47 protein-coding genes and 1 tRNA gene (1 of these 48 running past the window's edge) are annotated in these 57,671 nt (G+C 65.5%); 22 read left to right on the top strand and 26 right to left on the bottom strand.

The genetic code is table 11. From position 1 onward, the window contains the following. The 3 genes from urtC to urtA form a co-directional block, all read right to left on the bottom strand. Positions 1 to 365: the beginning of an urea ABC transporter permease subunit UrtC gene (gene urtC / locus QQL87_RS32150; protein WP_284423092.1), read on the bottom strand. It extends 775 nt beyond the left edge of the window; 365 of the gene's 1,140 nt are visible here — the first part of the coding sequence; the start codon lies at positions 363 to 365; its stop codon lies off the left edge, out of view. Positions 366 to 399: 34 nt separating this feature from the next. Beyond that, a complete protein-coding gene (urtB, locus tag QQL87_RS32145; protein ID WP_284423091.1) occupies positions 400 to 1,326 on the bottom strand; it encodes an urea ABC transporter permease subunit UrtB in 927 nt (308 codons plus the stop codon). Between the two features lie 218 nt (positions 1,327 to 1,544). Next, entirely contained in the window at positions 1,545 to 2,807 is a 1,263-nt protein-coding gene (gene urtA, locus QQL87_RS32140) for an urea ABC transporter substrate-binding protein (protein ID WP_284423090.1), read from the bottom strand. Positions 2,808 to 2,993: 186 nt separating this feature from the next. Here urtA and QQL87_RS32135 point away from each other — a divergent pair, with 186 nt between their 5' ends. After that, positions 2,994 to 6,368 carry a hybrid sensor histidine kinase/response regulator gene (locus tag QQL87_RS32135; RefSeq protein ID WP_284423089.1) on the top strand — a complete coding sequence of 1,125 codons (3,375 nt, stop codon included), beginning with the start codon at positions 2,994 to 2,996 and terminating at the stop codon, positions 6,366 to 6,368. Further along, positions 6,358 to 7,275, top strand: coding sequence for a response regulator (locus QQL87_RS32130; RefSeq protein ID WP_284423088.1), 918 nt, complete (start codon positions 6,358 to 6,360; stop codon positions 7,273 to 7,275). Before QQL87_RS32135 ends, QQL87_RS32130 begins: the two co-directional genes overlap by 11 nt. Positions 7,276 to 7,485: 210 nt before the next feature. Here the strand turns inward: QQL87_RS32130 and QQL87_RS32125 are convergent, their stop codons facing one another. Continuing rightward, a complete protein-coding gene (locus QQL87_RS32125) occupies positions 7,486 to 8,988 on the bottom strand; it encodes a flavin-containing monooxygenase (protein ID WP_284423087.1) in 1,503 nt (500 codons plus the stop codon). 110 nt (positions 8,989 to 9,098) lie between these two features. After that, the gene (locus QQL87_RS32120) at positions 9,099 to 9,866 is read right to left on the bottom strand and encodes a S1 family peptidase (protein ID WP_284423086.1); all 768 of its coding nucleotides are present in this window, start codon (positions 9,864 to 9,866) and stop codon (positions 9,099 to 9,101) included. 92 nt (positions 9,867 to 9,958) lie between these two features. Between QQL87_RS32120 and QQL87_RS32115 the strand changes: the two genes are divergently transcribed. Beyond that, positions 9,959 to 10,594, top strand: coding sequence for an HAD-IA family hydrolase (locus QQL87_RS32115; RefSeq protein WP_284423085.1), 636 nt, complete (start codon positions 9,959 to 9,961; stop codon positions 10,592 to 10,594). A 92-nt stretch (positions 10,595 to 10,686) separates the two neighbouring features. Here the strand turns inward: QQL87_RS32115 and mtnA are convergent, their stop codons facing one another. From mtnA to QQL87_RS32100, 3 genes are all read right to left on the bottom strand, one after another. Then, positions 10,687 to 11,793: an S-methyl-5-thioribose-1-phosphate isomerase gene (gene mtnA / locus QQL87_RS32110; protein ID WP_284423084.1), complete on the bottom strand. Its 1,107-nt coding sequence runs from the start codon at positions 11,791 to 11,793 to the stop codon at positions 10,687 to 10,689. A 15-nt stretch (positions 11,794 to 11,808) separates the two neighbouring features. Then, on the bottom strand, positions 11,809 to 12,684 hold the full coding sequence (locus QQL87_RS32105) for an S-methyl-5'-thioadenosine phosphorylase (RefSeq protein ID WP_284423083.1): 876 nt from the start codon (positions 12,682 to 12,684) through the stop codon (positions 11,809 to 11,811). A gap of 89 nt (positions 12,685 to 12,773) precedes the next feature. Further along, positions 12,774 to 13,046: a phosphopantetheine-binding protein gene (locus QQL87_RS32100; protein ID WP_284423082.1), complete on the bottom strand. Its 273-nt coding sequence runs from the start codon at positions 13,044 to 13,046 to the stop codon at positions 12,774 to 12,776. A 333-nt stretch (positions 13,047 to 13,379) separates the two neighbouring features. On the opposite strand from QQL87_RS32100, the gene QQL87_RS32095 reads away from it, so the two are divergent. Genes QQL87_RS32095 through QQL87_RS32085 form a run of 3 tightly spaced genes read left to right on the top strand, consistent with a single transcriptional unit; the run spans position 13,380 to position 16,528 of the window. Further along, entirely contained in the window at positions 13,380 to 14,606 is a 1,227-nt protein-coding gene (locus QQL87_RS32095; protein WP_284423081.1) for an acyl-CoA dehydrogenase family protein, read from the top strand. A 39-nt stretch (positions 14,607 to 14,645) separates the two neighbouring features. Then, positions 14,646 to 15,608, top strand: coding sequence for an amino acid--[acyl-carrier-protein] ligase (locus QQL87_RS32090; RefSeq protein WP_284423080.1), 963 nt, complete (start codon positions 14,646 to 14,648; stop codon positions 15,606 to 15,608). A 38-nt stretch (positions 15,609 to 15,646) separates the two neighbouring features. Next, positions 15,647 to 16,528, top strand: a complete 882-nt coding sequence (locus tag QQL87_RS32085; RefSeq protein ID WP_284423079.1) for an acyl-CoA acyltransferase — start codon at positions 15,647 to 15,649, stop codon at positions 16,526 to 16,528. Position 16,529: 1 nt separating this feature from the next. Here the strand turns inward: QQL87_RS32085 and QQL87_RS32080 are convergent, their stop codons facing one another. Next, positions 16,530 to 17,417 (bottom strand): branched-chain amino acid aminotransferase, encoded by an 888-nt coding sequence (locus tag QQL87_RS32080; protein ID WP_284423078.1) that lies wholly within the window; start codon positions 17,415 to 17,417, stop codon positions 16,530 to 16,532. Between the two features lie 140 nt (positions 17,418 to 17,557). Between QQL87_RS32080 and QQL87_RS32075 the strand changes: the two genes are divergently transcribed. From QQL87_RS32075 to QQL87_RS32055, 5 genes are all read left to right on the top strand, one after another. Then, positions 17,558 to 18,529, top strand: a complete 972-nt coding sequence (locus tag QQL87_RS32075; protein WP_284423077.1) for an alpha/beta hydrolase — start codon at positions 17,558 to 17,560, stop codon at positions 18,527 to 18,529. Positions 18,530 to 18,679: 150 nt separating this feature from the next. Next, a complete protein-coding gene (locus QQL87_RS32070; protein ID WP_284423076.1) occupies positions 18,680 to 19,984 on the top strand; it encodes an O-acetylhomoserine aminocarboxypropyltransferase/cysteine synthase family protein in 1,305 nt (434 codons plus the stop codon). A gap of 12 nt (positions 19,985 to 19,996) precedes the next feature. Further along, positions 19,997 to 20,977 (top strand): homoserine O-succinyltransferase MetA, encoded by a 981-nt coding sequence (gene metA, locus QQL87_RS32065; RefSeq protein ID WP_284423075.1) that lies wholly within the window; start codon positions 19,997 to 19,999, stop codon positions 20,975 to 20,977. Positions 20,978 to 21,067: 90 nt separating this feature from the next. After that, positions 21,068 to 22,309, top strand: coding sequence for a DUF763 domain-containing protein (locus QQL87_RS32060; protein WP_284423074.1), 1,242 nt, complete (start codon positions 21,068 to 21,070; stop codon positions 22,307 to 22,309). 4 nt (positions 22,310 to 22,313) lie between these two features. Next, positions 22,314 to 22,772, top strand: coding sequence for an NUDIX hydrolase (locus tag QQL87_RS32055; protein WP_284423073.1), 459 nt, complete (start codon positions 22,314 to 22,316; stop codon positions 22,770 to 22,772). Between the two features lie 23 nt (positions 22,773 to 22,795). Here QQL87_RS32055 and QQL87_RS32050 read toward each other — a convergent pair whose 3' ends face one another. Together QQL87_RS32050 and QQL87_RS32045 are read right to left on the bottom strand one after the other, a co-directional pair. Then, positions 22,796 to 24,493 (bottom strand): methyl-accepting chemotaxis protein, encoded by a 1,698-nt coding sequence (locus QQL87_RS32050; RefSeq protein ID WP_284423072.1) that lies wholly within the window; start codon positions 24,491 to 24,493, stop codon positions 22,796 to 22,798. Positions 24,494 to 25,366: 873 nt separating this feature from the next. Continuing rightward, on the bottom strand, positions 25,367 to 26,584 hold the full coding sequence (locus QQL87_RS32045) for an MFS transporter (RefSeq protein ID WP_284423071.1): 1,218 nt from the start codon (positions 26,582 to 26,584) through the stop codon (positions 25,367 to 25,369). Between the two features lie 501 nt (positions 26,585 to 27,085). On the opposite strand from QQL87_RS32045, the gene QQL87_RS32040 reads away from it, so the two are divergent. Next, positions 27,086 to 27,625 (top strand): leucine-rich repeat domain-containing protein, encoded by a 540-nt coding sequence (locus tag QQL87_RS32040; protein ID WP_284423070.1) that lies wholly within the window; start codon positions 27,086 to 27,088, stop codon positions 27,623 to 27,625. A gap of 300 nt (positions 27,626 to 27,925) precedes the next feature. Here the strand turns inward: QQL87_RS32040 and QQL87_RS32035 are convergent, their stop codons facing one another. Beyond that, the gene (locus QQL87_RS32035; protein WP_284423069.1) at positions 27,926 to 28,699 is read right to left on the bottom strand and encodes an EAL domain-containing protein; all 774 of its coding nucleotides are present in this window, start codon (positions 28,697 to 28,699) and stop codon (positions 27,926 to 27,928) included. A gap of 266 nt (positions 28,700 to 28,965) precedes the next feature. On the opposite strand from QQL87_RS32035, the gene QQL87_RS32030 reads away from it, so the two are divergent. Further along, entirely contained in the window at positions 28,966 to 29,904 is a 939-nt protein-coding gene (locus QQL87_RS32030; protein WP_284423068.1) for an isoaspartyl peptidase/L-asparaginase family protein, read from the top strand. A gap of 436 nt (positions 29,905 to 30,340) precedes the next feature. Then, on the top strand, positions 30,341 to 31,075 hold the full coding sequence (locus QQL87_RS32025; protein ID WP_284423067.1) for a Crp/Fnr family transcriptional regulator: 735 nt from the start codon (positions 30,341 to 30,343) through the stop codon (positions 31,073 to 31,075). Positions 31,076 to 31,108: 33 nt separating this feature from the next. On the opposite strand, the gene QQL87_RS32020 is transcribed toward QQL87_RS32025, so the two are convergent. From QQL87_RS32020 to QQL87_RS32010, 3 genes are all read right to left on the bottom strand, one after another. After that, positions 31,109 to 31,855: a Crp/Fnr family transcriptional regulator gene (locus QQL87_RS32020; RefSeq protein WP_284423066.1), complete on the bottom strand. Its 747-nt coding sequence runs from the start codon at positions 31,853 to 31,855 to the stop codon at positions 31,109 to 31,111. A gap of 210 nt (positions 31,856 to 32,065) precedes the next feature. Further along, on the bottom strand, positions 32,066 to 32,245 hold the full coding sequence (locus tag QQL87_RS32015; protein ID WP_284423065.1) for a response regulator: 180 nt from the start codon (positions 32,243 to 32,245) through the stop codon (positions 32,066 to 32,068). A 1-nt stretch (position 32,246) separates the two neighbouring features. After that, a complete protein-coding gene (locus QQL87_RS32010; RefSeq protein ID WP_284423064.1) occupies positions 32,247 to 32,441 on the bottom strand; it encodes a hypothetical protein in 195 nt (64 codons plus the stop codon). A gap of 215 nt (positions 32,442 to 32,656) precedes the next feature. Here QQL87_RS32010 and QQL87_RS32005 point away from each other — a divergent pair, with 215 nt between their 5' ends. Next, entirely contained in the window at positions 32,657 to 33,997 is a 1,341-nt protein-coding gene (locus QQL87_RS32005) for a sensor histidine kinase (protein ID WP_349817339.1), read from the top strand. A gap of 1,333 nt (positions 33,998 to 35,330) precedes the next feature. Here the strand turns inward: QQL87_RS32005 and QQL87_RS32000 are convergent. Genes QQL87_RS32000 through QQL87_RS31990 form a run of 3 tightly spaced genes read right to left on the bottom strand, consistent with a single transcriptional unit; the run spans position 35,331 to position 38,601 of the window. Next, positions 35,331 to 35,876, bottom strand: coding sequence for a hypothetical protein (locus tag QQL87_RS32000; RefSeq protein WP_284423062.1), 546 nt, complete (start codon positions 35,874 to 35,876; stop codon positions 35,331 to 35,333). Further along, positions 35,873 to 37,468 (bottom strand): DHA2 family efflux MFS transporter permease subunit, encoded by a 1,596-nt coding sequence (locus tag QQL87_RS31995; protein WP_284423061.1) that lies wholly within the window; start codon positions 37,466 to 37,468, stop codon positions 35,873 to 35,875. The genes QQL87_RS32000 and QQL87_RS31995 overlap by 4 nt, the downstream gene beginning before the upstream one ends. Next, a complete protein-coding gene (locus QQL87_RS31990) occupies positions 37,465 to 38,601 on the bottom strand; it encodes an HlyD family secretion protein (protein ID WP_284423060.1) in 1,137 nt (378 codons plus the stop codon). Before QQL87_RS31990 ends, QQL87_RS31995 begins: the two co-directional genes overlap by 4 nt. Before the next feature lie 112 nt (positions 38,602 to 38,713). On the opposite strand from QQL87_RS31990, the gene QQL87_RS31985 reads away from it, so the two are divergent. After that, positions 38,714 to 39,421, top strand: a complete 708-nt coding sequence (locus tag QQL87_RS31985; protein ID WP_284423059.1) for a CerR family C-terminal domain-containing protein — start codon at positions 38,714 to 38,716, stop codon at positions 39,419 to 39,421. A gap of 634 nt (positions 39,422 to 40,055) precedes the next feature. On the opposite strand, the gene QQL87_RS31980 is transcribed toward QQL87_RS31985, so the two are convergent. Together QQL87_RS31980 and QQL87_RS31975 are read right to left on the bottom strand one after the other, a co-directional pair. Continuing rightward, on the bottom strand, positions 40,056 to 42,296 hold the full coding sequence (locus QQL87_RS31980) for a xanthine dehydrogenase family protein molybdopterin-binding subunit (protein ID WP_284423058.1): 2,241 nt from the start codon (positions 42,294 to 42,296) through the stop codon (positions 40,056 to 40,058). A 2-nt stretch (positions 42,297 to 42,298) separates the two neighbouring features. Next, a complete protein-coding gene (locus tag QQL87_RS31975) occupies positions 42,299 to 42,757 on the bottom strand; it encodes a (2Fe-2S)-binding protein (protein WP_284423057.1) in 459 nt (152 codons plus the stop codon). 162 nt (positions 42,758 to 42,919) lie between these two features. Here QQL87_RS31975 and QQL87_RS31970 point away from each other — a divergent pair, with 162 nt between their 5' ends. After that, complete coding sequence (locus QQL87_RS31970; RefSeq protein ID WP_284423056.1) at positions 42,920 to 43,999, top strand: AraC family transcriptional regulator; 1,080 nt, start codon at positions 42,920 to 42,922, stop codon at positions 43,997 to 43,999. Between the two features lie 161 nt (positions 44,000 to 44,160). On the opposite strand, the gene QQL87_RS31965 is transcribed toward QQL87_RS31970, so the two are convergent. Both QQL87_RS31965 and QQL87_RS31960 read right to left on the bottom strand, forming a co-directional pair. Then, a complete protein-coding gene (locus QQL87_RS31965; RefSeq protein WP_284423055.1) occupies positions 44,161 to 44,484 on the bottom strand; it encodes an Arm DNA-binding domain-containing protein in 324 nt (107 codons plus the stop codon). A 164-nt stretch (positions 44,485 to 44,648) separates the two neighbouring features. Next, positions 44,649 to 44,738: transfer RNA gene (locus QQL87_RS31960), tRNA-Ser, on the bottom strand. Positions 44,739 to 44,996: 258 nt separating this feature from the next. On the opposite strand from QQL87_RS31960, the gene QQL87_RS31955 reads away from it, so the two are divergent. Next, positions 44,997 to 45,311: a hypothetical protein gene (locus QQL87_RS31955; protein ID WP_284423103.1), complete on the top strand. Its 315-nt coding sequence runs from the start codon at positions 44,997 to 44,999 to the stop codon at positions 45,309 to 45,311. A gap of 32 nt (positions 45,312 to 45,343) precedes the next feature. On the opposite strand, the gene QQL87_RS31950 is transcribed toward QQL87_RS31955, so the two are convergent. From QQL87_RS31950 to QQL87_RS31935, 4 genes are all read right to left on the bottom strand, one after another. Continuing rightward, the gene (locus tag QQL87_RS31950; RefSeq protein WP_284423054.1) at positions 45,344 to 46,807 is read right to left on the bottom strand and encodes a trehalose-6-phosphate synthase; all 1,464 of its coding nucleotides are present in this window, start codon (positions 46,805 to 46,807) and stop codon (positions 45,344 to 45,346) included. Positions 46,808 to 47,020: 213 nt separating this feature from the next. Continuing rightward, entirely contained in the window at positions 47,021 to 47,845 is an 825-nt protein-coding gene (gene otsB / locus QQL87_RS31945; RefSeq protein WP_284423053.1) for a trehalose-phosphatase, read from the bottom strand. A gap of 3 nt (positions 47,846 to 47,848) precedes the next feature. Then, positions 47,849 to 49,366 carry an MFS transporter gene (locus QQL87_RS31940; RefSeq protein WP_284423052.1) on the bottom strand — a complete coding sequence of 506 codons (1,518 nt, stop codon included), beginning with the start codon at positions 49,364 to 49,366 and terminating at the stop codon, positions 47,849 to 47,851. Positions 49,367 to 49,771: 405 nt separating this feature from the next. Continuing rightward, positions 49,772 to 51,811, bottom strand: a complete 2,040-nt coding sequence (locus QQL87_RS31935; protein WP_284423102.1) for a methyl-accepting chemotaxis protein — start codon at positions 51,809 to 51,811, stop codon at positions 49,772 to 49,774. Positions 51,812 to 52,129: 318 nt separating this feature from the next. Between QQL87_RS31935 and QQL87_RS31930 the strand changes: the two genes are divergently transcribed. The 4 genes from QQL87_RS31930 to QQL87_RS31915 all read left to right on the top strand — a co-directional run bounded on the left by QQL87_RS31930 (position 52,130) and on the right by QQL87_RS31915 (position 57,514). Beyond that, positions 52,130 to 52,615 (top strand): (2Fe-2S)-binding protein, encoded by a 486-nt coding sequence (locus QQL87_RS31930; protein ID WP_284423051.1) that lies wholly within the window; start codon positions 52,130 to 52,132, stop codon positions 52,613 to 52,615. Positions 52,616 to 52,735: 120 nt separating this feature from the next. After that, positions 52,736 to 55,075, top strand: coding sequence for a xanthine dehydrogenase family protein molybdopterin-binding subunit (locus QQL87_RS31925; RefSeq protein ID WP_284423050.1), 2,340 nt, complete (start codon positions 52,736 to 52,738; stop codon positions 55,073 to 55,075). Between the two features lie 128 nt (positions 55,076 to 55,203). Continuing rightward, on the top strand, positions 55,204 to 56,004 hold the full coding sequence (locus QQL87_RS31920; protein ID WP_284423049.1) for an FAD binding domain-containing protein: 801 nt from the start codon (positions 55,204 to 55,206) through the stop codon (positions 56,002 to 56,004). A gap of 397 nt (positions 56,005 to 56,401) precedes the next feature. Continuing rightward, the gene (locus QQL87_RS31915; protein WP_284423048.1) at positions 56,402 to 57,514 is read left to right on the top strand and encodes a CaiB/BaiF CoA transferase family protein; all 1,113 of its coding nucleotides are present in this window, start codon (positions 56,402 to 56,404) and stop codon (positions 57,512 to 57,514) included. Positions 57,515 to 57,671 lie beyond the last annotated feature (157 nt).

Below are 57,671 nucleotides of genomic sequence, written 5' to 3'. Positions count from 1 at the left end.
GGGAAGCTCTGGAACGGCTTCCAGAAGAACGGCAGCTGCGTCAGCTGATTCCAGTCCATGAAGTCGGGGATGCCCGGCGTCGACTGGATCTTGGTGTTCGCGACGCTGGAGGCCTCGAGCTTCAGGAACATCGCCATGCAATAGCCGCCGAGGCCGAAGAACACGCCCTGGCCCAGGCTGAGAATGCCGCCATAGCCCCAGCACAGCACGAGCCCGATCGCGACGAAGGCGTAGGTGAGATATTTCGCGACCAGGTTGAGGCGGAACACATCCAGCGCCAGCGGCAGGATGACGACGAGCAGCAGCAGCAGCGAGACGAAGCCGATGAGTTCTGATCGGTTGAAAAAGCGCGAGTTGATGATCATGACCGTGCCTTCTTGTTGGGCTGTCGGAGCTCAATCACTTGCGGACCTTGAGGGCGAACAGGCCCTGCGGGCGCATCATCAGGATGGCGACGATCGCAAGCAGCGTGAGCACCTTGGCCATCGAGCCGGACATGAAGAACTCCATGGTCGACTGCGCCTGGGAGATGGTGAATGCGGAGGCGATGGTGCCGACCAGGCTGGCGGCGCCGCCGAATACGACGACCAGAAAGGTGTCGACGATGTAGAGCTGACCGGCGGTCGGACCGGTCGAGCCGATCATGGTGAAGGCGGAGCCGGCAACGCCCGCAATGCCGCAGCCGAGGCCGAAGGTGTAGCGGTCGACCTTTTCGGTGTTGATGCCGACGGCACCGGCCATCACGCGGTTCTGCACCACGGCGCGGACCTGCTTGCCCCAGCGCGACAGGAACAGGACATAGGCGACCACCAGCGTGATCAGGATGGTCAGGCACATCACGAACATGCCGTTGATCGGGATCTGGATGGCGTCGGTCGCCTGCCAAGAGCCCATCATCCAGTCGGGCAGTTCGACGCCGACCTCGCGCGCGCCGAACACCGAGCGATAGGCCTGCTGCAGGATCAGGCTGAGGCCCCAGGTGGCGAGCAGCGTATCGAGCGGCCGCTTGTAGAGGCGGCGTATCATCGCCCATTCAACCAGCATGCCGAGGGACCCGGACGCGATGAACGCGAAGATCATCGCAACGAAGAAGTAGCCGGGAAACAGCGCGGGGAGGAAATGCTGGAAGGCGTTCGACGTCATCCAGGTGACGTAGGCGCCGAGGATCATGAACTCGCCATGCGCCATGTTGATGACGCCCATCTGGCCGAAGATGATGGCAAGGCCCAACGCCATCAGCACGTAGACCGAAAACAGGATGAGGCCCGCGAAGCCCTGCATCGCGAATATGGCCCCGAGGTCGCCGATGGAATAGTCACCGAACATGATCCGTCCTCTCGTGATGCCCTGCTGGCAATTGGATTGGCGCGCGGACAGGGTGTGTCCGCGGCCGAGGTCGTCCGCTCGGTCGAGCGGGAGAGAGCGCGAGAGACTCAACTCTTTCCGAGTATGCGGACCCCCACCCCCAACCCCTCCCCGCAAGGGGGAGGGGAGCAGCAACGCGACTGCAGCAGCAGCGTCCCCCAACGCTGCGAGCTGGCCGCTTACTGGTAGCCCTTCGGGAACGGATCGGGCTCGACGAGGTCCGCGGTCTCGTAGATCAGCTCATACTGACCGTCCGCCTTGGCGCGGCCGACGCGAGTCTTGGACCAGAGATGATGGTTCTCGTGGATCCGGACATAGCCTTCCGGCGCGCCCTTGAACTCGATGCCTGGTGAGGCGGCCGCGATCTTGTCGATGTCGAAGCTGCCGGCCTTCTCCACCGTCAACTTCCACAGCCATGGGCCGAGATAGGCCGCTTGCGTCACGTCGCCGATCACGGTCTTCTCGCCCCACATCTTCTTGAAGGCGGAGACGAAGGCCTTGTTGTTGGCGTTGTCGAGCGACTGGAAGTACTTCATGCAGGCATAGGCGCCCGCGATGTTCTCACCGCCGATGCCGTCGATCTCATCCTCGGTCACGGAGATGGTGAGCAAGGTCTGCTTCGACATGTCGATGCCGGCCGCCTTGAGCTGCTTGTAGAATGCGACGTTCGAGCCGCCGACGATGATCGCGTAGATCACGTCCGGCTTGGTCAGCTTGATCTTGTTGATGACCGAGTTGAACTGGGTGTGGCCGAGCGGGAAGTATTCCTCGCCGACGACCTTGGCGCCCTGTAGATGGCCCTCGATGTGCTTGCGGGCGATCTTGTTCGAGGTGCGCGGCCAGATGTAGTCGGAGCCGAGCAGATAGAAGGTCTTGGCGCCCTTGGTCTTGTTGACCCAGTCGAGGCCGGCGATGATCTGCTGGGTGGCTTCCTGGCCAGTGTAGATGACGTTCTTCGACTGCTCGAGGCCCTCGTAGAAGGTCGGATAATACAGCATGCCGTTGTACTGCTCGAACACCGGCAGCACCGCCTTGCGCGAGGCCGAGGTCCAGCAGCCCATCACGGCGGCGCACTTGTCGTTGACGAGGAGCTTCTTGGCCTTCTCGGCGAAGGTCGGCCAATCCGAGGCGCCGTCCTCCTGGATGAACTTGATCTTGCGGCCGAGCACGCCGCCGGAGGCATTGATCTGCTCGATCGCGAGCTTCTCGGCCTGCACCGAGCCGGTCTCGGAGATCGCCATCGTACCGGTCACCGAATGCAGAATGCCGACGGTCACTTCGCTATCAGTGACTGCAAGCCCGGTGGTGTTGACAGCAGAGGTTGCGGGACCAGCGCCGAAGGATGGCCGCGGCATCATCGCGAGTGCCGGAATTGCGGCCATTCCCATCAGCAATTGGCGCCGAAGTGGCGACTTCAGGCCTTTTTCAGTTTCGTCTGACATGAGCACCCCATTCATTGGTTCGAGGACACGCTTTGGGTCGGACGAAGGATGGCGCGCTTTGTGCACTGCACGGATACGCAAGATTGCGTATACTGCACCGCAAAAGCGCGACGTAGGCTCTACGCAGGTCTTACGAGGGGCAGGACGAGCAGGCGGGAGACCCGCTTCGCGGTCAGGAGTTCGAGAGTGGCAGGGCGGCAGCGGATCGACCGCGTCAGGCGCCAATATAATCAGTGGGTCGCCAACCAGACGTTGGAGGACTATGCGCTCCGCTTCACGGCCAAGAGTGCGCGGCGCTGGTCTGCCGCGCGCGTCGCCAATACGGCGCTGGGCGCGATCTCGTTCCTGGCGCTGGAGGCGATCGGCGGCACCATCACGCTCAACTACGGCGTCACCAACGCAACAGCCGCGATTCTGGTCGCCAGCGTCATCATCTTCTGCTGCGGCCTGCCGATCGCCTATCATGCGGCCAAATGCGGGATCGACATCGACCTGCTGACGCGCGGCGCGGGCTTCGGCTATATCGGCTCGACCGTCACCTCGCTGATCTATGCGTCGTTCACCTTCATCTTCTTCGCCATCGAAGCGGTCATCCTGGCCTCGGCGCTCGAGATGTGCTTCGGCATTCCGCGCCCGATCGGCTACCTCATCAGCGCCGTCGTCATCATCCCGCTCGTCACCTACGGCATCACGCTGATCAGCCGGTTTCAGCTCTGGACGCAGCCATTGTGGGTTGTGCTGCACATCCTGCCGTTTGCAGCGATTGCCTATGCGAGCCCGCACTCGTTCGCCGAATGGCAGCAGTTCCCAGGCGAGCATGGCGACCTCTCGGGCCATCTCGACCTGGCGCTGTTCGGCACCGCTGCGGCGGTAGTCTTCTCGCTGGTGGCCCAGATCGGCGAGCAGGTCGACTTCCTGCGCTTCCTGCCGCGCGACCGGCGGACGTCGAAGCGCTCGTGGTGGATCGCGCTGTTGTCGGCCGGCCCCGGCTGGATCGTGCTCGGTGCGCTCAAGCTGCTGGCGGGATCGTTCCTCGCCTTCTTCGCGCTGAGCCATGGCGTCTCCGCCGACCACGCCGCCGAGCCGGCGCACATGTATCTGGAGGCGTTCCGCTACGTGCTGGCCAGGCCGGACCTGGCGCTGGCCCTGACCGGCACCTTCGTGATCATCTCCCAGATCAAGATCAACGTCACCAATGCCTATGCCGGCTCGATCGCGTGGTCGAACTTCTTCTCGCGCCTGACGCATAGCCATCCCGGCCGCGTCGTGTGGCTGGTGTTCAACGTCGTCGTCGCGCTGCTGCTGATGGAAATCGGCGTCTACAAGGCGCTGGAGCAGACGCTGGCGCTCTATTCCAACATCGCGATCTCCTGGGTCGGCGCGCTGGTCGCCGATCTCGTGATCAACAAGCCGCTCGGCTTGCGGCCACAGCAGATGGAGTTCAAGCGCGCTCATCTCTACGACATCAACCCGGTCGGCGTCGGCGCCATGACGATCGCGACCATCGTGTCGATCAGCGCGTTCTATGGCCTGTTCGGACCCACCGGCAAGGCGCTGTCGACCTTCGTCGCGCTCGGGGTTGCGCTCGTCACCGCACCCGCGATCGCCTATCTCACCGACGGCAAATATTACCTGGCGCGCAAGCCGAAGCGCAGCTGGCAGAACATCGAGCAGATCCAGTGCTGCATCTGCGAGCATCATTTCGAGCCGGAGGACATGGCCTCCTGCCCCGCCTATGCCGGCCCGATCTGCTCGCTGTGCTGCTCGCTCGATGCGCGCTGCCACGATCTCTGCAAGCCCCATGCACGGGCGCAGGCCCAGGTCTCGGCGGCGCTGAGCGGCATGCTGCCGCAATCGGTGCTGGCGAAGATCAACTCGCAGCTCGGGCATTATGTCGGGGTGTTCCTGACATCCGCGGGGCTCGTCGCGCTGACGCTCGGCATGATCTATCTGGAGACATCGGCGGCGCTGCCCGGATACAGGGGCATCATCTCCGATGTGCTGTGGAAGGTGTTCTTCGCGCTCTCCATCATCATCGGCGTGGTGACCTGGCTGTTCGTGCTGGCGCAGCAGAGCCGCCGCGCCGCCGAGGCCGAGACGCGGCGTCAGACTCAGCTGCTGATCCAGGAGATTGAGGCGCACAAGCGCACCGATGCGGAGCTGCAGCGCGCCAAGGAAGTCGCGGAATCCGCCAATCTCGCCAAGAGCCGCTACGTCGTCGGTCTCAGTCACGAATTGCGCTCGCCGCTCAACGCGATCTCCGGCTATGCGCAGCTGCTCGAGCAGGATACCAGTCTCGCGCCGAAGCCGCGCGACCAAGTCCGCGTCGTCCGCCGCAGCGCCGACCACCTGTCGGGCCTGATCGACGGCATCCTCGACATCTCGAAGATCGAGGCCGGCCGGCTGTATCTGTCGCGCGACGAGGTGCGGCTCAGCGAATTCCTCGACCAGCTCGTCGGCATGTTCCGGCTTCAGGCCGCCGCCAAGGGCGTCGACTTCGTGTTCAAGCGGCCAGCCGTTCTGCCGCTGGTCGTCTATGCCGACGAGAAGCGGCTGCGCCAGATCCTGATCAACCTGCTGTCGAACGCGATCAAGTTCACCCAGGAAGGCAGCGTCCAGTTCGTCGTCCACTATCGTAGCCCGGTGGCCGAGTTCGAGGTGATCGACACCGGTCCGGGCATCCAGCCGGACGATCTCGAGCGCATCTTCGCGCCGTTCGAGCGCGGCGCGCTCGGGGTCGCGCAACCGCAGACCGGCACCGGGCTTGGCCTGACGATCAGCCGTCTGCTCGCCGGCGTGATGGGCGGCGACATCAAGGTCGAGAGCAAAGTCGGCGGGGGAAGCACCTTCAAGGTCAAGATCCTGCTGTCCGAGGTGACCAACCCGACGCGGCATCCGCCGGTGAAGGCGCCGGTCGCGGGCTACCTCGGTCCGCGCAAGACGATCCTGATCACCGACGACGATCCGGTGCATCGCGACCTGCTGCGCGAAGTGCTGACGCCGCTCGGCTTCATCCTCCTGAGCGCCCCCGATGGTCCGGCCTGCCTCGCGCTGGCGCAGCACTGCCAGCCGGACCTGTTCATCCTCGACATTTCGATGCCGGGCATGGATGGCTGGACGGTGGCCGAAACCCTGCGCAGCAGCGGCCATCATCACGCGCGCATCCTGATGACGTCGGCGAGCGCGCTCGAAGCCCATGGCCGGCCGCTGGCACAGCCGTTCCACGACAGCTATCTGATGAAGCCGATCGACATTCCCCGGCTGCTGGAGGCCATCCGCCAATTGCTGAAGCTTGAGTGGAGCTACCAGACCGACATTCCCGTGGCGCAGCCGCGATGGCGGCCGGAAACCGGATCACGGCCGCCGCTTAGATATGTCGAAGAGCTGATGGGCCTTGGCCAGATCGGATACATCAGGGCGATTCAGCTCAAGCTCGACGAGATCGGCAGCGCGCATCCCGAACATGCGGACTTTGTCGCCCAGATGCGCACGCTGATCGATCGTTTCGACCTCGATCAGTACATGGCCACCTTGAAGACCCTGCACGCCTATGAGCACTGAAAGCAAGAAGCGCGACGTCGCGCTGGTCGTCGACGACTCTCCGGAAACGCTTCGGCTGCTCACCGACGCGCTGGACGGCGCCGGCATGACCGTGATGGTCGCGCTCGACGGCGCGGCAGCGATGCGCATCGTCGACCAGATCACGCCGGACATCATCCTGCTCGATGCCGTGATGCCCGGCATTGACGGCTTCGAAACCTGCCGCAAGCTCAAGCGCGACGCCGGCCTCTCCAACGTGCCCGTCATCTTCATGACCGGACTGGCCGATACCGAGCATATCGTGCAAGGCCTCGAGGCCGGCGGTGTCGACTACGTGACCAAGCCGATTGCGGTCGAGGAGATGCTGGCGCGCATTCGGGTGCATCTCGCCAATGCCAGAATGACGCAGAGCGCGCGCGCCGCGCTCGACGTCTCCGGCCGCTTTCTGCTCGCGGTCAACCGCGAGGGACGACTGATGTGGGCGACGCCCCAGGCGCAGAAGCTGTTGTCGGACAGCTTCGGCGTCGCCGAGGAGCTCGTGCTGCCGGATGCGCTGCGGCAGTGGCTGGACCAGGCGCAGACTGGCAAGGGCGGCATCAAGGCCGCGGCTTCGATCCCCGATCATCCCGAGCTGCGCCTCTACTACATGGGCGGCGCGGGACCGAACGAATTTCTGCTGCGGCTCGCCAAGGAATCATCCGGCGAGCTGCCAAAGCAATTCTCCAGCGAGTTCGGGTTGACATCGCGCGAAGGCGAAGTGCTGTCCTGGCTCTCCAAGGGCAAGACCAATCGCGACATCGCCCAGATCCTGGGACTGAGCCCGCGCACCGTCGACAAGCATCTCGAGCAGATCTACGCCAAGCTCGGCGTCGAGAACCGCACCGCGGCCGCCGCGATAGCCACCGGCGTGACGCGGCGGGAGAGCTGATCCGAACTGCCAACTCGGAACAAGCTGTCGTCCCGGGCAAGCCCACTGACGCACGGCGTCAGTGGGCGCCGACCCGGGACCCATACCGCGTGATTTACCTCGAGGCTGGGTATCAGTTGCCTTCGTGCCCGACACACCCGCCTGTGGTTATGGATCCCCGCGTTCGCGGGATGACACCGTTGGTAGAGCGGCAGCGTTGTCTCTGCGCAATCACCCATACACGAACGCCGGATCATCCAGGTCAATCGCAGGGATCTGGTCCTTCTCGCTCCAGTAATCCTGGCTGTGCTGCCATTCCGGCTTGTCGCCGCGCTTGGGCAGCAGGTGCATGTTGCGCATCATGTAGCCCGGATTGAAGTTCTCCGGATCGATCCACGGCAGCAGCGGCATGTCGTGATCCTGCGGGCGCAGCGCCGGCGTGACCTTGTCGACCCCCTTCTGCTTCATGTGCGCAAGCAGCCGACAGACGAACTCCGCGACCAGATCCGTGCGCAAGGTCCAGCTGGCGCGGAAATAGCCGAACACCCAGGCGAGGTTCGGCACGCCCGTGAACATCATGCCACGGTAGGTCACGGTGTCGGCGAAATCGAGCGGCTTGCCATCGATCGAGAACGCGATGTCGCCGAGCACGCAGAGATCGAAGCCGGTGGCAGTGACGATGATGTCGGCCTTGAGCTCGGCGCCCGACTTCAGCCTGATGCCGCCTTCCGTGAAGCGCTCGATCTCGTCAGTGACCACCGAGGCCTTGCCGCTCTTGATGCCTTCGAACAGGTCGGCATCGGGCACGAACGCGATGCGCTGCTGCCACGGGCGGTAGCTCGGCGTGAAGTGCCTGGCCGTCTCTTCGGGGCCGATGATGGCGCTGATCTGCCCGATCAGCTCCGTCTTGACCTGGTCAGGCTCCGTCAGGCACCGTTTGGTGAACCAGTCCTGCTCGAACAGGATCTTGCGCCTGACGATCTCGTGGATCCACTCTTCCTTGACCTGCAGCCGGCGCAGCTCCTCGGCCAGTTCGATGGCGTTGCGACCGATGCGGAAGTAGGTCGGCGAGCGCTGCAACATCGTGACATGCGCGCACTTGCCGGCGATCGACGGCAGGATCGTTGCCGCGGTTGCACCGGAGCCAATGACGACGACCTGCTTGCCGGTGAGATCGAGATCCTCGGGCCAGACTTGCGGATGCACGATGCGGCCCTTGAACGTCGCCATGTCAGGCCACTCCGGCGTATAGCCCTTCGAATGGCGGTAGTAGCCCTGGCACATCCAGAGGAAGTTCGCCGTGATGGTGACGTGCTCTTGATGCTCGCCCTTCACGGCATGAATGGTCCAGAGACTGGTCGCGCTCGACCAGCTCGCAGAGAGAATGCGATGGCCGTAGCGGATGTGGCGGCCGAGATCATTCTCCTCGATCACGGCGCCCATGTAGTTGAGGATCTCCTCCGCGGTCGCGATCGGCGGCCCGACCCACGGCTTGAAGCTGTAGCCGAACGTATGAAGGTCGCTGTCGGAGCGGATGCCGGGATAGCGATGCGTGCGCCAGGTGCCGCCGAAGCTGTCCTGGCTCTCCAGGATCACGAAGCGCGTGTCGGGCATCTGCTTCGCCAGCTGATAGGCGCTGCCGATGCCGGAGATGCCGGCGCCGACGATCAGCACATCGAAATGTTCGGTCGCGTGCGAGGACGCGGCCTCCCGGATGGGCGCGATGACGTTCATGGGAGTCCTTGGGCTTTGATCTTGATGTTGTTTGCTCGCCGGACAGGCTGAACCTGATCCCGACGATGGTCAACCCGCGACGCGCGGCAGCCACCCTGCCTTGAACGATCTCAATTTCCGCCGAGCGGCATGCCCCATTGCCGCGCGGTCTGCACGATCCAGTCGCGATACAGCGTGAGCGGCGTGACGCCGGTCATGCCGCCGCAGCCATCCGCCAGATCAGGTCCGGTCGACCACGAGATGACGCCGATCAGCACCTGCGCTTGCGCCTGCGTCTCGAAGGCAGGCCCGCCGGAATCACCGGTGCAGCCGCCGAGCCCGGGCTTGGCGCCTTGCGTCGCCGGATCGACGAGGCGGATCTGCAGCGTGCCGGGCTTGCCGGTCGCGACCAGTGATGCGGCGCGCACCACGCCCCCGCTCTTGCCGTCGCCCGGCAGTGCGACGCCGATGCCTGCGACCGTGAACGCATTGCCCGCCGCCAATGGCGGCTGCGGCACGCCGAGCGCAGCCGGGACGCGCTCTTTCGGCGCCGCCTCCAGCTCCAGCAATGCGACATCGGCGGTGGCGCGGTGGGCCTGAATGGATTGCGCGCTGAAGCTCGGATGCACGGCCACGCGCCGGACCGTCTTGAGAACAGGCTTGCGATCGCGATCGTATTCCACGATGCGGTAATCGACACCCGGCTGCACGCAATGACCGGCGGTCAACACCAGTTTCGGGGCGATCAGCGCACCGCTGCAGAAATTGCCGCGCGAGCCGACGATGGTGACGACGGAGCGTCCGATACCGTCATTCAGCGCAGGCGCGTTGCCGACGATGGCAACGGCCGGCGACGAGAGCAGCAAGGCGGCAGTGATGGTCGCAGGAAGCAGCTTCATCGCGGCAGCAATAGCGGCTGCCGGCGATATCGCCAAGTGCGGCGTCTCGTGTTAGCGATCACTCAGGGGATCGAGCGAAGGATGAGACTGACATGGTCGAGGCGGTGATCTTTGATTTCGGTGGCGTGATGACGACATCGCCGTTCGAGGCCTTCGCGCGGTTCGAAAAAGAGCGCGGCCTTCCCGTCGACATCATCCGCAACACCAACGCCGCCAACCATCTCGAAAACGCCTGGGCGAAATTCGAGCGCGCCGAGATTGATCTCGACACGTTCGATCGCCTGTTCGCCGAGGAGTCGCTGGCGCTCGGTGGCGCCGCCGTCAACGGCCGCGAGGTGCTGCCACTGCTCGCGGGCGACCTCCGCCCCGACATGGTCGAGGCGCTGCGTCGTATCAAGTCGGAGTGCAAGACCGGCTGCATCACCAACAATCTGCCGGCCAACGCGATCGGCAGCCAGGGTGGACGCTCGTTCTACGTCGCGGAGGTAATGGCGCTGTTCGACCACGTCATCGAGTCCGCCAAGATCGGCCTACGCAAGCCCGATCCGCGGATCTATCAGATGATGACCGAGGCCCTCGGCGTCAGCCCAGCCGACTGCGTCTATCTCGACGATCTCGGCGTCAACCTGAAGCCGGCGCGCGAGATGGGCATGACCACGATCAAGGTGGTCAGCGCGCAGCAGGCGCTGACCGAGCTCGAAGCAGCGACAGGACTCACCCTGCGCTAATCGTCACTGCGCGGCGCTCCTGCGCCGAAGCAATCCAGGCTTGTTGCATGGCCCTGGATTGCCTCGCTTCGCTCGCAATGACAGAAACACTGCTAATCGGTGATTGGCTTCGTCCGCTCCGGAAACGCCGCCGCCAGCGCCGCGCCGTCAGCCTGCAGCACGCCACGCTCGGTGATCAGCCCCGTCACCAGCCGTGCCGGCGTCACGTCGAATCCGTAGTTCGCGACCGCTGACCCCGGCGGCACGATGCGCACGGTCTCGATGCGGCCATCAGCGGTGCGGCCGGTCATCTCCGTGACCTCCTGGGCGCTGCGCTGCTCGATCGGAATCTGCCGTCCTTCGGCAACGGCAAAATCGATCGTCGGCGACGGCAGCGCGACATAGAACGGCACGCCATTGTCGTGCGCCGCCAGCGCCTTCAGATAGGTGCCGATCTTGTTGCAGACGTCGCCATTGGCGGCGACGCGGTCGGTGCCGACGATGGCGAGATCGACCATGCCGTGCTGCATCAGGTGGCCACCGGTGTTGTCCGGGATCACCGTATGCGCGACGCCGTGGTGCCCGAGTTCCCAGGCGGTGAGCGAGGCGCCCTGGTTGCGCGGCCGCGTCTCGTCGACCCAGACATGGACCGGAATCCCGCTGTTGTGCGCGAGATAGATCGGCGCCGTCGCGGTGCCCCAGTCGACGGTGGCCAGCCAGCCGGCGTTGCAATGGGTCAGCACGTTCACCGTTTCGCCGGGCTTCTTGCGGGCCGCGGCGGCCTCGATCAACGCGAGCCCGTGCGCGGCGATGCCCTGGTTGATGGTGACGTCCTCGCCTGCGATGTCGACAGCGCGTGCATAGGCGGCATCCCGCCGCTCCGACGGCGCCAGCCGACGCAGCATCGTGCTCATCGTATCGAGCGCCCATTTCAGGTTGATCGCGGTCGGCCGCGTCGCGATCAGCATCTCGTAGGCGCGGTCGATGCCCGGATCGGAGCGGTCGTCGCGCATCGCCAGCGCCATGCCGAAGGCGGCGGTGGCGCCGATCAGGGGCGCGCCGCGGACCAGCATGCTGCGGATCGCATCCGCGGCCTCCTCGCAGGTGGTGATCTTTGCCACCACGAGCTCATGCGGCAGCCGCCGCTGGTCGATCGCCGCGACCGACCAGCCGTCGGCATCGAGCCAGATGCTGCGGTAATGCTTGCCGTCAACCTTCATCCTCCGCCTCCAGGCTCAATGACGCAGAATGCGGCTGGCAACCGCATCGAGCTTCTTCAGAAGCTCGGGATCGCGCGCCTCGGGCGCCGTGATCAAGGCGGTGTCGAGCGCGCGGTCGGAGCCGATCGGGCACGGCTCATGCTCCCGCGGAAATTCGCGGGCGAGCCGCGCCACCAGCGCCTTCGCCTTGTCGGCATTGGTGGTGAGCACCCGGATGATGTCCTGCACCGTCACGGCGTCATGATCCGGATGCCAGCAGTCGAAGTCGGTCACCATCGCGACCGTCGCGTAGCAGATCTCGGCTTCGCGGGCGAGCTTGGCCTCGGGCATGTTGGTCATGCCGATCACGGAATAGCCCGATGTCTTGTAGGTCATGCTCTCGGCATAGGTCGAGAACTGCGGCCCCTCCATGCAGAGATAGGTGCCGCCACGGGCGACTGCGATGCCCTCGGCCTCGGCCGCAGCAGCGAGATGAATGCGCAGCCGCGGCGACACCGGATGCGCCATCGAGACATGGGCAACGCAGCCCTTGCCGAAGAACGAGCTCTCGCGCCTGTAGGTGCGATCGACGAACTGATCGACCAGCACGAAGGTGCCGGGCGGCAGCTCTTCCTTGAACGAGCCACAGGCCGACAGCGACACCAGGTCGGTCACGCCCGCGCGCTTGAGGACGTCGATATTGGCGCGGTAGTTGATGTCCGACGGCGACAGCCGATGGCCCCTGTCATGGCGCGGCAGGAACACGATCGGCAGCCCGGCAATGGTTCCACGGCGCAACGGCGCCGACGGCTCGCCCCAGGGGCTCGCGATCACCTCTTCGCGGGCCTCTTCCAATCCCGGCAGGTCATAGATGCCCGAACCGCCGATAATGCCAAGCACAGCCTTCGTCATGACGTCCCCATCTCCAACGGGGACGAGAATGCCAGTTTTGCGGCGGATTGAAAACAGCGGTGCCTGGGCCCAACGAGGCCTGTGACGGCCTAAGCCGCCTTGGCCGCCGCCAACTGACCGCTCACGAGGCGCTCGAGCGTCGCGACGGACTGGAAGTTCTCCGGCGTGATCAGCTCCTGCGGAATGGTGAAGTCGAACTCCGCCTCGATCCCCAGCATCAGATTGACCATGTCCATCGACGTCAGGCCGATGTCGACGAGCTTCACGTCCGTCGTCACATCGGCGGAAATCGAATTCTGCGCGAGAATGTCACGCACCAGCGTGACGATCCGCTTGCTGATATCGGCTTCGAAACTCGACATGCCCACCTCTCTTCCTTGCGACGTCAGGATCATCCGCCGACGCATCGGCAGAACGCGCAAGGAGACCTAACGCACGCAGTTGCCGAAAGGGTTACGCGGCGCCTCCTTTCGATTGGTGAATTCACTTTAACGCTAACGCGGTGCAGAGAATCCTCCTGATCAGAACAACTCGGAATTAACCCCTGCCCCGGGATTCCACGGCGTTTACCCTGAATTTCGTCGACGCATTTGAATCAAATCCATACCCTGCGTTGTGGTGCAGGGCATCGATGCACGCGACGACGTTCACGTGCCGATCTCTCAACAAGGCAACATCCGGAGCACAGATCGGTCATGACGCTTCAGGGAACCGCGCTTCGCAACCTGACCTCCGACGACGGTGAGAACCTTTTGCTCGATCGCAGCTCCTTGTTTGTGAAGCGGAGCAACGCCGTTGCCGCCCAGGCCGCAGCCGAGGCCGACGAGGTCGACCGCGAAGGCCGCTTCCCCAAGGCTGCGATCGATGCGGCACGCGAGCACAAGCTGCTCGGCATGCAGATTCCGGTCGAGTTCGGCGGCTTCGGTGCCTCGGTCCACGACGTCGCCGACGTCTGCTACGCGCTCGGCCGCGCCTGTGCGTCCAGCGCCATGATCTTCGCCATGCACCAGACCAAGGTCGCCTGCCTGGTCCGTCATGGCCGCGGCAATCCCTACATGGAATCCCTGATGCGCCGGATCGCAGCCGAGCAGCTGCTGATGGCGTCCTCCACCACGGAGGGGCAGAATGGCGGCAATATCCGCGCCAGCGCGGCTGCGGTCGGCCATGACGGCGACCGCATCACGCTGCTTCGCGATGCCACCGTGATTTCCTACGGCGCCGAAGCCGACGGCCTCGTCACGATTGCGCGGCGCGCCGACGGCGCCGCCGCGTCCGACCAGGTTCTCCTGGCGCTGACCAGGGACGACTACACGATCTCGCGCACGCAGGGCTGGGAGACGCTGGGCATGCGCGGCACCTGTTCGACCGGCTTCGCGCTCGAGGTGAACTGTCCGTCCGACCGGATGTTCACCGAATCCTACGACCGCATCCACGGCCAGACGATGACGCCGTTCGCGCATCTCAGCTGGTCGTCGGCTTGGGCCGGCATCGCCGCCGCTGCCGTGCAGCGCGCGCAGCGCTTCCTGCGCAAGGCAGCACGCGGCGCTGGCGGACAGATGCCGCCGGCCGCGGCGCACTACACCGCGGCGAAGATGGCGCTGGCGCGGCTGCGCGCGATGATCGTCACCAACATGGATGCCTTCGTCGCGCACGAATATGACGAGCGGGCGCTCTCGTCGCTCGATTTCCAATCCTCGATCACGCTTCTCAAGGTGCAGGCCTCGGAGCTCGCGGTCGAGACCGTCATGCATGCGATGCGCGCCTGCGGCCTGTCCGGCTATCGCAACGACGGCGAGTTTTCGATCGGCCGTCACCTCCGCGACGTGCTGTCGGCGCCGATCATGATCAACAACGACCGCATTCTGTCGAATATCGCGACCGCGAACCTGATGAGCGCGGTGCCCGCCTCGCTGTTCGAATGATCGTGCCGATTGCCGCCAGTTCCCATTAGGATTTGAACAATGACGATTCCCGTTCTTCCGCAGTCGCCCGAGATTGCCCCCCAGCCGGTCGACGCCCTCGATCATCTCACCGATGCGTTGTTCCACCGCATGGGCGCGGACGGCGTCTATGCGCGCACCGCGCTCTATGAAGGCGTGGTGGAGCAGCTCACCGCGCTGATCACCCGTCATCGCGAGAGGGGCACCGAGGTGATGCGCTTTCCGCCGGTCATGAGCCGGGCGCAGCTGGAGAAGTCCGGCTACCTCAAGAGCTTTCCCAATCTGCTCGGCTGCGTCTGCGGCCTGCATGGCACCGAGCGCGACATCCACGACGCCGTCGCCCGCTTCGACAGAGGCGGAGACTGGACGACGTCGCTGTCGCCGGCCGATCTCGTGCTGTCGCCCGCGGCCTGTTATCCGGTCTATCCGATCGCGGCGAGCCGCGGCGCGCTGCCGGTCGGCGGCCTGCGCTTCGACGTCGCCGCCGACTGCTTTCGTCGCGAGCCGTCGCGCCATCTCGACCGGCTGCAGTCGTTCCGGATGCGCGAATATGTCTGCATCGGCACACCGGACGACGTCTCGGCGTTCCGCGATCGCTGGATGACGAAGGCGCAGGCGATCGCGCGCGACCTCGGCCTGGCGTTCCGCGTCGATCATGCCAGCGATCCGTTTTTCGGCCGCGTCGGCCAGATGAAGGCGGTGAGCCAGAAGCAGCAGTCGCTGAAGTTCGAGCTGCTGGTGCCGTTGCGCTCGGAGGAGCAGCCGACGGCCTGCATGAGTTTCAACTATCATCGCGAGCATTTCGGCACGACCTGGGACATTGCTGACGCCGAAGGCGCGCCCGCCCACACCGGCTGCGTCGCCTTCGGCATGGACCGCCTTGCCGTGGCGCTGTTCCACACCCACGGCATCGACGTCGCGCGCTGGCCATCGGGCGTCCGCGAGGCGCTGCGGATGGAGCGCCAGCCCGACGTCGTCGGCTGACGTAACAGCAGCCGGGCGGGAATTGCGCAGGACATCTCATGACAGCGCTCAAGCCGCTGATCCGGTGCCGCGAGATCGAAGGCCACGATCTGGACGCGGTGGCCGATCTGCTCGCCCGCGGCTTTCCCCGGCGATCCCGCGACTACTGGTCCGGCGGCCTGCAGCGCCAGGCGACGCGGGCGGTGCCTGACGGCTACCCTCGCTACGGCTACCTGCTCGAGAATGATGGCAGCCCGGTCGGCGTGCTGCTGACGATCTATCGCGACCGCGGCACCGCCGCGCGACCGCAGATCTGGTGCAACCTGTCGAGCTGGTATGTCGAGCCGGCCTTTCGCAACTATGCGACGATGCTGACCCGGATCGCACAACGGCGGCCCGAGGCGACCTACGTCAACATCAGCGCCGCTCGCCAGACCTGGCCGATCATCGAGGCGCAGGGCTTCCGCGCCTATTGCAGCGGCCTGTTGTTTTCCGTGCCGGCGATCTCGCTCGCGGGCCTGGGCGCGCGGGTCGAGCAGGTTGCGGCAGACATGCAGTCCGTGGCTGGCGTCCCGCCTCACGAAGCCGAGCTGCTGATCCGCCACGCGCGCCATGGCTGCCTGAGCCTCGTCGTCAGGTCGACACAGGGCGACATTCCCCTGGTGCTGCAGCAGGTCCGCATCCGCCAGGGACGTTTCGCGCTGCCGGTCATGCAGCTGATCTACTGCCGCGACATGTCCGACTACGTCGCTTGCGCCGGCGCGATCGGCCGCTTCCTGCTGCGGCGCGGATATCTGTCGATCATGATCGACGCCAACGGGCCTGTGGCCGGCCTCATCGGCATCTACACCGACCGCCGCGGCCGGAAATACATCAAGGGGCCTCAGCAGGCGCGGCTCGGCGATCTCAGCGACACCGAGCTTCCGCTCTATGGAGCCTGAGCTACGCGGCGGCCCTCGCTGCATGCGCATAGTCCCAATACAGCCGGCGCGCCCGGCTGAACACCGGGCCGATCGGCAGCACGCGATCGTCGATGCGAATGACCGGGGCGAGCTTGGCGAAATTGCCCGACGAAAAGATCTCGTCGGCGGTCAGGAAGTCGTCGTAACGCAGCGTGGCCTCAACCACGCTGACGCCGTCCCCGCGCAGCAGCTCGATCACGCGCTGCCGGGTGATGCCGTTGAGGAACGTGCCGTTCGGCACCGGCGTAAACACGACGCCATCCTTGACCATGAACACGTTGGAGTTGCCGAACTCGGCGACGTTGCCGAGCAGATCGAGCATCAGGCAATTGTTGAAGCCGCGCGAGGCCGCTTCGATCAGCGCGCGCGAATTGTTGGGATAGAGGCAGGCGGCCTTGGCGTCGACCGGGGCACATTCAGCCGTCGGCCGCCGGAACGGCGACAAGGTGATGGCATTGCCCGTCGGCTGCGGCATCGGCGCCTCGTAGATGCACAGGCACCAGTTCGTGGTCTCGGGATCGAACAGCACGCCGCCGCCAGCCCCGTGCTGCGCCCAATACATCGGACGGATGTAGAGTTCCGCCTTCGCGCCGAAACGCGCGATGCCTTCCCGTGCCAGCCCCATCCAGCTCTCGACGTCGACCACCGGCTTGAGCCGGAAATTGAGCGCGGACTGATTGACCCGCGCGCAGTGGCGATCGAGATCCGGCGTGACGCCTTCGAAGGCGCGAGCGCCGTCGAACACGGTGGACGCCAGCCAGGTCGCATGGGTCCGAACGCCCATGATCGGCGCGTTGCCCTCACGCCATTGCCCGTCGAAGAACGTCCAGGTCTGCGAGTAGCTGACAGGCTTGACGATAGGGGTCATGGCGAAGCTCCGTTCGGCAGAGATCGGTGTCTGCACTTCTGGCGTGGAGATTTTAAGGATCCCCTTGCCGCGCGCCTGCTCATCATCGATTCACGCTTGGCTGACACAATAGCCGACACCTTGGTTAACCTGGAACCCTGATGCCGCTCGACCCCCGCGCCCAGCGCCTGCTTTCGATGGTGGCCGCGGCTGCACCGGGAGGGCGGGAACGTCCGAGCCCCGAACAGCGACGTCAGTCGCTCGCGAAGCTGATGCAGCTCGCGCGCAACGATGTCGGCCCGGTCACGACCCGTGACGGCCGATGCGATGGGCCGGCCGGGGCCTTGCATTACCGGATGTATACGCCTGATCCAGGCGACAATATCGTCCACCGAGCCGCCGACGCCCATCTCCCCGGCTTCGTGTATTTCCACGGCGGCGGGCTGGTGGCGGGCGGCATCGACACCCATGACAAGGTCGCCGCGGCACTCGCTGTGGCCTCCGGATGCCGGCTGATCTCGTTCGACTACCGTCTCGCGCCGGAACACAAGTTCCCTGCAGCCGCGGACGATGCGCTTGCCGCGGTTGAGTTCGTCGTCCGTCACGGGGCTCTGCTCGGCATCGACAGCGACCGGGTCGTGGTCGGCGGCGACTCCGCCGGTGCGACGCTCGCCGCATTCCTCTGCCAGCACGCGGCAGCGGCCGGTGCCCCCGCGATCGCCGCGCAATGCCTGATCTGTCCCGTGCTCGACTTCTCCGCAGCCCGGCCTTCGCGCGAGCAGTTCGGAACCGGCTATCTGCTCGACAAGGTCACGTGGGAGGCGGATCTCGCCGACTATCTGTCCGCTGACGTTCCGCTCGACGATCCGGCCATTTCGCCGTTGTGCAATCCGAACCTCGCGGGGCTGCCACCCGCCGTCATCCACACCGCGGAGTTCGATCCCATGCGCGACGAAGGCAATGCCTATGCGGCGCGGCTCGCGACAGCGGGCGTCACCGTGGCGCATGTCTGCCACGGCGGCATGGTTCATAACTTCCATGCGCTGGGCGCCTTGCTGCCGCAGGCCAAACCGGCGCTTGAACTGATCGGACATCAACTCCGGTCTCTCCTGCAGAGCCCCGCATCGCGTTAATTCGAAGTTCATCGACCACATATCGTTAGGGTTATTTCGTCGTTCTTGTCGCGAATTATTGCCCGCTTTACGCCTGCCCTCCTACAACATCGGTACTCGCGGAATACGTGCAGCTCGCTTCGTCACTTGAAGCGGGCGTGGAGATCGCCGATGCGCAACGAGACGATTGCAATCCACGCCGGCTATGAGCCGGAGGCGACCACCAAGGCCGTTGCGGTTCCGATCTACCAGACGGCAGCCTACGCGTTCGACAGCGCCGATCACGGCGCAGCGCTCTTCAATCTCGAAGTCGAGGGCTACCGCTACAGCCGCATCTCCAATCCCACCACGGCCGTGCTCGAGAAGCGTGTCGCCGAGCTCGAAGGCGGCGTCGGCGCGCTTGCGGTCGGCACCGGGCAGGCGGCGCTGCACTTCGCCTTCGTCAATCTCGCCGACGGCGGCGGCAACATCGTCTCGGTGCCGCAGCTCTATGGCACGACGCACACGCTGCTCGGCCACATCCTGCCGCGGCAAGGCATCACGGGCCGCTTTGCCGACAGCGACCAGGCGGACGCGATCGAGCGCCTCATCGACGACAACACCAAGGCCGTTTTCGCCGAGACGATCGGCAATCCCGCCGGCAACGTCTGCGACATCGAGGCACTGGCGAAGGTCGCGCATCGCAACGGCGTGCCGCTGATCGTCGACAACACGGTGGCGACGCCGATCCTGCTGCGGCCGTTCGACTACGGCGCCGACATCGCGGTGCATTCGCTGACGAAATTCCTCGGCGGTCACGGTACCACGCTGGGCGGCATGCTGGTCGACAGCGGCAACTTCCCCTGGAAGGATCATGCCGACCGATTTCCTGCGTTCAGCCAGCCCGACGCGTCCTATCACGGCATGGTCTACGCCGATCATTTCGGTCGCAGCGCCTACATCCAGCGTGCCCGCAGCGTCTATCAGCGGACGATGGGCGCGGTGCTGTCGCCATTCAATGCCTTCCTGCTGCTGCAGGGCATCGAGACGGTGGCGCTGCGCATGGAGCGCCATGTCGAGAACGCGCGCAAGGTCGCCGAATTTCTCCGCAATGATCCGCGCGTGGCCTGGGTCAACTACACCGGATTTCCCGACAGCCCCTATTACACGCTGGTGCAGAAATATCTCGACGGCCGCGCCTCGTCGCTGTTCACCTTCGGGATCAAGGGCGGCATGGAGGCCGGCAAGGCGTTCTATGACGCCCTCAAGCTGATCACGCGGCTGGTCAACATCGGCGATGCCAAGTCGCTGGCCTGCCACCCGGCCTCGACCACGCACCGGCAGATGCCGCCGGACGACCAGCGCAAGGCTGGCGTGCTGCCCGAGACGATCCGCCTCTCGATCGGCATCGAGCATGTCAGCGACATCATCGAGGACCTCGACCAGGCGCTCGCGCAAGCCTGTCCTCGTCCGCACCAGCTGGATGCAGCCGAGTAGAGCCGTCAGCCGATGACCCTGCTGTTCGACCGACATCGCAGGATCACCAGCCCTGCCCTCGCGCCCGTGGACCATGACGGACGCGCGCGGCGATCGATCGAGCTCGCGATCGGTCTCGTCAACAACATGCCCGACAGCGCGCTGAAGGCGACTGACCTGCAGATCGCGCGCCTCCTGCAGCAATCCGCGCCGCGGCACGTCCGCATCCGCCTGCACTGCTTCTCGCTGCCGTCGATCGCGCGCTCGCAGACGGCCAGGAGCCATGTCGCCCAGAGCTACACCGACATCGACCGTCTCGACGGCCTCGGCCTCGACGGGCTGATCGTGACCGGGGCCGAGCCCATGGCAGCGACGCTGCGCGACGAGCCCTATTGGTCGGACCTGACCTCGGTCATCGACTGGGCCAGGACGAACACCCGCACGACGATCTGGTCGTGTCTCGCGGCGCACGCCGCGGTGCTGCATCTCGACGACATCGAGCGGCAGCGGCTCGCCGGCAAATGCTCCGGCATCTTCGACTGCGTTAAGGTTCAGGACGACTGGCTCACGCACGGCATCCACGCGCCGCTACAGGTGCCGCACTCCCGCCTCAACGCCGTCAACGAGCCGCTGCTGGCGGCGCGCGGCTACGACATTCTGACCCGGTCCGACCAGGTCGGCGTCGACATCTTCGCACGTTCGATGCCGAGCCGGTTCGTGTTCTTCCAGGGCCACCCGGAATATGACGCACTGTCCCTGCAGCGCGAATACATGCGCGATATCGCACGGTTTCTCGCCGGCCAGCGCGACGACTATCCTCGCCTGCCGGCCTCCTATTTCAGCACCGAGACCGAGGCGGTCCTCGACGCGTTCGAGAGGCGCGCCAGGGAAAAGCGGGACCCGACGATCGCGGCCGAGCTTCCCGGGCTGACGCTTCGTCCCGACCTCGCCGCCGAAAGCGCGGCGCGCGTGCTGTTCGGGAACTGGATCGGCCATCTCGCACAAACCGGATAGCGTCAAGGACCAAGGGCCACGCCCGGATGCATCGCACTTTGGCGCGCCATCTGTTAGATTGGCGCGACGCATTCGCTTTGCAAGGATCGCATGGCCCGACGCACCGGCAGCGCTGATCTTCCGCTCCATTCCGGGCGCGTCCCGGCGTGGCTCGGCACGCGCATGGCCTCGCTTGGCGCCATCATCACCCAGGCGATCGTGCACCATTACGGCCGCGACGAATTCCTGAGCCGGCTGTCGCATCCGTTCTGGTTCCAGTCGTTCGGCGCCGTCATGGGCATGGACTGGCATTCCTCGGGCATTACCACCAGCGTGATCGGCGCCCTGAAGCGCGGGCTGAAGCCGCTGTCCGGCGAGCTCGGCATCTTCGTCTGCGGCGGCCGCGGCGAGCATTCGCGCAAGACACCGGACGAGCTGCGGCTGCTCAGCGATCGGCTCGGCCTCGACGGCGAGGATCTGGTGCGGACCAGCAAGCTCGTCGCCAAGGTCGACAGCGCCGCCGTGCAGGACGGCTTCGATCTCTATCTGCACGGCTTCTTCGTCACCGCCGATGGCAAGTGGACCGTCGTGCAGCAGGGCATGAATGGCGAGGCGCGCCAGGCGCGGCGCTATCACTGGCATTCGCGCGATCTGGCGAACTTCGTCGATGCTCCACACAGCGCGATCGACGGTCCCGCCCAGGGCGAGATCGTCAACCTCACCGACAGGCGCGCCGCGCCGTCGCGCAACGCCCAGCTCGAGCTGCTGACCGAGCTCGGCCCCGACCGCGTCGTCACCGAGTTCGAGCGGCTGAGCGCGCCGGAGCCGGCGCAGGGCCTGCTCCCGCATCTGATCATGCCGGATCATCATGACGTCAGGCCGAAGGACGTGTTCGCCCGCAGGCTGCACGGCACGCTCGCAGCGGCGGCCGAGCGCGGCCCGGTGGATTTCCCCGAGCTGCTGCTGACGCCCGGTGTCGGCGCCCGCACCGTGCGCTCGCTCGCCATGGTCGCCGAAGTCGTGCACGGCGCGCCGTATCGGTTCACGGATCCGGCGCGGTTCTCGCTGGCGCATGGCGGCAAGGATCGGCATCCCTATCCGGTGCCGATCAAGGTCTATGACGAGACCATCCGCGTGCTCAAATCGGCGGTCGGACAGGCCAGGCTCGGCCGCGACGAGGCGATGTCGGCGCTGAAGCGGCTCGACGACCAGGCGCGCCGGCTGGAGCGCAGCGCGACCGGTCCGTCGCTCGACGCCTTCATCGCCACCGAGCGCGCGGCCTCGCCCGAGCTCGACGGACGCTCGGTGTTCGGCTGGGAGCGCGATCTCATCCAGCGCACCGGCGAGGCGTGAGGTCATGCCGGCGCGCAGCGCGGGCGTGCTCGCCTTTCGCCGAACGGCTGGCTCCCTCGAGGTGTTGCTGGTGCATCCTGGCGGACCGTTCTGGCGCAACAAGGATCTCGGCGCCTGGTCGATCCCGAAGGGCGAGTTCGGCGCGGGCGAGGACGCCGAGGCGGTGGCGCGGCGCGAATTCGCCGAGGAGCTCGGCACCAAGTTGAGCGCCGCTTTGATCCCGCTCGGCGCGATCCGGCAGCGCGGTGGGAAGGTTGTCGAGGCCTTTGCCGCCGAGATCGATCTTGATGCCGAGGCGATCACCAGCAACACGTTCGAGCTCGAATGGCCGCCGCGCAGCGGCCGCATCCAACGCATTCCAGAAGTGGACCGCGCCGCGTGGTTCGATCTCGCCGAGGCGAGGCGCCGCATCAATCCGGCGCAGGCCACGCTGCTCGATCGGCTCACTCAGATCGGCGGCTGAGCCACGCCCATCCGCCGCACACCTCACGCCGCCCGGACGTTGCCGAGGAAGTGGCCGGTCTGGTTCTTCAGCTCCTTCGACTGATGGCCGAGCTCGGCCGCCGCGCTCAGCACCTGGGCCGCGGCGGCGCCGACCTGGCCTGACGCCTCGCGGACGCCGGCGATGTGCTGCATCACGCCCTTGGTGCCCTGCGCCGCCTGCTGGACACTGCGCGCAATCTCCTGGGTGGCAGCGCCCTGCTCCTCGACCGCGGAGGCGATCGCCTCGGTGATCTCGTTCATCTGCCCGATCGTCGCGCCGATGTCGCGGATCGCGGTCACCGTCGAGCCGGTGGCATCGCGGATCGCCTCGATCTGGCTGGTGATTTCCTCGGTGGCCTTGGCGGTCTGCGCCGACAGCGCCTTGACCTCGTTGGCGACCACGGCGAAGCCCTTGCCGGCCTCGCCCGCACGCGCCGATTCGATCGTCGCGTTCAACGCCAGCAGGTTGGTCTGGCCGGCAATGGTCTGGATCAGCGCCATGACCTCGCCGATCTTCTGCGTGGCATGCACCAGCTTCTCGACCATGGCCTCGGTCTTGCTCGCCTGCTCGACCGCATTCTGGGCAATCGACGAGGACTGCGTGACCTGCTTGGCGATCTCCTGGATCGACGACGACAGCTGCTCGGCCGAACTCGACACCGTCTGCACGTTCTTCGAGGTCTGCTCGGCGGCGGACGCGACCTTCGCCGTCTGATCGGACGTACCGGAGACGATGCCGGACATCGACTGCGCCGATGACTGCAACTCGCCGGCGGCTTTCGTCGTGGTCTGGATCACGCCACCGATCGAGCGCTCGAACTCGTCGGCGATGCGCGCCAGCACCGCGCGCCGCTCCTCGGCCGCGCGCTGCTTCGACTGCTCCTGCTCGGCCCTCATGCGCTCGCTCTCAGCGAGATGATCCTTGAAGATCTGCAGGCTGCGCGCCATGCGGCCGATCTCGTTCCTGCGGCCGGTGTACGGCACCTCGAATCCGAGATTGCCCCGGGTCAGCTCGTCCATGACCGCGCAGGTTCGATCGAGCGGCGCGACGATGCCGCGACCAAGCCAGAACGCCACCATGCCGGCGACGATCAGGCCCGCCAGCCCGCCGAGGCCGGCCCACAACGCGCGCTGATAGACGACCGCGTCGATGTCGTCGACATAGACGCCGGCCTGGATCGCCAGCATCTTGTCGCCGCTGCCATAGGCGCCGACATACGACATCTTCGGCAGCTCGGTGGTTCCCCCGGCGCGCGGCACCCGATATTCGACGAAGCCACCGCCGGCGCGCGCCGCGCGCACGATGTCCTGGATCAGCAGCTTGCCGGTCGAATCCTTGAAGTCCCAGCGATTGACGTTGATGTATTTGGGGTTGGCGTGGACATAGGTCACGCCGGCATCCGACGTACCCGTTCCATAGACGCCGAGATAGTCCGAATACTGCCCCCAGCGCATCGCGCCGATCGCGGCGAAGGCCTGCTGCCGCGCCTGTTCCGGCGCGAGCTTGCCGGACGTCGCCGCAGCGTCATAGTAGCTGAGGACCTTCGTGGCGGAATCCACCAGATTGCGCACCATGGCCTGTCGTTCCTCGAGAACGGTTCCCCGCAGCATCAGGATCTGCATGGCGGAGACGGCGAACAGTGCAATCGACATCACGGCGATGATCGCCGCCAGACGCTGATAGACAGTCAGGTGTCGCATTTTCTGATTCTCATTGCATGGGCCGTATGCACGATACCAAGCGCACATTAATTGTTTGCTATCCGTGCTCACGGCGGCCCACGAACTAATTAGTCTTTGGAATGAGAAACATTCGTTTGCGCGAACCCTCACTAGGGGACAACCGACGCTTCGATCGCCGAAAAAGTAACATGTGATAGTGTCGACGCGATCACGCGGTCCGTTCGGCGGCCCGGCCTCGATCGACGGGCCCCCAGCCGATGGCAGACGCCGGTCGAGTTTCCCCCCGCCGAGTTCCACGAGGTCTTTGCATAGCTGCGCGTTGTCGCGACGCGCCGAGCGCCCGAGCTTTGTGCAATTCGGCCCTCGTGTCATCGAGGGCGCAGGGAAGACCAGGCATCGACTGATTCCTGCGGCCCCCGTGCGAAAGGAATGCACGGGGCAGGAACCACAGGTTCAGCCGAAATGACCCGGCCTTCCCTGCGCAATGGTGTTCCGGCTTATACGCGCTCTCCTCGGTGCACCGGGCTTGTTGGCCACCGTGCGCGACAGCACGCCTCAGGCTTGCTGCCGCGGGGATACCAGCTTCGGGGTATCAGGACCACGCGACTTCGCCGTCCGCACCGGCACCGCTCGTCAGTCGGCACCTGCACGTCCATCGCATCCCACCCCAACGCTCCTGACGATGCGCAGCGCCCCTCGTCGATGAGGCGGGACGACGCTAGACAATCACATTTTCCGATAAAGCGAAAGCCCGGATTTTGGGCGGCCGCATCTGGATGAGTCGATGTGCCTGCAGCTGCAGATGAACTTCCTGTCCTGGCGCAGGGGAATGTCTTGCGACGAGGCTGCCCGTCGCGCCGTTCGCAGGAGCCCCCTGGCCCGACGGGCGACTCAACCGGTCGTCTGGGGCGACACTGCCGCGGGCGCCGGCCGCCGCTGCCGCAGCAGCAGCAGCATCGCGACGGCGGCACAGGAGCACACCAGGCTCAGCGCCAGCGGCGCGTTGCTGCCGTAGCGCGTCAGCAGCTCGACCAGGATCGGCGCCGAGACCGCCGACAGCACGTTCATCGGCAGCCCGATCTGGGCGGAGGCCTTGGCGAACGCCGCCTTGTCGTAGAACACCAGCGGCATGGTCGCGCGCGCCACCGCCAAGGCGCCGGTGCCGAGACCATAGACCAGCATGAACATGGCGATCGCGGCATGCGAGCCGTGGCTCAGCATCAGCAGCAGCATCGCCACCGGCAGCGCCAACCCGGCGACGATCGCGGTGGTGATGCCGTCCCAGCGGCCGCCGCCGAGGAAATCGATCACGCGCGCGCTGATCTGGATCACGCCCAGCATCGAGCCGAAGCCGATCGCCTCCGCCGCCGACAGGCCCTCGGCCTTCAACAGCTCGATCAGCACCGCGCCCATGCCGAAGGCGACGAAGGCGTTGAGGCCGGAGGCGCCGACCAGCAGGTAGAACGTGCTGCGCGCCGGCCTGGACGCAGGCACTGAGGCCGCCGCGTCCGACGCGGGCGGCAGATGATCATGGACGCGCCGGGGCAGCAGGAACACGAACAGCGGCAGCGACACCAGCAGCAGCAGGCCGGCATAGACGAGGCAGGTGCTGCGCCAGCCGATATAGGCCGACAGCGCTGAGGTGACCGGCCAGAAGATGCTGCTCGACAGGCCGGTGACCAGCATCAGCGCCCCGATGGCGCTGCGCGCACGCAGGCCCGCGACCTCGTTGAGCACGATGTAGGAGGCGGTCGAAAGCGTCGCGCTGCCGGCGATACCGAGCAGCAGCCACGCCGCGTAATAGGACAGCGGCCCCTGCGCGACCGACAGCAGCGCATAGCCGGGCGCGGCGAGCACCGTGCCGGCGATCATCACCCGGCGGCCGCCCTGCTTGACGAAGGGGCGCGCCAGCAGGGGCGAGCACAGTCCCATCGCCATGTAGAGCACCGTGGTGCTGGCGAAGATCGCCGTCAGGTCCATCTCCAGGTCCGCCGCCATGGCCCGTCCGATCACCGCCGGCAGGCTGAGCGTGCCCCAGGCGATCAGCTGGGTGATGGCCAGGACGATGAGGACGCGCAGAATGGAGGGATCGGCGATGACGGGCGGCATGCGGCGGATTTTGGCACTGCAGGAGCTGGGGCGCCGGACGCGACGCACGGCGCGATGATGCTTTTAGAGCATTCCGGCCGCGCCAGCCCCGCTGTTTCGGAATTGCGGCCCGCCGCGGATGGGGGGCTGGGAAGCAGGGCTATCGCATTTGAGGTTCGCAGTTTTGCACTCGTCTCCCTCCCAGGCGTCATGGCCGGGCCTGTCCCGGCCATCCACGTCGTTCGGCATGCCGGGAACGACGTGGATGCCCGGGACAAGCCCGGGCATGACGGAGCAACAAATTGGCATGCATTGCTGCCGCAATGGCCCGATGTCTTCAAATGCGATAGCCCTGGGCTGGGGAAGGGAGCCACCTTTGGCGGCCACTTCCACCGAACCGGGGGACACCTGCCCGAGACAATGGACAGGCGCAGATCACATGCCTACCGTGCAGGATGGTTCGATGACCTGACCGAGGGCTGAGGGCCAACGGATCTGCGATTGAAGCTTTGAGACCGTTGCATGTTCGTCGCCTTCATCAGGGACAATTCGTCAGCATTCCCCGGTGTCGACAATCCCGAGTCCGTCTCTGCGCTGAAGATATGGAGCTGCAGTTTCGGGAGTTTCAGCTTTCTGTCATCTTTCAGAAATCTGAGAGAGCTGGCTATTCTTGCGTATCCCGATGCAGGCTTCGATCACCTTGCCCAATGTACGCAGCTCGTAAGCCTCAGCATCTGCCACTTTCCAAACGCGCATGATCTTGCGCCGCTCGGCCGCCTGCCGAACCTCGCCGCCTTGTCGCTGGCGACTTTGCCAAGCTGGGATTCGAGCGGCAAGGTTCAGACCGTCGAGTCCCTGGAGCCGCTTGCCGGGATCGCGTCGCTGCAGCATCTGGAATTGTTCGGCGTCCGGCCGCGCGACAGATCATTGGAACCGCTGAAATCCTGCAAGAATCTCAAATCGCTGCGCTGCTCCAAATATCCCAAGCGGGACGTCGCGCGCTTTTACGCGGAGACGGGATGCTCGGACGCGTTTTGTCCGCCGCCCACAATGATCCGCTAGCGCGCCTCCAACAGGTCGAGCGGAAACTCTGGCCACCAAGAAAGATTCAACGGCCGCAGCGGGCCGTATCATAGAGCGCAAACAGCTGGACCAAGGTCCAACGGCGGCTTCGGTGGCACGGCCAGACCGTAACTAAACGAAATGGCCCTTTCCTTTAATCAGGCAGACGCCCAATTAAAGGCTTGGAGAACATGAGCGGAACATGATGGGCCGTTTGGGCATTTTCTGGAGACGATCGGCGGGGCGAGCGCGTGCGCGCGTTTTGGCCTGCTCCGCGGCGGCGATCGCGGATGCGCAGGCTCAGCCCGCTGCCAGGTCCCGCGCCGGCTCGGCGAGCCACGCCACCTCGGGCAGCGTCATCAGCGCCGGTCTTGCGAAGTAATAGCCCTGGAACAGGTTGATGCCCGCAGAGCGCAGCACGGTGAACTCCGCCTCGCTCTCGACGCCCTCGGCCAGCACCTCGATGTCGAGCTGGCGCGCCATGGCGGCGACGCCCGACACGATCACCTGCTTGGCGGGATGGCGATGGATGTCGCGGAGCAGCTCCATGTCGATCTTGATCAGGTTCGGCTGCAGCCGCGCCAGCAGATTGAGGCCGGCATAGCCGGCGCCGAAATCGTCGAGCGCGGTCCAGAAGCCGAGCTCCTTGTAGCTCTTGACGATGCGCTCGACATGATCGGGGCTCGCCATGCGCTCGTTCTCGGTGAACTCGAACATCAGGTTCTCAGCCGGAAAGCTGGCGCGCTTCGCCGCCGCCAGCGACTTCTGGATGCAGGCGCGCGGCTCGTAGACCGCGTTGGGCATGAAGTTGATCGACAGCCGCGCGCTCGGGTCGTCGAACAGGCGGCCGGCGGTCTCGATCGCCAGCACCCGCGCCGACTGGTCGAACTTGTAAAGCTGCATCTCGGTGAGCTGGCTGAGCACGCTGTGGGCGCTCTCGCCGTTGGGCCCGCGCACCAGCGCCTCGTAGCCCCAGATCCTGTGCGCGCCGACATCGACGATCGGCTGGAACGCCATCTTGAAGGCAAACGGCAGCTCGGTTCCGTCGGCACAGCCTGCGCATGCGCCAGCCATGATCTTCTCCGTGGTGATCTCCGGGAGACTACGGACACCGCCTTAACAAACCGAGAAGGATCGCACGCCTTCCGCGCCGCATCGATCTCCGCTTCCGCGCGCCGCGACGGCCATGTCCGTCATCGCTCGCCGAGCTCCACGGGATGGACGAAGCCCGGTGAAGATGCAAATTTCGGCCGACACAGCAGCTATGCCCGACGTCGCACGACCCAATCATGACCGTATCGGCCATGCCTGCACGGATCACTCGACTCCAGGATGACGTCATGTCCACAATGCCCGTTCTCGCGCTCCATGGTGGGGCCGGCACCATCCGCCGCGATCTGATGACAGCGGAGCGAAAGGCCGCCTATCATGCCGGCCTGCGCGCCGCCCTGGAGGCCGGGCACGCGATCCTGCGCGATGGCGGTACGGCGCTCGATGCAGTCACCGCGACAGTGATGGCGCTCGAGGACGATCCGCTGTTCAATGCCGGACGGGGCGCCGTCTACACCTCTGACGGCACCCATGAGATGGATGCGGCCATCATGTCGGGCACAGATCGCGCCTGCGGTGCCGTGGCCGGCATCTGTGGCCCTCGCCATCCCGTGCTCGCCGCGCGCGCGGTGATGGAGACGACCGGGCACGTGCTGCTCACCGGCGAGGGCGCGCGCCGCTTCTGCCGCGAAGCCGGTCTCGAGCACGCCGACCCCAGCTGGTTCGCCACGCCCGAGCGCCGCGCCTCGCTCGAGGCGGAGATGGCGCGCCGCGCATCCGGCATTCCCGACGACGGCGACGACGCGCGCAGGCACGGCACAGTCGGCGCCGTCGCCCTCGACATCCATGGCCATCTCGCCGCGGCGACCTCGACCGGCGGCATGACGGCGAAGAAGCCCGGCCGCGTCGGCGACAGTCCCATCTTCGGGGCCGGCACCTGGGCGGATGATCGCACCTGTGCGATCTCGGCAACCGGCCATGGCGAGATCTTCATCCGTCATGCGGTGGCGCATGAGATCGATGCGCGCATGCGTCTCGCAGGGCAATCGCTCGCGACGGCGGCCCACGATGTCGTGGCGGAGATCGCCCCCTTCGGCGGCTCGGGCGGACTCGTTGCGATCGACGCCAAGGGAAACGTCGCCCTGCCCTTCAACTGCAGCGGCATGTACCGCGCCTGGACCGGTCCGGACGGACGCATCCACACCGCCATCTACAGCGACGAGGACTGAGGGTCGACGGCATTCGTCTCGGATCGGCGGGGCCGTTTTCAACAACAGCTGTTGGCGAAGGTGTTCGTCCGCGTCGATGGACGCATCATGCAGGACATGCCGGCCGCTGCTGGCTCCGGGGCGAGACTGAGCAGAATTGCTCAGTTTCCATGACGATGATCACGGCGCGCCGTCGTTTCATCCCGTCAGCGTGCTTGCGCACTCACGCCGGCGAGCATGGATTCAACCGGTTCCTGCGCATCTAATGAGTTGGTTGCTCGCCCCGGGAACCAGCGTTCGCAACGCCGTCCTACAGATCCATTTGAGCATCCGTCGCGAAATGCAGGCGACTTCGCTTTCAAACGGTCCTCCAAGACGCTATGCTGACCGGCGCATACGCCAGTCGCGAGACCGGGTTCCGGTTGTTTCGGCTCTCGCGCGTCAGCCGGGAGACCCCATGGCAAAGCAGGTCCTCGCAAAGCAGCCGGCAAGCAGAAAGCGACCATTCGATCCGTCCGTGTTCCTGAGAACCGCAGGCGCTGGACGGACGATCGGAAAATATCGAAAAGATCAGCAGATCTTTTCGCAAGGCAGTGCGGCAGATGTCCTGTTCTATATCATATCCGGAACGGTCAAGATCGTCGTCCATTCCGAGCAGGGCAAAGAGGCCGTCATTGCAATCCTCGGCCCCGACGACTTTTTCGGCGAGGGCTGCCTGGCCGGACAGACGAACCGGCTGTCTGCGGCGTCTGCCATCACCGAAAGCGAGATTTTGCGGATCACCAGATCGGCGGCGCTCAGCGTGCTGCGCGAGCAGCCGGCGTTCTCTGAAATATTCGTCTCGCATATCCTGGCACGGACGATCCGCGTCGAGGCCGACCTCATCGATCAGCTGTTCAATTCGAGCGAGAAGCGGCTGGCGCGGGCATTGCTGCTGCTGGCGAATTTCGGGAATGATGGAAAACCGCAGCGCGTCATCGCGAAGGTCAGCCAGGAAATGCTCGCGGACATGATCGGCACGACGCGCTCACGCGTCAGCCATTTCATGAACAAGTTCCGCAAGCTTGGGTTCATCGACTACAATGGCCACCTCGAGATCCACAGCTCTCTGCTGAACGTCGTTCTGCACGATCAGCCGCATATCTCAGGCGTCAAGTCGGCCGGGGGCAAGACTCAGGAAAATATCGACTGACTTTCCGAGACGGCCGCCGCGTGCGGGCTCGGATCATTCCGACCGACTATGCAGCGCCGTCGCAGGCGGCTTGAGGAACGCATCGAACCGCTCCTTGACGATCGCGTAGCACTCGCACGACGTCGCTTCCAATGCCGCCCGATCGACGACCTGGATGGTGCCCCGGCGATAGCTGATGAGGCCGGCTGCCTGCATCGATTGGGCCGCAAGCGTCACGGACTTGCGGTGGGACCCCAGGATCTGCGACAGGAACTCATGGGTGTAGGGGAGAGACTCCCCCTCGGCACGGTCATGCATCATCAGAAGCCACCGGCACATGCGCTCTTGCGTCGAATGCATGGCGTTGCAGGCGACGGTCTGCTGAACCTGTGACAGCAAGGTCTCGGAGTAGCTGACGAGAAGATTTCGGACCCGGCCGCTGGCATCGAACTCATGCTGCAGCAACTCGATAGGACAACGGACGGTGTGCCCCTCCAGCTGCACGATGCACCGATTGAAGGACACCCTGCTGTACATCGCGGCAAACAGGCCAAAAGCCCCTTCACGACCGATGTTGGCGGTCTCGATGGCCGCACCGTTTTCCAGCACTGTCAGCAGCGACAGCACCGACCCTCTGGGAAAGTAGGCATGCCTGAGCTGGCCGCCGGCCTCGCACACCACGGCACCCAGCTTGAAATCGATGGCTTCGAGATGCGGTTCGATTCGGCTTCTGCTGTCCGGCGGCAGGGCGTCGAGCAATTGATTGTTGCGCAGATCCTGGTCGGTTTGCGCTTTGATCATCCGAGCTGTGCCAATCGACCCTCAAGTGCTGGAAAGCGCGCGGCAAGTTACAAAGCGCTGCCCATGATGACGCCGCCTGAGTCTCGTGCACGCTTTGCACCAGAGAAGCTGAGCAGAATTGCACAGCTGGCTTTTCCGCCGAGCGCCAGCTGTGGCGGACCGCGTGCGCCAATTCCAGCCCGTCGATGTCACCGGGCATGTTGATGTCGGTCAACAGGGCTGCAATGTCCGCTCTCGCTCCGAGCAGGTCCAGAGCCTCCTGGCGTTCCCGGCCTGCAGCACCAGAAAGCCGGCGCTCTCGACCGATTGGACCGCGAGGTCGCGCAGCAATTCGTCGTCCGCGACGATCAGGACGAGCGCAAAGGCCCCGCTCGGCAACCGAACGGCCATATCATTCATCGACGCGATCTGAACTCGGCGGCTCGGTCTCCGGACCCTGGGCGGCCCGCTCGGTCCAGAAGGTCGCCATCCGCTCGCAATGAGCCTGGACGTCCGGATCACGGGTCTCTTGGGCGAGCTGCGTGAAATCCGACGCCAATCGAAGACATTCGCGGCTATATTCGAGGTCGCTGGCGGAATGAGACACGACATATCCTCTCGACTGGATACATCTGTCACACAGCCCGCAACGTGCTGTCGGTGGTCCATGCCACGAAGCGGCACAAAAAGCCGCCAAACGACGAACCGTTCGACATTTCCTCCAACGACCATCCAAGATCGGCCCGGTCGTCCGCCGCTCCGCGACGGATCGCCCCACGGTGCGGGCATCGCACCCGATGTCCTGTTTTGCTCAGACTCCGAATGGCGATTGCCGCAGGCTCGGCCCTGGGATGCACAGGGCGGCGGGGCGTGGATCGTCAGGCTGCGTCCCCAGCCTGGAGCATCATCATCATGCTGAGAACATTGGACGAAACGGCGCCGTTCCCGATCTTTCTGCGGCGGGCGGGCGTTCGCAACGAACTGCGCTATCGACTCAAGCAGCAGTCGCTGCTTGCCGAATTCAGCCGCGCCGCGCTGCAGTCCCGGGACCTCCAGATCATTCTCCAGCGCGCCACCGAACTCTGCGCCGAAGGCCTCGATGCTCCCTTCGCGGCGGCCATGGAGTTCGCTCCGGACGTGCGGCGCCTGATCGTCCGCGCGGGGGTGGGGTGGGCACCGAACACGATCGACCATGCATCGTTGCCGACGGACGCCGGTTCGCCGGCCGGATATGCCTTCCAAAACGGTCAAACCGTCATCTGCAACGATCTGTCGTCGGAACCCCGCTTCCAGCGTCTGCGCGTGCTCGCAGACCACGGCATCCAGCGATCGATCAACGTCCCGATCAAGCGCGGTGCGAACGGCAGCGCATTCTTTGGCGTACTCGAAGTCGACAGTCCGGAACCCGGGCGCTTCGACGAGGCCGACGCCACCTTCCTCGCCGGCTTCGCCGGGCTCGTTGGAATCGCAGTCGAGCGTCACAACGCTGATGCGCGGCTGCAGGAAGCTTTCGACTATCAGGCGATGCTGACACGCGAAATGAGCCACCGCGTCAAGAACAGTCTCTCCTCTGTCGTCGCGATGCTCCACATTCAATCGCGCAGCACACAATCGGATGATGTCAGGCGCGGGCTCCAAGAGGCGGGATCACGCGTCGCGACCATCGCCCAGGTCCATGATCATCTTTCTCGCGGCACGCGGCTCGGCTTCATCGACCTCGCCGTCTTCATGGACGATTTCTGCAGCAGAATGCATGGCGCAGCGGGAACGAATGTCCTGTGTTGCCATGCCGACGCGATCCAGCTGTCAGCCGATCATGCCCTTCCCCTGGGCCTTCTGATCAACGAGCTCGTCACCAATGCGGTCAAACACGCCTATCCCGGTGGTCACGGCGCGATCGACGTCTCGGCGCACGAAACGAATGGATGCCTGCACGTTGAGGTCTCCGACCACGGCATCGGCCTCCCGGCGGGCTTCGACATCGATCAGCCGCGCGCGAGCCTGGGATTTCGGATCATCAAGGGGCTGGTGCGGCAGCTCCGCAGCCATTTGACGATCCTGTCGAATACGCCAAGCGGGACGCGCTTCCTGTTCGAGCTGCCACTCACCTCAGGCGAGGGAGCGCCAACGCCGAACAAGGCCACACCGACCGCGCCGGTCTGATCAAAGCTTCTTCATTGACCATCTTCCGTTTGCCGAGCTGTCCCGCTGTCCGACCAATAGCTCGACGCGACATCGCGAGGCCTGCGCTCAGCGCCGGACTAGCAGCCTCGCGGTCGCCCGACCCTTCCAAGCCAATGCATTCGCCGGCGCTGCTCGCAGACGACGCAAGATGCACGACGTCGCGTCAGCCTGATAATGGTGCGGACCGATCAACCGTATGGTCGGCCCCGGCCCTTTCCGGCAAGATTGTCACGGCGGTCGATGAGCCCGCGATGTCCCGTGTATTGCGGACCGCCTCTGCCAGCATCTCGCGCAGCTCAGCCTTCGTTCTGGGAGGAGCCCGCGTGGTGGATGGTTGCCAGTTTGCCATAGAGCCTTATGTGGGGACTCTCGAGGTCGAATGCCCGGCCGGACGTGATCGTGGCGAAAATCCCGACACGCCGCGGCCAGGACGCAACCGACGCTCGACGAAGCCTATCGATGCCGCATCAATCGATCCGAAGCAATCGCCGGAACCAATACGGCCCTGGACGCTTGATCAGAACGACCGGATGCGATTTCCCCATAGCATCCGATGAAGGGCGGTCCCAGCTCCCCCGGTTGGGGCCGTCTTCGTTCGCCGGCGCTTTTCCATCATCCGTTGCCTCGATCTGGGCCTTCGCAGATTCGTCGGGCGTCGCTCGGAGGGCGCTCTTCAACGGATGACCGCCGCCGAACAGCCCGCTCCATGAAGCTGTCCTTGTGCGCAACAACGATGCGTTCGCGACCGTCCCGATGGACCCCGATCGTGCAACTCTCGTCGTCACGGCCTGTCGTGTGACCGACCGAGCCGCCGAGATGTCCATCAATCTGCCGCAGCATCAGATTGCCGGAGGCCGAAATGCTCGACTGATCAATATTGCTCAGTCATGTCCGGTGAGAATGCTCACCATGTGCGCGCCTTCCGCTTTTCAAGCTGAACCGGAGATGGATGATGGATGGTCCAATCACGTTTCGGTGCCCCCAAACGGGGGCTGACGTGGACGCCTTCGTCCAACAGCCGAAGGGCCTCTCGCGATTCGAGACCGTGAACTGCCCGGCCTGCATGAGATTTCATTTCATCGACGGCATGACTGGCGCGGTGCTTCCTCCGACCTTGTTGGGCCCGGCAAACTGGACGCCCTGACAGGACCATGACGAGAGCGAGGGCGCCCGGTTACACGAGCGTCTTGGCGCGACGACCAGTGATAGCAACCAGGATCCCCGGCAGCAGGACAACGCACCGACCGAGGCGTTGCCGCTTCAGTGGCCCCAAGGTTGGACCATCTTTCGGCAGACGGGGGATCGGACCCGGCTAAATCACCCGCACCTTGTTCGGATTGCGGGCGGGATCGCGCCAGAACGCGTCGTTCTCGTATTTGCGCCAGAGATCGCCGGGCAGCACCGTCTTGCGGCCCGCGGCCTCGGCGCGGCGGCCGACCTTGTGCAGGCCGGGCGTGCCGAGCCTGCGGTCGAACTCCTCGGCGTCGAACTCGATGTTGTCGAAATCATGCGCGAACGGCTTCTCGCTGATGAAGTCGTAGACTGCGGCGATCGCCTGCTGGGGTCGCTGCGTCAGCGTCTCATAGGTGAGCGCCAGCAGGCAGTCGGCCTGCTCGCCGCAGAACGCCTCGCGCAGCGCATTCCAGGCGAAGCCGACCATGCCGTTGGGCGCGGCCAACCCGTCGACGCGCGAATACACCGTGCCGCCCGGCTCGAAGCTGAAGATGCCCGACGGCTGGTACTTGTTCCTGCGGATCAGCCGCTCGACCGAGTCGAGGATCCAGGGAATGTCGCGCACGCAGCAGATCACCGTGGCGCGCGGAGACAGCTCGGTCAGCTCAGCCGGCGACGCTCTCAATGCCCTCCTCCCATCGCTGTGCCGGCCTTCGGCGCGCGCAGCAGCAGCACGACCGGGATGATCGCGATCAGGCAGATGCCGAGCAGACAGAAAGCGTCGTCGTAGGTCATCACCAGCGCCTGCTTCTCGATCAGGCCGGAGAGTTGTGCGATGGCGCGTAGCCGCGCCGTCATCGCATCGATGCCCTGAGCGACGCCATCGGCCGCAAGCCGCGCCTGCCCGAGCAGGGAATTGGCGCTGATCGCCTCGCGGATGGTGTCGGAGTGCAAGGCGCTGCGCTGGTCGATGAAGACGCCGCACAACGCGAGCCCGATCGAGCCGCCGAGGTTGCGGGCCATGTTGTAGATGCCGGCGCCGTCAGCCGCGTTCTCGCGCCCGATCGCCGCCATCGAAGCCTGGTTGAGCGGCATCATGGTCAGGATCTGGCCGACACCGCGCATCAGCTGCGACAGCGTGAAATCGCTGCCATCGCTGTCGGGACCGAGATGGATGTCGGTGAAGCAGCTCGCGGCGAAGCATGCCAGGCCAAGCGCCACCATCAGACGGGTATCGAGCCGGCCAAGAATGCGTGGCAGAACCGGCATCAGCACGAACACGGGGATCGCCGCCAGCGCCATGATGCCGCCGGCCTGGCGCGGATTGTAGCCGGCGATGCTGGCGAGGAACTGCGGCACGACGAAGGTCGTGCCGTACACAGCCGCGCCAACCACCAGCGTGATCAAGGTGGCGCTGGCGAAGGCGCTGCTCCGCAGCAGGGCCAGCTTGATGACCGGATCGGGGCTGGTCTTTTGCGCAGCCGCCATCGCGATGAAGCCGGCGAGCGCGACGAGGCTGAGATCGATGATCATGGACGATTCGAACCAGCGCTCGCGCTGCCCTTCCTCCAGCACGACAGTCAGGCAGCCGAAGGCGATCGCCATGCCGATGATGCCGAGCCAATCGGCCTTCGCCACAAGGCCAAGATCTGCCTTTTGCACCGGAAGCCCGAGGGTCAGCAGCGTAACCAGCGCGATGCCGACGGGCAGGTTGAGGAAGAAGCACCAGCGCCAGGAGATCTCTTCGGCGAGATAGCCGCCGATCACGGGACCGAGCACCGGGCCAAGCAGCACGATGACGCCGAAGATGCTCATGCCGATCGGCATCTGCCGCGGCGGCAGCCGGGTGCGGACGATGACCTGCGCGGTCGGGATCAGCGCACCCCCGAAGAAGCCTTGCCCGGCGCGGCCGAGGATCATCTCGAGCAGGCCGTGGCTGAGGCCGCACAGCATCGAGAACAGCACGAAGGCGATCGTCGTGGTCAGCAGCAGGCGCCGCAGGCCGAGCACGCGGGTCAGCCACGCCGTCAACGGGATCATGACGACCTCGGCCACCAGATAGCCGGTGCCGATCCAGGTGCCTTCGGTGCCGCTGGCGCCGACCTCGCCCTGGATCTGCGGCAGCGCCGTGTTGGTGATGGAGATATCGAGCGTGGCCATCAATGCGCCGAGGGCACCGGCGACCACTGCGATCCAGTCGACCAGGGCCGCGCTGTCGTCGGCCGGCTTCGCGGCAAGGCTGCCAGCCGGATCCCGGCTGTCCCCGGCTGCGCTCATCGGGCGACCTCGGCGGCACGCAGCACCGGCGCGGCCTTTGTGTCGACGGAGACCTCGATCGACAGGCCCGGCACGAACGCCGGCGCGGCATTTTCCGGCGCGTTCACGCGGATACGGACCGGCACGCGCTGCACGATCTTGGTGAAGTTGCCGGTGGCATTCTCGGGCGGCAGCAGCGCGAACCGGGCGCCGGTGCCGGGTGCAAAGCTCTCGACCGTCCCGGTCAGCGCGAGGTCCGGATAGGCATCGACGCTGATGTGCGCCAGCTGGCCTGGACGCATGCGCTGCACTTGCGTCTCCTTGAAATTGGCCACCAGGTACAGCTGCTGCGTCGGAACGACGGTGAGCAGCCGCGTGCCCGGCTGCGCAAACTGGCCGAGCTGCACGGTGCGGTCGCCGACCCGGCCAGCGATCGGGCTCTTCAGCACGGTGTCGTTGAGGTCGATCTCGGCCTGGCTGAGACTCTCCTTTGCCGCATCGAGTTGCGCCCTCGCCTGCGCCAGTTGCGCCCTCAACGTCGCGACCTTCTGGCGCGCGGCATCGAGAACGGCCTGCTTGAGGCTCACGGTCGACCGCGCCTGCGTCAGCGCGCTCTCGGTCTGCTCGTTCTTCTGCTGGGTGGCGAATCCCCGAACCGCCAGCGCGGCCGCGCGCTCGAACTCCTTGTCGGCGAGATTGGAGTTCGCCTGCGCCGCCGTCACGTCGGCCTGCGCCTGTGCGATCACGGCGTCCTGCTGGCTCAGATCCGCCTCGCTCTTGGCGACATCGGCCTCGCGCGCATCGACCGTCGCCTTGGCCTGCCGCACCGTCATCTCGTAGCGGCGCGCATCGATCTTCAGGAGCGGCTGCCCGGCCGCGACGTCCTCATTGTCCTTCACATAGATCTCGGCGATCTGGCCGGACACGCGGGGCGCCATCGCGACCTGGTCGGCGCGCAGATAGGCGTTGTTGGTGCTCTCGATGTAGCGCCCGACCATGTACCAATAACGCCCGTAGGCGCCGCCACTGGCCACTGCAAGGGCCGCGAGCACGCCCAACAGGATGCGCGAGCGGCTGCGCTTGCGCGGCGCTGCTGCGGTTTCGGCGCCACCCCGCGGCCCGCCGTCAGCGTTCTTCAGGACCGCCACGCTCATGCGCCCATCTCCAATTTATTCCACTTGTAACATTTATTCCATTCGATAAAAATGTGTCAACTGGAATATTTTCGATGCCGTGCTATGAGGGAGAACCTTGGAGAGAGGGGCAATGACAGGCGCCAGACGGAAGACGGACAGCGGCTACGCACGCGGCGAGGAAACGCGGGCGCGGATCATCCAGGTCGCATTGGCGCTATTCGGGGAGCACGGCTTCGACGGCGTCTCGACCCGCGACATTGCGGCCCAGGCCGGCGTGCCGGCGCCGTCGTTGCAATATTATTTCGACAACAAGGAAGGCCTCTACGCAGCCTGCATCGCCGACGTCCAGGCCTCGGCGATGAACGCGGTAGGCCCCGCGCTGGACAACCTCGAACGGCTGCTCGCGTCCGAGGCGAGCGACAATCAACTCATCGACGGCTATTGCGCGGTGCTGGAAAGCTTTGCCGACTTCCTATTCGCCTCCCCCGATGCGGCCCGGCGCGCACTTTTCATCAAGCGCCGCATCATGCCGATGAAATCCGCGCTGATGCCCAGGGAGCAATGGGCGAAGGGCCCGGGAGCCCGCCTGCACAATTGCTGCATCGGCATTATCGCCCGCCTGTCGGGCGGGTCGACGTCGGAGGAAGAAAGCCGGATGACGGCCGTGGCCATCAACGGCCAATTGCTGACATTCCATTTCTCACGCGACCACCTCGACTATGTCCTCGGCTACGACGAGATCACGGGTGACCGGCTCGCCATGCTCAAACGAATCGTTCGCCGACAGACCACGCTGGTATTCAAGGGACTCAAGCGGCCTTCCAAGCCTCAACGGTAGGCCAAGGCAGACAAACCTTCGCCCGGCGGTGGGATGGAAGGGACTGCGCTCGACAATCACCCAGCATCGGCACCAAGCCGGCCAAGTGCAGGACCATTTCAGCTGGAACGGGCGAAGGGAATCGAACCGTCGCATGCAGCTTGGCCGCGAACGCTGGACTGGCGGAGAGAGTGACCACCACATCTGAAAGCCCAAATTGCTGAAATTCAGACCTCATTTTTCTTGTCTTTCCATCCAGTACCCTGATTCCGGTGTACGAGGTCGCATCCTTGAGATGGTGCGGATTTCGTTCGGGTTATCTCCGTGTTGAGCCCTCCTTCGGCTTCGGTGGTTGCGGGAAGGCGCGACCACCGATGCCGACATTCGGTGGCGGTGGCGATCTGACGCGAGTTTCGACGCCGCAGTCGGTCGACCAGCATGTCGAGCGCTCAGTGGGTCGGAACATGCCGTGCGTTGTTGCTCGTCGCCCGAACTTTCGGTGCTGCCACGAACCGGCAGCAATGCTCGCTCTTCGGGCGCCACCTTGCGACAGAGCAAGGGCTGCTGCGCAGCAGCCTGTGGCTTTTTGAGTTCGAACTCCACTGGCGACAGGCAGCCAAGTGGCAGGAAATAAGGCATGACGTTGCGTCTGCCGTCAGACAAAGTCGATGTGCTTGCTCAGGGGGAGTTCGCGGATACGCTTTCCGGTGGCATTGAAGATCGCGTTGGCCAGCGCCGGGGCCGCGGGCGGCACGCCGGTTTCGCCCACGCCTCGGATCGTGCCGCCGCTCTCCAGCACCTCGACCACAATCTGCGGCGCCTGCTGTATGCGCAGCACCTGGTAGCTGTCGAAGTTGGTCTGGTTGGCGGCCCCCTTGGCGAAGGTGATCTCGCCATAGAGCGCAGCGCTGAGCCCGAAGATCACGCCCGATTGCTGTTGCGCTTCGATGTTGCGCGGGTCCAGCGCCGTGCCCACGTCAACGGCGACGAACACCTTGTCGATCTTCACGCCCTGCTTGCTCGTCGTGATCTCGATCACCTGGGCCACCGGCACCCCGCGGCACATATGGAAGGCCACTCCCCGGCCGCGGCCGGCGGCCAATTGCTGGCCCCAGCCCGATTTGGCCGCCACTGCCGACAACACCTTGCGCGACGGCTCGTGGCTGAGCAGCGCCAGGCGCATGTTCATCGGGTCGGCGCCGGCTTGCGCGGCCAGCTCGTCGATGAAACTCTCGATGAAGAAGCCGTTGTACGAATTGCCCACCGAGCGCGCGTAGCTTACCGGGCGGCCGGCCGGCGTGCGGTAGGCCGTGGCGCGGTAGTTGGCGATGGCGTAGGGCTGGTCGAAGGCTCCTTCGATGATTAGTTTGTCCGGGCCCAGGGCCGGCAGCCCCAAGCGGCCAAGGTTCGACTCGGCCACCGACGGCGAGGCCACCTGCACGTCGAGCGCAAGCACCTGCTTCGCGGCCGTCGTGCCGCGGAAATGTGCCACGGCCGCTGGGCGGTAGAAGTCCAGCGTCATGTCTTCTTCGCGGCGCCACGTCATCTTCACCGGCTTGCCGGCCATGGCCACGGCCAGCTTCACGGCCTGCACCACGTAGTCCGACTCGAGGCGCCGGCCAAAGCCACCGCCCATCAGCGTGGTATGCAAGCGCACCTTGGTTGCGTCGAGGCCTGCAATCTTGGCCGCCTGGTCACGCGCCGCCGTGGGGTTCTGCACGCCGGCCCAGATGTCGAGCTGGCCGTCATGCAGAAACGCAACGGCGTTCATCGGCTCCATCGTCGCGTGTGCCAGGAAGGGAACGCGGTACTCCGCCTCGAGCCGCGTCCCCTCGGCCAGTGACTTGTCGACGCTCCCGTCGTCGCGCAGCCGGCTGTCGCGGTTCTCCTCGCTCATCGAGGCAACGATGCTATCCATCATTGCCGTCGTGCTGGCCGGGTAGCCGGGCCCCGCCCAGTTGCACTGCACCGCCTGCGCCGCCTGGAAAGCGCGCCAGGTGTTGTCCGCAATGACGGCGATACCGCCGCGCAGGTCGACCACGTTCAACACGCCGCGCATCGCCTTGGCGGCGGTGGCGTCGAAGCTGACGAGCCTAGCGCCAATCGCCGGATTCATGCGCACGGTGGCAAACACCATGTCGGGTAACCGCACGTCGATGCCGAAGGTTGCCGTGCCCGTGCATTTGGCCACCATGTCGACCCGCGGCATCGACTTGCCGAGGTAGCGCCACTGCTCGCGCGGCTTCAGCGGCGGGCTGGCCGGCAGGTCGATCGCGGCCGCTGCCGGCGCCAATTCCAGGTAAGTCAGGCGCCGGCCATCGGGGGCAAGCACGCTGCCATTTTCGGTCTTCAGTTGCGCCGCCGGCAGACCGAGCTTCTGCGCCGCGGCTGCAACCAGCGCGAACCGCGCCGCCGCGCCGGCGATCCGCATCCGATCGAACAGGTCCTCGATGCTGGAGGATCCGCCGGTAATCTGCATGGGCATCAGCTTGGCCATCACGCCCAGGGCGCCGCGCATGGCTTCGGCCGCATTGCCGTGGTCCAGGTCGGCAAACGGGACGTTGTGTTGCACCAGGGCGCGGTTGTAGTAGGCCGCGCCCGGCGGGCCGTGTTCGACGCGGATGCTGTCCCACGCCACGTCCAGTTCTTCGGCGACAAGCGCCGCGAGCGTGGTGTGGTTGCCTTGGCCCATCTCGGCGCGCGGGGTGATCAGCGTCACGCCCTGGCCATCGATGCGCACATGGGGCGTGAGTGCGGTGGCGCCCTGTGGCAGGTCGTCCAGCAGCGGATTGGGTGCTACCTGCTTGACCTTGTAGACGCCGAAGGCGACGCCGCCGGCGACGGCAGCCGAGCCGATCAGGAACGCACGGCGAGCGATCGTTGCAAGCTTGCCCATGGTCACGCTCCCCGGATGCGCTTGGCGGCGTCGTGGACGGCCGCGCGAATGCGCGGATAGGCACCGCAGCGGCAGAGGTTGCCCGACATGGCTTCGTCGATGTCGGCGTCGGTGGGCGCTGGGTTCGTCTTCAGCAGAGCCGCAGCGCTCATGATCTGGCCGGACTGGCAGTAGCCGCACTGAGCGACCTGGCGCTCGACCCAGGCGGCCTGCACCGCGTGCAAGGTGGCCGGCGTGCCGAGGCCCTCGATCGTGGTGACGACACCGCTGACGGAGCCGACCGGCGTCACGCACGAGCGCACCGCTGTACCGTCCACATGGACGGTGTACGCGCCGCACTGCGCAATGCCACAGCCGAACTTGGTACCAGGCAGGTCCAGTTCATCCCGGAGCACCCACAGCAGGGGCATCTCGGGCTCGACATTGATCTCGTGGGACGTCCCGTTGACGGTCAGCTTCATGTTGCTTGCTCTGCAGGTGCAATGAAGCCACTGTACTGACGGCTTTGCGTGCGAGCACTCGCTGAGGGCGCCAGAATGGCCGCCAAACGCGCCAACGAGCCCTCGCGTGCGTGGCGCGATCCGCCACCTATATTGGCGCGATGCGTAAACGAGATCCTACCCATGAAATCCGCGCGTACTGACGACCTGACGGCCCCCAACGACCGCCTCGTGCACGCCCGTACCTTCCCGGTCTGGCCCGCCTGGAAGGCGCTGCTCCAGGACGCCGGGCTGAGTGGCGCCAACGTCCTGCGCCGGGCGGGCTTGCCCGGAGATCTATTGTCACTTGAAGGCATGCGGCTCGATTCCGCGACCTACTACCGGCTCTGGGAGGCCATCGATGAAGAGGCCGGGGATGCGGCCGGCCCCACGCCGTTGCGCTTTGCGCAGAAGATGTCGACCGACTGGTTCAATCCGGAACTCTTCGTCGCCTTGTGCAGCGAAGACATGAACAATGCGCTGGAGCGCCTCGCCAAATACAAGAGCGGACCGATGGCGATGAAGGTCGAGCACAATGCTTGGCGCACCAATGTCGCGCTGGAGTTCCTCGACCGCACGCCGAGCCCGCCGCGCGTGCTCATGGCGTTCAAGCTGGTGTTCTTGGTGCAGCTCGCACGCCTGGCCACGCGCAGCCCGATTGACCCACTCCGCATCGGATGGCCGGTCTCCGATCTGTCGGCCAGCGATGCGGGCGCCTACGCCACATGGTTCGGCGTTTCGGTGGAAGACCTGCCGGAGCCCACCATCGTGTTTGCGCAGGACGACATGCAGCGTCCCTTCCTCACGGCGAACCATGGCATGTGGAAGTTCTTCGAACCGGTCCTGCGCCAGCGCCTGGCCGAACTGGAGAAACACGCGACCACCGTCGAACGCCTGCGCAGTGCTCTGCTGGAGGCTCTGCCCGCAGGCGAATTGTCCATGGCGGCCATATGCAGAAGGCTTGGCATCAGCACGCGCACCCTGCAGCGCAGGTTGCGCGAGGAAGGGAGCACTTTTCAGCAGACGCTCGACGCCGTACGCAATTCACTTGCGCATCACTACCTGCACAATTCGTCACTCTCCAGCACGGAGATATCCTTCCTGCTCGGCTTCGAGGATCCCAACTCCTTCGTGCGAGCATTCCAGACATGGACCGGATCGACGCCGCAGACAGTCCGATTGGCCCACGCGAACGGCCGTGGCGCGTCGAGCCGTCAGGCTTGACGCTTGTCGGACATGCATCCGCGGCGCGCTGTCATGACGGGCCTCCTTGCCGCCGTGCCCGCTGGCTTGCGGCACTTGACCGATCTCGAGCGAGGCTGTCCCGCGCCGGCATCTGGCCGCTGAGCGGCGGCTATGTTGCGGGCAATCGCTGAGCCGGTGCGTCAGCGTCTTGCCCATCGCCACCAATAGACAGCCAGCACCGTTGCGATGCCGTAGGCCGCCAATGCAGAGCCGGTCACGCCCGGCATGCTGCGGTCGCCCCTGACGCGAAGGGGCGCCGCATCACGTGCGAGCTGGGCCTCTTTGAGCGAGAGATCCTTGAGCGAGCCCAGGCCGAGCCAGCGCTGCTTGCCGTTCTTCCAGTATCGGTAGCTCCAGTTCTTCGATGTCGCGCTCGCGACGACCAGGTAGAGAGCGCCGCCGTCCGGGTGCTTCCCGGGCAGCGTTTCGCGCTCGACGTGGAGCGGCTTGAGCTTGCCGGCCATGTGTTCTCCCTCGCGAAAATCCGACCTCCGAACCCACGGGCGTAACCTACGGTCTGCGTGGTGACTGGGGGTAACATCGCGGAACTAGCCGCGACAGCCTTCGTCACGCAAAGCGTTGGTTTTGCTGTCGATTCGTACAATCGGATACAGAGGAGAACAATTTCTGGCGGAGAGAGTGGGATTCGAACCCACGGTACGGTTTCCCGCACACACGCTTTCCAAGCGTGCGCCTTAAGCCACTCGGCCATCTCTCCGGCGGCCCTCTCTTGGCGGGGTCGGCGGCGTTTTGCAAGACGGGTGGCGCCTTCCGGGGCAAATTTCCTCCAAACTGCTGATGAAAATCACCAATCTGACGTCACGGCAGGCCGATTCGGAGCGGTTGCCGGGGCTTGCGGAGAGGCCGGTGAACCGCCCGGCCGGGCGGCACGACCACTGATTTGCGCCCGCCGCTCGGCGGCGACCCACGAGAGAGCTGTGCCATGCCCCCATTCGCGCCTGCCCGCCTCGCCATCATGCTGACGGTCATCCTTGGCAGCCTTGCCGCAGCCGGCGCCGCTCGCGCCGATCAGTGCACCCGGCAGGGCGTCGACGTCACCTGCGACGACGGCCGCAAGGGCATCTGGCAGGGCGACGCCATCCTGTGGCCGGACGGCACCAGGTCCAGCCTCAAGCCGCACCCGTCCGTCATCGTCGGCAACAAGGCCTCGGTCGTGGTCGGGCCCGGCGTGTTCGTCGGCCAGGGCAACGGCATGGTCCCGATGGACAATCCGAGCTCGCCGAACAAGCTGCGCTGTGCCGTGCTGGAGGGCGTGTCGTACTGCCACTGATCCACGGCGGCGCTGGACGCGGCGCGGGCGCCCTAATGATAGCGCGCCCCCGGTGAAGCCAGCCGGCTGCTCAGAAATCCCGCCGGCGCGGCCGGCAGGGGCTCGGTCTCGGCGGCATCCTGCGCACCGTCGTCCTGCAGCGCCTCGATGAAGTCGGCAAACCACTGCTGGATCGAATGGCGGCGCAGCTTCGTCATCAGGATCTGGTGCCGCATGCGTCGCTCGTTGAGCGGCATCGCCAGCGCCATCGCGATCGTGCGCGCCATGCCGTCGATGTCGTGCGGATTGACCAGCAGCGCCGCATCGAGCTCCTGGGCGGCGCCGGCGAATTTCGACAGCACGAGCACGCCGGGATCGACCGCGCTCTGGGCGGCCACATATTCCTTCGCCACCAGATTCATGCCGTCGTGCAGCGGCGTCACGACGCCGACCTGCGCGCTGCGATAGAGACCTGCGAGCACACCTTGGCCATAGCCCTTGTTGAGGTAGCGGATCGGCGTCCAGTCGACCTCGCCGTGGCGGCCGTTGACGTCGCTGACGAGACGCGCCACCTCGCTCTGAAGATTGCCATAGGCCTCGATCGATTCGCGCGACGGCGTTGCGATCTGCAGCAGCGACACCGCGCGCAGCAGCGCCGGATGCATCGTCCACATCCGATCGAAGGCGTTGATGCGGTTGACGAGCCCCTTGGAATAATCGAGCCGGTCGACACCGATCGCGAGCTTCTCACCGTGCAGGCTGCGGCGCAGCCGCGACACGTCGGGGTGCGATGCCGCCTTGGCGGCGGCGACGGCGAACTTGTCGGCGTCGATGCCGATCGGGAACACCGCCAGCCGCGTGCGGCCATGACGCGATTTGACGACGCCGTCACGCACCTGAAGGGCGAGATCGGAACGCAGACAGGCGATGAAGTTCTCGCGATCGTCCTCGGTCTGAAACCCGATGAGATCGTAGGCGAGCATGGCGGTCACGAGATCGCTGTGATTCGGCACGCTGTCGATGACGCTGCGCGAGGGCCATGGCGTGTGCAGGAAGAACCCGATCGGACTCTTGATACCGAGCGCGCGCAGCTCCGCACCGAGCGACAGGAAATGATAGTCCTGGATCCAGAACAGCGTATCCGGCTTGTGGAACCGCAGCAGCGCGCGCGCCACGAAGGCGTTGACCTCGCGATAGGAGCGATAGTCGTCATGCGAGACGCTGATCAGATCGCTGCGCGAATGCAAAGCCGGCCACAGCGCGGAATTGGCGAAGCCTTCATAATAGCCGGCATAATGCGCCGCCGGCAGATCCAGCAGCGCCAGCGCGCCTTGTCCGAGTTGTTCGATCTGCGCAATCGGTTCCGTCTGTGCGCCATCCCGCACACGGCCCGACGAACCTACCCACACTGCCCCAGAGTTCTCAACAACGGGCAGCAAGGCTGCCGCAAGTCCGCCGGTCATTGGCTCGTTGGCCTTGCCACGCGCCACCCGATTCGAAACCACGACGAGGTTCACAGCTCCCCTCCTGTTGGTCATATCGGTTAACAGCTGTTCATCAATATGGTTCCAGGCCACCCTTTCAACCAATTGAAACCAAATTCGGGCGGCCGCGCGGTGTAATCACAGCGTCGCGCAAGCCAGAGCATTTCTAATCAATGACAATGCGTCCAAGCTGCGACTGCCGCGCTGATGGAACTATCAACGGAACTACCAGCGACGGAGCCGTGATTACCTGCTCGACGTCGAATTAGTTCCAGATCCTGCAAGCTGCGCCAGGAAGGCGCGCACGTCGTCCGGTGCGTCGAAATGTCCGTCGACTCCGAGCGCGCGGCGGCCAACCGAGAACGACAGGCCGGCAAAGTCCGGCATGATCGCGAACACGGTTTCATCGGTGACATCGTCGCCGATGAAGAGCGGCTTGCGTCCCACGAACGGCTCCCGCTGCATCAGTTCGCGCACGCCGCTCGCCTTGGTGAAGCCGGCATGCTTGATCTCGCAGACGCATTTGCCGGGCAGCACCTCGATCGCCGCGCCCGGCAGCTCGGCGCGGATGTGCGACACCTCCTCGTAGATCGCCTGCTCCGCCTGCGGCGCGAGACGATAGTGCAGCGCCAGCGAATAGCCCTTGTCCTCGACCAGAATGCCCGGGCTCAGTCTCGCGATCGCCGCCAGCCTGCGCTTGATCTCCTTGTCCAGCGGCGGCGCCTTGACGGCATTCGCCTCGTTGCCGCCGGCGAGCCGCATCTCCGCGCCGTGGCCGCCGATGGCGGGATAGATCTCGGGCGCGAAGATCAGATCGATGTCGTTGAGCGAGCGGCCGGAGACCAGCGCCAGCGCGCCCGAGGTCCGCTGCAGCAGAAGCTTCAGCGTCTCGGCGAGGCCCGGCGGCACCCACACCTCGCGCGGCGTCGGCGCGAGATCGAGCAGCGTGCCGTCGATGTCGAGCAGGATCGCGACCTCGCGCAGATGCGGCACCAGGCTCGCAGGCGCCGGAACGATGTCGGCGGGCTGCGACAGGACGGGCACGGTCAGGTCGGAATGCTCGGACATCATCAACTACTCCATTGCGGCGAGCGGGCGCGCGACCTGCTCGAGCGATTTGCGCTCGGCTGCAACAGCATAACGCCAGGCGACGAGTGCTGCCACGCCCATCAGCGCCGCGCCGAACAGATAGCCGGCAAACACGGCGCTGCGTGCGCCGCTGTCGAGCAGGACACCAAACAGCGCCGGTCCCGCAACGCCGCCGATGCCGGTGCCGATCGCGTAGAACAGCGCGATCGCGAGCGCCCGCACCTCGAGCGGAAAATTCTCCGACACGGTGAGATAGGCGGCGCTTGCCGCGGGCGAGGCAAAGAAGAAGATCACCATCCAGGCCGCAGTCTGCGTCTCGGCGCTCAGCGCGCCGATCGAGAACAGATAGCCGGTGATCGCGAGCAGCACGCCGGAGGCGCTATAGGTGAAGGTGATCATCGTGCGGCGGCCGAGCGTGTCGAACAGGCGGCCGAGCAGCAGCGGGCCCAGCACGTTGCCGGCGGCGAACGGCAGGATGTACCAGCCGACATGGTCGGACTTGATGCCGTAGAAGTCGGTCAGCACCAGCGCGAAGGTGAAGAAAATGGCGTTGTAGAAGAACGCCTGCGCGATCATCAAGGTGAGGCCGACCAGGGAGCGCTGGCGGTAGACCGAGAACAGCGTGTGCGCCACCTCTCGCAACGGGGTGTGGTCGCGCATGCGCAGGCGCATCGTCGGTAATTCCCTGGCGCGCGCCTCACGGTCGTGTCCGGTGACGTCGCGTTCGATCTCGGTGACGATCCGATGCGCCTGTTCGGGGCGGCCGTGAATCATCAGCCAGCGCGGGCTTTCCGGAATCCACATCCGCATCACCAGCACGACGAGACCGAGACAGGCGCCGATGCCGTAAGCCAGCCGCCAGCCGACATCAGGGCCTGCGACCTCGGGATCGAGCAGCACGATGGCGCCGACCGCGCCAAGCGCCGCGCCCAGCCAGAAGCTGCCGTTGATCATCAGGTCGGTCCAGCCACGGTAGCGTGCCGGAACCAGCTCCTGGATGGTCGAGTTGATCGCGGTGTACTCGCCGCCGATTCCGGCGCCGGTGAGGAAGCGAAACAGCGCGTAGGTCGCGACGTTCCACGACAGAGCGGTCGCCGCGGTCGCGGACAGATACAGCGCGAGCGTGATGAAGAACAGCTTTCTGCGGCCGATGCGGTCCGTGAGCCAGCCGAAGCCGAGCGCGCCGAGCACGGCGCCGGCGAGATAGGCGCTGTTGGCAAGACCGATATCGAGGTTGGAGAAGTGCAGGCTCGGGCTCTGCTTCAGCGCGCCCGACAAGGCACCGGCGAGCGTTACCTCCAGCCCGTCGAGCACCCAGGTGATGCCCAGCGCCAGCACGACGCGGGTGTGGAACGGACTCCAGCGGAGATCGTCGAGCCGGGCGGGAATGTTGGTCTCGATGATGCGGCTCTCGTCGGCCAGCGGCTCGCGCGGAACCTTGCCGGATTGTGGCGACGAGGTGATCACGCGGAGATTGGGGAATGATGCCTGCCGGGGTGCCATGGAATCCCATTACGACGGCGCGAGACGGCACAGTCAGCTTGACCGGAGAGGATGAAGCAAATGCGGCAGCGATGTCCTGCCGCTGCGACCCAACGTCTCGGCGGGCGCGGGGTTCCGGCAGCGGGTGAGGGAACCCGCGACGCCTCCTGCTCGGCCTAAAAGGCTCGTGGGACCCGGGTGGGCGCCCCATTTTCACACGTCGTCCCGGGCAAGCGAGCAAAGCGAGCGCGACCCGGGATCCATACCGCGTGATGTAAGATTGGGCCCCACGACGAATACCACCCGCCCTACGCTCGGCACGGCGTATGGATCCCGGCGTTCGCCGGGACGACAGCGGAGGGTTTGGCCGCGAGCTCGCAAACGCATTTGCCAGTCGATTGAGGAAAGCCGAACCGCAGCGCCCTCTCACGCCGCGCGGATGTTCGCCATGAAGCGGTTGAGCTCCTCGCGCAGCCTTGCGCTCTCCGACGACAGCGACTGGGCCGAGCGCAGCACCGCCTCCGAGGCGTTCCCGGTCTGGGTCGCGCCGCGATTGACCTCGGTGATGTCGGTGGCCGCGGCCTGCGTGCCCGCGGACACGCTCTGCACGTTCCTGGCGATCTCCTGGGTCGCCCCGCCCTGCTGCTCGACCGCGGTCGCGATCGACGAGGCGATGGTCGAGATCTGGCGGATCGTGCCGCCGATCTGCTTGATCGCCGTGACCGACTCCTGGGTGGCGGCCTGCATGCCGGAGATGTGGTTGGAGATGTCGTCGGTCGCCTTGGCGGTCTGCTCGGCCAGCGACTTGACCTCCGAGGCGACGACCGCGAAGCCGCGGCCGGCATCGCCGGCCCGCGCCGCCTCGATGGTCGCATTCAGCGCCAGCAGATTGGTCTGCTCGGCGATGGCGGTGATCAGCTTGACGACGTCGCCGATCTCCTGCGCCGCACGCGACAGCTTGCCGATGCGCCCGTCGGTCTCCTCGGCCTGCGACACCGCCGATTCGGCGATCCGATTGGACTCGCGGACCTGGCGGCCGATCTCGTTGACCGACGCCGACAGCTCGTCGGTCGCACTGGCGACGGACTGAATGCGGCCCGTCGCCTGGTCGGAGGTGCCGCTGACACGGCTCGCCAGCGACTGCGTGGTTTCCGCGGTGCGGGTCAAGGTCGAGGCGGCATGTTCGAGCTGCTCGGCAGAGGTCGAGACATTCGAGACGATCGAGCCGACGGCCGTCTCGAACTCGTTGGCGAAACGAATCAGCTCGGCCCGGCGGGCTTCGCCGGCCGCCTTGTTCTGGGCGTCCTGTGTCGCCGCGTCTCGCTCGGCCTTGGCAACCGCTTGAACCTTGAACTCCTCGACGGCCGCCGCCATCTCCCCGATCTCGTCGGCACGGCCGAGGCCGGGCAGCCTGACGTCAAAATTGCCGGACGCGAGCTCGCGCATCGCCTTGCACATCGAGATCATCGGTTTGGAAATGCCGTTGCCGAGCATCAGGGCCAACGCCGCGCCCAGCGCAAGACCGCCGACGGCCAGGATCGCGATCAACCGCTCGATCTCGGCAATGGTGGCATTGGTGGACGCCTCGATGCGCTGCTGGTCGGCCGCGAGATCGGACCGCAGCCCGTTCGAGAGGGCGAGGATCTCGGTGGCCGCGCTGCCCATGTCCTGCACCAGCTTCGCCAGCGCCTTGGAATTGTCCGAGAACTTGATGAAGGCGGCGCGATACTGCTTGATCAGGTCACCGAGCTCGGTGACGCGCTGCGTGATTTTCTCGTCATTGGCATAGATCGTGACCAGCGACGTCTCGAGGAATCGCGTCCTGGCAATGGCGCCGTCCGCCGTCTTGGGGTCCGGCTTGGCCAGGAAGGTGCCGACCAGGGCAGAGGCGGTGAGATACTGGCCGGTCAGGTCCTTGGCAGTGGTCTGCACCGTCGGCAGGCCCGCCAGCGCGGCCGTATCGGCGAGGTCGTCGAACTTGAAGCGGATCTTGTTGCCGATGATTCCGATCTGGTCGGTTGCCAGCTTGGCATTGTCACGAGTCAGGGCGACGATGTCGGAGAAGATCTTGGCGAAGGTCTGAAACTGCGCCTGAAGCTTGCCGAGCTGCGCCCGCCGGTCGGCCGCGCTGGTCGCCGCCATCGATTTGTCGATCGCGGCCTGCAATGACTGCTGGGCGGCGGTCGCGGCCGCCTCGTCCTCCGGCTTGCCGGTCAATGCAAAATAGCGGGCGAGCGCCTGGTACGAGATGAGCTCCCGATCGATCGCCCTGGCCGTGTCGGCCTCGGTCACGCTCACCCGATAGGACGCCACGGCAGCGGCGACCTTCTCGAAGCCGACATAGGCGAAGCCGATGCTGGCAGCCGAGATGGCCAGAACGACCGCAAAACCGAGAAAGATCTTGGCGCGGAAGCGAAGGGTCAGAAAATTGCCACGCCGCGACTGCGGCGCCAGATGCGCAGACATTCCCACCCCCGAAACGCCAGTCTTTATATGAGCCAGGATATGAGCCAAGCCATCCGGCCCGGCGACCACCCACCGGGCCGTGATCAAAACTACGTCACAATGGCTAAGGGGCGGTAAATGGCGCGCATCGGCACACCGCCTGCCGTCGGTGCTGCTGCCGGCGATGCGCCGGCGCACGCACGACACCGTCAGATGCGACCGAATCGCCGATGCCGCGCGCAAGACGTCGCAATGACAGCCGAGACGAAAATTCGAGTTGCAAAGTCCTGAGGGCGCTGTTTCTAATCAGAATAAGAATAATTCATCGGGAGGTTACTCGTGTCGACAGTCAAACTGACAGTGAACGGCAAGGCGGTCTCGGTCGAGGCCGAGGATCGCACCCTGCTCGTTCACCTCTTGCGGGATCATCTGAACCTCACCGGCACCCATGTCGGCTGTGACACCAGCCAATGCGGCGCCTGCGTCGTCCATATCGACGGCCGCGCCGTGAAGTCCTGCACCGTGCTGGCCGGCCAGGCCGCCGGCGCCAACGTCACCACCATCGAAGGCATTGCCAAGGGCGACGAGCTGCACCCGATGCAGGCCGCCTTCCGCGACAATCACGGCCTGCAATGTGGCTATTGCACGCCGGGCATGATCATGTCGGCGATCGATATTGTGCACCGCCACGGAGGCGAGCTCGACGAGGCCACGGTGCGTGAGGAGCTGGAAGGCAACATCTGCCGCTGCACCGGCTATCACAACATCGTCAAGGCCGTGCTCGACGCCGCTAGCCGCATGAAGGTCGCCCAGGCTGCTGAGTAAGGCCGCCGCGTAAAGCCGCCGGATCAGCCGGCCGCAGACGTCTTTCAATCAAATACCGAGACGACCGCTGCGCGCGATGGCCGCCGCGGGACAACAGAACTCCGGTAGGGAGAGATTCGCATGGGTATGGAAGGCATTGGCGCGAGCGTCGTCCGCAAGGAAGACAAGCGTTTCATCACCGGCAAAGGCCGGTATGTCGACGACATCAAGCTTCTGGGCATGACCTATGCCCATTTCATCCGCAGCCCGCACGCCCACGCCAAGGTCAAGAGCATCGACTCCTCGGCCGCCGAGGCGATGCCGGGCGTCGTCGCGGTGCTGACCGGCAAGCAGATCGTCGACGACAAGGTCGGCAACCTGATCTGCGGCTGGGCCATCACCTCCAAGGACGGCTCGCCGATGAAGATGGGCGCATGGCCGGCGATGGCGCCGGAGACCGTGCGCTTCGTCGGCCAGGCCGTGGCCGTCGTGATCGCCGAAAGCAAGAATGTGGCGCGCGATGCCGCCGAGGCGGTCGTGGTCGAGTATGAGGAATTGCAGGCCGTCGCCGACATGCCGTCGGCGCTGAAGCCCGGCGCGCCGCAGCTGCACCCGGAAGCGCCCGGCAACGTCGTCTATGACTGGCATATCGGTGACGAGGCCGCGGTCAACGCCGCCTTCTCCAAGGCCGCCAATGTCGTCACCCTTGAACTCACCAACAACCGGCTGGCCCCCAACGCGATGGAGCCGCGAGCGGCGATCGCCGACTATGACGCCGCCGAGGAGCACTTCACGCTCTATACAACGTCGCAGAACCCGCACGTCGCCCGCCTCGTGCTGTCGGCGTTCTACAACATCGCGCCCGAGCACAAGCTGCGCGTGATCGCCCCCGACGTCGGCGGCGGCTTCGGCTCCAAGATCTTCATCTATCCGGAAGAGATGGTGGCGCTGTGGGCCTCCAAGAAGGTCGGCCGTCCGGTGAAGTGGACCGGCGACCGCACCGAGGCGTTCCTGACCGATGCCCACGGCCGCGACCACATCTCCAAGGCCGAGATGGCGTTCGACGCCGACCACAAGATCCTGGGCCTGCGGGTCAAGACCCACGCCAATTTCGGCGCCTACATGTCGCTGTTCTCGTCGTCGGTGCCGACCTATCTGTACGCGACCCTGCTTTCGGGCCAGTACAACATCCCGGCGATCTATGCCGAGGTGATGGGCGTCTACACCAACACCACGCCGGTCGATGCCTATCGTGGCGCCGGACGTCCCGAGGCGAGCTATCTGCTGGAGCGGCTGGTCGAGACCGCGGCGCGTCAGTTCAAGGTCGATCCAGCCGAGCTGCGCCGCAAGAACTTCATCACCCAGTTCCCGCACCAGACCCCGGTGATCATGGCGTACGACACCGGTGACTTCAACGCCTCGCTCGACTCGGCGATGAAGGCCATCGACTATGCCGGCTTCCCGGCCCGCAAGGCAGCCGCCAAGGCGCAGGGCAAGCTGCGCGGCATCGGCCTGTCCTGCTACATCGAGGCCTGCGGCATCGCGCCGTCGAAGGCGGTCGGCAGTCTCGGCGCCGGCGTCGGCCTGTGGGAATCGGCTGAAATCCGCGTCAACCCGGTCGGCACCATCGAGGTGCTCACGGGATCGCACAGCCACGGCCAGGGCCACGAGACCACCTTCTGCCAGCTGATCGCCGAACGCCTGGGCGTGCCGATCAGCCAGGTCTCGATCGTCCATGGCGACACCGACAAGGTGCAGTTCGGCATGGGCACCTACGGCTCGCGTTCGGCCGCCGTCGGCCTGACCGCGATCCTGAAGGCGATGGAGAAGGTCGAGGCCAAGGCCAAGAAGATCGCCGCCCATGCGCTCGAAGCCTCGGAAGGCGACATCGTCATCGAGAACGGCGAGTTCAAGGTGACCGGCACCGACAAGTCGATCGCGCTGCCGATGGTGGCGCTCGCCGCCTACACCGCGCACAATCTGCCGGACGGAATGGAGCCCGGATTGAAGGAGACCGCCTTCTACGATCCGACCAACTTCACCTTCCCGGCCGGCACCTACATCTGCGAGCTCGAGGTCGATGAGGCCACCGGCAAGACGTCGTTCGTCAACTTCGTGGCGGCGGACGATTTCGGCCGGCTGATCAACCCGATGATCGTCGAAGGTCAGGTCCATGGCGGCCTCGTCCAGGGCATCGGCCAGGCGCTGCTCGAGCACGCGATCTACGACAGCAACGGCCAGCCGGTCACGGCGTCCTTCATGGACTACGCGATGCCGCGCGCCGACGACGTGCCGTCGTTCAAGCTCAGCCACACCACGACCCTCTGCCCGGGTAATCCGCTCGGCGTGAAGGGCTGCGGCGAGGCTGGCGCGATCGGCGCATCCGCCGCCGTGATCAACGCGATCACGGATGCGATCGGCAACAACAAGCTGGAAATGCCGGCCACGCCCGACCGCGTCTGGCACGCGATCCACGGCTGATCGTCAGTCCGGGGCACGCGCTCGCGCGCCCCGGACATCGAAGCACGGTTTGAACCTCGAGAGTCCCGGGCGGCGCGCTGGAGGCGCGCTGCCCTGAGGACCTCGGACAAAAATTCAGGGAGCTTCCCATGTATGAGACGACCTATCACCGCGCCTCCTCGGTCGACGAAGCGGCGGCGCTGTTTGCCAAGGGCAGCGAAGCCAAGTTCCTTGCCGGCGGCCACACGCTGCTTCCGGTCATGAAGCAGCGCCTCGCCGGCCCGTCGGATGTGATCGACATCGGCAAGATCAAGGACCTGATCGGCGTGCAGTTGTCCGGCGACACGCTCGTGATCAAGGCGGCGACCACCTACTACGACATCATGACCAATACCGACGTGAAGAAGGCGATCCCCGCGATTTCCTACCTCACCTCGGTGCTCGGCGACCCCGCCGTGCGACACCGCGGCACCATCGGCGGCTCGATCGCCAATAACGATCCGGCCGCGGATTTCCCGGCCGCGCTGATCTCGCTCGGCGCCACCGTGAAGACCAACAAGCGGTCGATCGCGGCGGAGGATTTCTTCAAGGGCCTGTTCACGACGGCGCTCGAGGACGGTGAGATCATCACCGAAGTTGCGTTCCCGGTTCCTGAGAAGGCCGGCTACGCCAAGATGCGCCACCCGGCCTCGCGCTTCGCACTGACCGGCGTGTTCGTCACCAAAACCAAGAGCGGCGATGTCCGCGTCGCGGCCACCGGCGCGTCGCAGAGCGGCGTGATGCGCGTCTCGGCGATCGAGGCAGCGCTGAAGTCGAACTGGTCCGCCTCGGCGATCGATGGCGTGACGGTGTCGGCGGCGGGCCTGCTCAGCGACATCCATGGCTCGTCCGATTACCGCGCCAATCTGGTGAAGGTGATGGCGCAGCGCGCGGTGCAAGCTGCAGGCTGAGTGCGACGCGGATCATTCCGCAGCACGGCACGACAAATTCCACACGGCGCGCAGCGATGCGCGCCGTTTTGCTTTGCGGCATACGGCGCGCTTGCGTTGGCCTGATACAAGCGGGACAATCGCAGCTCAGGAAACGCCGAACGATCCGTCGTGGCGCTTGAATGAGGTAGGCAGCGGCCGCGCATTCCCACCCTCCCCTGAAGGGGGAGGGTCGGCTCACATGAGCGTAGCGATGTGAGCCGGGGTGGGGTGATCGATTGAAGCACCGGCCGTGGGGCATCACCCCACCCCGATCGCTTCGCGATCGACCCCCCCCCCTCCAGGGGAGGGTGTCGTGCGTAGCTGGCGTCTGTCTCATCAACTAAGCAACGCGGAACCGCAACAAGGACACAACGACGTGCTCGACAAGACCGCCCCAAAGACCGAGACCCGCGCCACCGGCCCGCTTGCCGGCTTCCGCATCGTCGAGTTCGCGGGCATCGGGCCGGGACCGTTCGCCTGCATGCTGCTGGCCGACATGGGCGCGGAGGTCGTGACGCTCGATCGCGTCGGCGCGCGCAAGACGATGAAGTCGGTCGCCGGCCGCGGCCGCAAGGTGATCGAGCTCGATCTCAAGGACAAGACGGTGATCGGCGAGGTGCTCGACCTGCTCGCCGGCGCCGATGCGCTGATTGAAGGGTTCCGCCCCGGCGTGATGGAGCGCCTCGGCCTCGGTCCCGATGTCGTGCTCGCGCGCAATCCAAGACTGGTCTACGGCCGCATGACCGGATGGGGCCAGGAGGGGCCGCTGGCGCAGGCGGCCGGCCACGACATCAACTACATCTCGATCACAGGCGCGCTCGCCGCGATCGGCCCGAAGGAGCGGCCGGTGCCGCCGCTCAACCTCGTCGGCGATTTCGGCGGCGGCGCGCTCTATCTCGTCGTCGGCGTGCTCGCAGCACTCCTGGAAGCGTCGAGATCCGGCAAGGGCCAGGTGGTGGACACGGCGATGTGCGACGGCGCGGCCTCGCTGCTCGCGATGTTCTTCGATCTCACCGCGATGGGCCGCTGGACCGAAGGGCGCGAGCGCAACTTCCTCGACGGCGGCGCGCATTTCTACGGCGTCTACGAATGCGCCTGCGGCAACTTCATCTCGATCGGCTCCATCGAGCCGCAGTTCTACGCGCTGCTGCGCCAGCATGCCGACCTCTCCGATCCCGCCTTCGAGGCGCAGATGGATCCGCGCGCCTGGCCGGCGCTGAAGGAGAAGCTGGTGACGGTGTTCAAGAGCAAGACGCGCGAGGAGTGGTGCGCCATCATGGAGGGCACCGACATCTGCTTCGCGCCGGTGCTGACGATGTCCGAAGCGCCGAAGCACGCCCACATGGCCGCCCGCGGCGTGTTCGTCGAGCGCCACGGCATCACCCAGCCTGCGCCTGCGCCGCGGTTCTCGCGCACGCCGTCGAATATCCGCGAGCCGGAGGTGGTGGAGATCGGCGCCGTGGTGAATGCGTGGAGGGCTCGCGGGTAAGCGATAGCGGCGCGGTCGTGCCGATCAAGCGCTGCCCTAATCCCGATGCCAGTGAGTTGACGACGCTCGCGCCTCACCCTCGGTGTCGTCCCCGCGAACGCGGGGAGATGGACTCACGGTTGAAGTGCAACGGTTGATTTGAGTTTTGAGAATGCCT

It is taken from the genome of Bradyrhizobium sp. SSBR45G, assembly GCF_030159255.1.
Classification (GTDB): Bacteria; Pseudomonadota; Alphaproteobacteria; order Rhizobiales; family Xanthobacteraceae; genus Bradyrhizobium.
The sequence above is the reverse complement of the archived record's forward strand: the minus strand, read 5'-3'. Positions and strand labels throughout refer to the sequence as shown.

Coding starts and splice junctions, on each gene's coding strand:
- QQL87_RS31940 (WP_284423052.1), bottom strand. CDS start 49,366: ATGGCACCCCGGCAGGCATCATTCCCCAATCTCCGCGTGATCACCTCG.
- QQL87_RS32080 (WP_284423078.1), bottom strand. CDS start 17,417: ATGACCCCTATCGTCAAGCCTGTCAGCTACTCGCAGACCTGGACGTTC.
- QQL87_RS32115 (WP_284423085.1), top strand. CDS start 9,959: ATGGTCGAGGCGGTGATCTTTGATTTCGGTGGCGTGATGACGACATCG.
- urtB (WP_284423091.1), bottom strand. CDS start 1,326: ATGTTCGGTGACTATTCCATCGGCGACCTCGGGGCCATATTCGCGATG.
- QQL87_RS32040 (WP_284423070.1), top strand. CDS start 27,086: ATGTTCGTCGCCTTCATCAGGGACAATTCGTCAGCATTCCCCGGTGTC.
- mtnA (WP_284423084.1), bottom strand. CDS start 11,793: ATGAAGGTTGACGGCAAGCATTACCGCAGCATCTGGCTCGATGCCGAC.
- QQL87_RS31980 (WP_284423058.1), bottom strand. CDS start 42,296: ATGGGCAAGCTTGCAACGATCGCTCGCCGTGCGTTCCTGATCGGCTCG.
- urtA (WP_284423090.1), bottom strand. CDS start 2,807: ATGTCAGACGAAACTGAAAAAGGCCTGAAGTCGCCACTTCGGCGCCAA.
- QQL87_RS32025 (WP_284423067.1), top strand. CDS start 30,341: ATGGCAAAGCAGGTCCTCGCAAAGCAGCCGGCAAGCAGAAAGCGACCA.
- QQL87_RS31965 (WP_284423055.1), bottom strand. CDS start 44,484: ATGGCCGGCAAGCTCAAGCCGCTCCACGTCGAGCGCGAAACGCTGCCC.
- QQL87_RS32050 (WP_284423072.1), bottom strand. CDS start 24,493: ATGCGACACCTGACTGTCTATCAGCGTCTGGCGGCGATCATCGCCGTG.
- QQL87_RS32125 (WP_284423087.1), bottom strand. CDS start 8,988: ATGAACGTCATCGCGCCCATCCGGGAGGCCGCGTCCTCGCACGCGACC.
- QQL87_RS31920 (WP_284423049.1), top strand. CDS start 55,204: ATGTATGAGACGACCTATCACCGCGCCTCCTCGGTCGACGAAGCGGCG.
- QQL87_RS31995 (WP_284423061.1), bottom strand. CDS start 37,468: ATGAGCGCAGCCGGGGACAGCCGGGATCCGGCTGGCAGCCTTGCCGCG.
- QQL87_RS32085 (WP_284423079.1), top strand. CDS start 15,647: ATGACAGCGCTCAAGCCGCTGATCCGGTGCCGCGAGATCGAAGGCCAC.
- QQL87_RS32060 (WP_284423074.1), top strand. CDS start 21,068: ATGGCCCGACGCACCGGCAGCGCTGATCTTCCGCTCCATTCCGGGCGC.
- QQL87_RS32070 (WP_284423076.1), top strand. CDS start 18,680: ATGCGCAACGAGACGATTGCAATCCACGCCGGCTATGAGCCGGAGGCG.
- QQL87_RS32055 (WP_284423073.1), top strand. CDS start 22,314: ATGCCGGCGCGCAGCGCGGGCGTGCTCGCCTTTCGCCGAACGGCTGGC.
- QQL87_RS31985 (WP_284423059.1), top strand. CDS start 38,714: ATGACAGGCGCCAGACGGAAGACGGACAGCGGCTACGCACGCGGCGAG.
- QQL87_RS32120 (WP_284423086.1), bottom strand. CDS start 9,866: ATGAAGCTGCTTCCTGCGACCATCACTGCCGCCTTGCTGCTCTCGTCG.
- QQL87_RS32005 (WP_349817339.1), top strand. CDS start 32,657: ATGGCGATTGCCGCAGGCTCGGCCCTGGGATGCACAGGGCGGCGGGGC.
- QQL87_RS32090 (WP_284423080.1), top strand. CDS start 14,646: ATGACGATTCCCGTTCTTCCGCAGTCGCCCGAGATTGCCCCCCAGCCG.
- QQL87_RS32035 (WP_284423069.1), bottom strand. CDS start 28,699: ATGGCTGGCGCATGCGCAGGCTGTGCCGACGGAACCGAGCTGCCGTTT.
- QQL87_RS32095 (WP_284423081.1), top strand. CDS start 13,380: ATGACGCTTCAGGGAACCGCGCTTCGCAACCTGACCTCCGACGACGGT.
- QQL87_RS32020 (WP_284423066.1), bottom strand. CDS start 31,855: ATGATCAAAGCGCAAACCGACCAGGATCTGCGCAACAATCAATTGCTC.
- QQL87_RS31990 (WP_284423060.1), bottom strand. CDS start 38,601: ATGAGCGTGGCGGTCCTGAAGAACGCTGACGGCGGGCCGCGGGGTGGC.
- QQL87_RS32045 (WP_284423071.1), bottom strand. CDS start 26,584: ATGCCGCCCGTCATCGCCGATCCCTCCATTCTGCGCGTCCTCATCGTC.
- QQL87_RS32130 (WP_284423088.1), top strand. CDS start 6,358: ATGAGCACTGAAAGCAAGAAGCGCGACGTCGCGCTGGTCGTCGACGAC.
- QQL87_RS31955 (WP_284423103.1), top strand. CDS start 44,997: ATGCTGACGGTCATCCTTGGCAGCCTTGCCGCAGCCGGCGCCGCTCGC.
- metA (WP_284423075.1), top strand. CDS start 19,997: ATGACCCTGCTGTTCGACCGACATCGCAGGATCACCAGCCCTGCCCTC.
- QQL87_RS32015 (WP_284423065.1), bottom strand. CDS start 32,245: ATGGCCGTTCGGTTGCCGAGCGGGGCCTTTGCGCTCGTCCTGATCGTC.
- QQL87_RS31975 (WP_284423057.1), bottom strand. CDS start 42,757: ATGAAGCTGACCGTCAACGGGACGTCCCACGAGATCAATGTCGAGCCC.
- QQL87_RS32105 (WP_284423083.1), bottom strand. CDS start 12,684: ATGACGAAGGCTGTGCTTGGCATTATCGGCGGTTCGGGCATCTATGAC.
- QQL87_RS32030 (WP_284423068.1), top strand. CDS start 28,966: ATGTCCACAATGCCCGTTCTCGCGCTCCATGGTGGGGCCGGCACCATC.
- QQL87_RS32100 (WP_284423082.1), bottom strand. CDS start 13,046: ATGTCGAGTTTCGAAGCCGATATCAGCAAGCGGATCGTCACGCTGGTG.
- QQL87_RS31935 (WP_284423102.1), bottom strand. CDS start 51,811: ATGTCTGCGCATCTGGCGCCGCAGTCGCGGCGTGGCAATTTTCTGACC.
- QQL87_RS31970 (WP_284423056.1), top strand. CDS start 42,920: ATGAAATCCGCGCGTACTGACGACCTGACGGCCCCCAACGACCGCCTC.
- QQL87_RS32075 (WP_284423077.1), top strand. CDS start 17,558: ATGCCGCTCGACCCCCGCGCCCAGCGCCTGCTTTCGATGGTGGCCGCG.
- otsB (WP_284423053.1), bottom strand. CDS start 47,845: ATGATGTCCGAGCATTCCGACCTGACCGTGCCCGTCCTGTCGCAGCCC.
- QQL87_RS31925 (WP_284423050.1), top strand. CDS start 52,736: ATGGGTATGGAAGGCATTGGCGCGAGCGTCGTCCGCAAGGAAGACAAG.